The sequence below is a fragment of the Schaalia sp. ZJ405 genome (assembly GCF_011038885.2).
Lineage (GTDB): Bacteria > Actinomycetota > Actinomycetes > Actinomycetales > Actinomycetaceae > Pauljensenia.
The window spans coordinates 1956082-2013593 of sequence record NZ_CP064952.1; the positions used below are offsets into that span (position 1 = coordinate 1956082).

General features: G+C 59.1%; 54 protein-coding genes and 1 tRNA gene (2 of these 55 only partly in view). 19 read left to right on the plus strand and 36 right to left on the minus strand.

Annotated features, from left to right (window positions below; genetic code table 11):
• Window positions 1–184: the beginning of a DUF3027 domain-containing protein gene (locus tag G7Y41_RS08280; RefSeq protein WP_165315576.1), read on the minus strand. It extends 638 nt beyond the left edge of the window; only the first 184 of its 822 coding nucleotides appear in the window; its start codon is at window positions 182–184; its stop codon lies beyond the left edge, outside the window.
• Complete coding sequence (locus G7Y41_RS08285) at window positions 177–554, minus strand: cold-shock protein (RefSeq protein WP_165216513.1); 378 nt, start codon at window positions 552–554, stop codon at window positions 177–179. Before G7Y41_RS08285 ends, G7Y41_RS08280 begins: the two co-directional genes overlap by 8 nt.
• 226 nt (window positions 555–780) lie before the next feature.
• On the opposite strand from G7Y41_RS08285, the gene G7Y41_RS08290 reads away from it, so the two are divergent.
• On the plus strand, window positions 781–2847 hold the full coding sequence (locus tag G7Y41_RS08290) for a TPM domain-containing protein (protein ID WP_165315577.1): 2067 nt from the start codon (window positions 781–783) through the stop codon (window positions 2845–2847).
• A 162-nt stretch (window positions 2848–3009) separates the two neighbouring features.
• Window positions 3010–3726, plus strand: coding sequence for a PspA/IM30 family protein (locus G7Y41_RS08295; protein ID WP_165216517.1), 717 nt, complete (start codon window positions 3010–3012; stop codon window positions 3724–3726).
• 77 nt (window positions 3727–3803) lie between these two features.
• On the opposite strand, the gene G7Y41_RS08300 is transcribed toward G7Y41_RS08295, so the two are convergent.
• The 3 genes from G7Y41_RS08300 to G7Y41_RS08310 form a co-directional block, all read right to left on the minus strand.
• Entirely contained in the window at window positions 3804–4403 is a 600-nt protein-coding gene (locus G7Y41_RS08300; RefSeq protein WP_165216519.1) for an NYN domain-containing protein, read from the minus strand.
• A gap of 322 nt (window positions 4404–4725) precedes the next feature.
• Window positions 4726–6252, minus strand: coding sequence for a glycerol kinase GlpK (gene glpK / locus G7Y41_RS08305; RefSeq protein WP_165216521.1), 1527 nt, complete (start codon window positions 6250–6252; stop codon window positions 4726–4728).
• A 110-nt stretch (window positions 6253–6362) separates the two neighbouring features.
• Complete coding sequence (locus tag G7Y41_RS08310; protein ID WP_165216523.1) at window positions 6363–7175, minus strand: MIP/aquaporin family protein; 813 nt, start codon at window positions 7173–7175, stop codon at window positions 6363–6365.
• 470 nt (window positions 7176–7645) lie between these two features.
• Between G7Y41_RS08310 and G7Y41_RS08315 the strand changes: the two genes are divergently transcribed.
• Both G7Y41_RS08315 and G7Y41_RS08320 read left to right on the plus strand, forming a co-directional pair.
• A complete protein-coding gene (locus G7Y41_RS08315) occupies window positions 7646–8590 on the plus strand; it encodes a sugar-binding transcriptional regulator (protein ID WP_165217742.1) in 945 nt (314 codons plus the stop codon).
• Window positions 8587–9111: an amino-acid N-acetyltransferase gene (locus G7Y41_RS08320; protein ID WP_165216525.1), complete on the plus strand. Its 525-nt coding sequence runs from the start codon at window positions 8587–8589 to the stop codon at window positions 9109–9111. The genes G7Y41_RS08315 and G7Y41_RS08320 overlap by 4 nt, the downstream gene beginning before the upstream one ends.
• Before the next feature lie 26 nt (window positions 9112–9137).
• Here G7Y41_RS08320 and G7Y41_RS08325 read toward each other — a convergent pair whose 3' ends face one another.
• From G7Y41_RS08325 to G7Y41_RS08350, 6 genes are all read right to left on the minus strand, one after another.
• Window positions 9138–10736 carry a lysine--tRNA ligase gene (locus G7Y41_RS08325; RefSeq protein ID WP_165216527.1) on the minus strand — a complete coding sequence of 533 codons (1599 nt, stop codon included), beginning with the start codon at window positions 10734–10736 and terminating at the stop codon, window positions 9138–9140.
• A gap of 92 nt (window positions 10737–10828) precedes the next feature.
• On the minus strand, window positions 10829–11260 hold the full coding sequence (gene panD / locus G7Y41_RS08330) for an aspartate 1-decarboxylase (protein ID WP_165216530.1): 432 nt from the start codon (window positions 11258–11260) through the stop codon (window positions 10829–10831).
• Window positions 11257–12216: a pantoate--beta-alanine ligase gene (panC, locus tag G7Y41_RS08335; RefSeq protein WP_165315578.1), complete on the minus strand. Its 960-nt coding sequence runs from the start codon at window positions 12214–12216 to the stop codon at window positions 11257–11259. The genes panD and panC overlap by 4 nt, the downstream gene beginning before the upstream one ends.
• A gap of 50 nt (window positions 12217–12266) precedes the next feature.
• Entirely contained in the window at window positions 12267–13178 is a 912-nt protein-coding gene (locus tag G7Y41_RS08340; protein WP_165216535.1) for a Rossmann-like and DUF2520 domain-containing protein, read from the minus strand.
• Between the two features lie 3 nt (window positions 13179–13181).
• Window positions 13182–14987: a PH domain-containing protein gene (locus tag G7Y41_RS08345; protein ID WP_165315579.1), complete on the minus strand. Its 1806-nt coding sequence runs from the start codon at window positions 14985–14987 to the stop codon at window positions 13182–13184.
• A complete protein-coding gene (locus G7Y41_RS08350; RefSeq protein ID WP_165216540.1) occupies window positions 14984–15466 on the minus strand; it encodes a PH domain-containing protein in 483 nt (160 codons plus the stop codon). Before G7Y41_RS08350 ends, G7Y41_RS08345 begins: the two co-directional genes overlap by 4 nt.
• Window positions 15467–15626: 160 nt before the next feature.
• Between G7Y41_RS08350 and G7Y41_RS08355 the strand changes: the two genes are divergently transcribed.
• The 4 genes from G7Y41_RS08355 (at window position 15627) to G7Y41_RS08370 (ending at window position 19480) form a co-directional block, all read left to right on the plus strand.
• On the plus strand, window positions 15627–16337 hold the full coding sequence (locus G7Y41_RS08355; protein ID WP_165216542.1) for a response regulator transcription factor: 711 nt from the start codon (window positions 15627–15629) through the stop codon (window positions 16335–16337).
• A gap of 7 nt (window positions 16338–16344) precedes the next feature.
• Window positions 16345–17859: a sensor histidine kinase gene (locus G7Y41_RS08360; protein WP_165315580.1), complete on the plus strand. Its 1515-nt coding sequence runs from the start codon at window positions 16345–16347 to the stop codon at window positions 17857–17859.
• Window positions 17860–17989: 130 nt separating this feature from the next.
• The gene (locus G7Y41_RS08365) at window positions 17990–18955 is read left to right on the plus strand and encodes an HD domain-containing protein (protein ID WP_165315581.1); all 966 of its coding nucleotides are present in this window, start codon (window positions 17990–17992) and stop codon (window positions 18953–18955) included.
• 234 nt (window positions 18956–19189) lie between these two features.
• Window positions 19190–19480, plus strand: coding sequence for a WXG100 family type VII secretion target (locus G7Y41_RS08370; RefSeq protein WP_165216548.1), 291 nt, complete (start codon window positions 19190–19192; stop codon window positions 19478–19480).
• A 37-nt stretch (window positions 19481–19517) separates the two neighbouring features.
• Here the strand turns inward: G7Y41_RS08370 and G7Y41_RS08375 are convergent, their stop codons facing one another.
• From G7Y41_RS08375 to G7Y41_RS08385, 3 genes are all read right to left on the minus strand, one after another.
• Window positions 19518–19736: a hypothetical protein gene (locus G7Y41_RS08375; RefSeq protein WP_165216549.1), complete on the minus strand. Its 219-nt coding sequence runs from the start codon at window positions 19734–19736 to the stop codon at window positions 19518–19520.
• Between the two features lie 546 nt (window positions 19737–20282).
• Window positions 20283–21905 (minus strand): chaperonin GroEL, encoded by a 1623-nt coding sequence (gene groL / locus G7Y41_RS08380; protein WP_165216550.1) that lies wholly within the window; start codon window positions 21903–21905, stop codon window positions 20283–20285.
• 239 nt (window positions 21906–22144) lie between these two features.
• Complete coding sequence (locus G7Y41_RS08385; protein ID WP_165315582.1) at window positions 22145–22747, minus strand: LytR C-terminal domain-containing protein; 603 nt, start codon at window positions 22745–22747, stop codon at window positions 22145–22147.
• A 256-nt stretch (window positions 22748–23003) separates the two neighbouring features.
• On the opposite strand from G7Y41_RS08385, the gene G7Y41_RS08390 reads away from it, so the two are divergent.
• On the plus strand, window positions 23004–23705 hold the full coding sequence (locus tag G7Y41_RS08390) for a uracil-DNA glycosylase (protein ID WP_165217743.1): 702 nt from the start codon (window positions 23004–23006) through the stop codon (window positions 23703–23705).
• Window positions 23706–23832: 127 nt separating this feature from the next.
• Here G7Y41_RS08390 and G7Y41_RS08395 read toward each other — a convergent pair.
• From G7Y41_RS08395 to G7Y41_RS08405, 3 genes are all read right to left on the minus strand, one after another.
• Window positions 23833–23908: transfer RNA gene (locus G7Y41_RS08395), tRNA-Thr, on the minus strand.
• Window positions 23909–23993: 85 nt separating this feature from the next.
• Complete coding sequence (locus G7Y41_RS08400) at window positions 23994–24854, minus strand: DsbA family protein (protein WP_165315583.1); 861 nt, start codon at window positions 24852–24854, stop codon at window positions 23994–23996.
• Between the two features lie 156 nt (window positions 24855–25010).
• Window positions 25011–26852: a serine/threonine protein kinase gene (locus G7Y41_RS08405; protein ID WP_165315584.1), complete on the minus strand. Its 1842-nt coding sequence runs from the start codon at window positions 26850–26852 to the stop codon at window positions 25011–25013.
• 516 nt (window positions 26853–27368) lie between these two features.
• On the opposite strand from G7Y41_RS08405, the gene G7Y41_RS08410 reads away from it, so the two are divergent.
• The 3 genes from G7Y41_RS08410 to G7Y41_RS08420 all read left to right on the plus strand — a co-directional run bounded on the left by G7Y41_RS08410 (window position 27369) and on the right by G7Y41_RS08420 (window position 30732).
• Entirely contained in the window at window positions 27369–28496 is a 1128-nt protein-coding gene (locus G7Y41_RS08410; RefSeq protein ID WP_165216554.1) for an ABC transporter ATP-binding protein, read from the plus strand.
• Window positions 28497–28619: 123 nt separating this feature from the next.
• Window positions 28620–29885 carry a DUF4032 domain-containing protein gene (locus tag G7Y41_RS08415; protein ID WP_231367279.1) on the plus strand — a complete coding sequence of 422 codons (1266 nt, stop codon included), beginning with the start codon at window positions 28620–28622 and terminating at the stop codon, window positions 29883–29885.
• Between the two features lie 94 nt (window positions 29886–29979).
• Window positions 29980–30732: a glycerophosphoryl diester phosphodiesterase gene (locus G7Y41_RS08420; RefSeq protein WP_165216555.1), complete on the plus strand. Its 753-nt coding sequence runs from the start codon at window positions 29980–29982 to the stop codon at window positions 30730–30732.
• A 126-nt stretch (window positions 30733–30858) separates the two neighbouring features.
• Here G7Y41_RS08420 and G7Y41_RS08425 read toward each other — a convergent pair whose 3' ends face one another.
• The 3 genes from G7Y41_RS08425 to G7Y41_RS08435 all read right to left on the minus strand — a co-directional run bounded on the left by G7Y41_RS08425 (window position 30859) and on the right by G7Y41_RS08435 (window position 34167).
• Window positions 30859–32058 (minus strand): hypothetical protein, encoded by a 1200-nt coding sequence (locus tag G7Y41_RS08425; RefSeq protein WP_165216557.1) that lies wholly within the window; start codon window positions 32056–32058, stop codon window positions 30859–30861.
• A gap of 295 nt (window positions 32059–32353) precedes the next feature.
• Window positions 32354–33382, minus strand: a complete 1029-nt coding sequence (gene fbaA, locus G7Y41_RS08430; protein ID WP_165315585.1) for a class II fructose-bisphosphate aldolase — start codon at window positions 33380–33382, stop codon at window positions 32354–32356.
• 161 nt (window positions 33383–33543) lie between these two features.
• Complete coding sequence (locus G7Y41_RS08435; RefSeq protein WP_165315586.1) at window positions 33544–34167, minus strand: TrmH family RNA methyltransferase; 624 nt, start codon at window positions 34165–34167, stop codon at window positions 33544–33546.
• A gap of 244 nt (window positions 34168–34411) precedes the next feature.
• Here G7Y41_RS08435 and G7Y41_RS08440 point away from each other — a divergent pair, with 244 nt between their 5' ends.
• From G7Y41_RS08440 to pyrE, 3 genes are read left to right on the plus strand one after another with little or no spacing between them, the layout of a single operon-like run.
• The gene (locus tag G7Y41_RS08440; RefSeq protein ID WP_165216562.1) at window positions 34412–34993 is read left to right on the plus strand and encodes a PH domain-containing protein; all 582 of its coding nucleotides are present in this window, start codon (window positions 34412–34414) and stop codon (window positions 34991–34993) included.
• Window positions 34994–35040: 47 nt separating this feature from the next.
• Window positions 35041–35865, plus strand: a complete 825-nt coding sequence (locus G7Y41_RS08445) for an HAD-IIA family hydrolase (RefSeq protein ID WP_165216564.1) — start codon at window positions 35041–35043, stop codon at window positions 35863–35865.
• A gap of 10 nt (window positions 35866–35875) precedes the next feature.
• Entirely contained in the window at window positions 35876–36445 is a 570-nt protein-coding gene (pyrE, locus tag G7Y41_RS08450; RefSeq protein WP_165216566.1) for an orotate phosphoribosyltransferase, read from the plus strand.
• An 85-nt stretch (window positions 36446–36530) separates the two neighbouring features.
• On the opposite strand, the gene G7Y41_RS08455 is transcribed toward pyrE, so the two are convergent.
• Window positions 36531–37292 carry an SDR family NAD(P)-dependent oxidoreductase gene (locus G7Y41_RS08455; RefSeq protein WP_165315587.1) on the minus strand — a complete coding sequence of 254 codons (762 nt, stop codon included), beginning with the start codon at window positions 37290–37292 and terminating at the stop codon, window positions 36531–36533.
• A gap of 167 nt (window positions 37293–37459) precedes the next feature.
• Between G7Y41_RS08455 and G7Y41_RS08460 the strand changes: the two genes are divergently transcribed.
• Window positions 37460–38338 carry an exodeoxyribonuclease III gene (locus G7Y41_RS08460; protein WP_165315588.1) on the plus strand — a complete coding sequence of 293 codons (879 nt, stop codon included), beginning with the start codon at window positions 37460–37462 and terminating at the stop codon, window positions 38336–38338.
• A 14-nt stretch (window positions 38339–38352) separates the two neighbouring features.
• Here G7Y41_RS08460 and G7Y41_RS08465 read toward each other — a convergent pair whose 3' ends face one another.
• The 12 genes from G7Y41_RS08465 to dnaK all read right to left on the minus strand — a co-directional run bounded on the left by G7Y41_RS08465 (window position 38353) and on the right by dnaK (window position 51345).
• The gene (locus tag G7Y41_RS08465) at window positions 38353–39168 is read right to left on the minus strand and encodes a serine hydrolase domain-containing protein (protein WP_165315589.1); all 816 of its coding nucleotides are present in this window, start codon (window positions 39166–39168) and stop codon (window positions 38353–38355) included.
• Window positions 39165–39920: a TetR/AcrR family transcriptional regulator gene (locus G7Y41_RS08470; RefSeq protein WP_165216574.1), complete on the minus strand. Its 756-nt coding sequence runs from the start codon at window positions 39918–39920 to the stop codon at window positions 39165–39167. Before G7Y41_RS08470 ends, G7Y41_RS08465 begins: the two co-directional genes overlap by 4 nt.
• 203 nt (window positions 39921–40123) lie before the next feature.
• Entirely contained in the window at window positions 40124–42742 is a 2619-nt protein-coding gene (locus tag G7Y41_RS08475) for an ATP-dependent Clp protease ATP-binding subunit (protein ID WP_165315590.1), read from the minus strand.
• 211 nt (window positions 42743–42953) lie between these two features.
• Window positions 42954–43547: a YbjN domain-containing protein gene (locus G7Y41_RS08480; RefSeq protein WP_165315591.1), complete on the minus strand. Its 594-nt coding sequence runs from the start codon at window positions 43545–43547 to the stop codon at window positions 42954–42956.
• An 11-nt stretch (window positions 43548–43558) separates the two neighbouring features.
• Complete coding sequence (locus G7Y41_RS08485; RefSeq protein WP_165216580.1) at window positions 43559–43990, minus strand: type III secretion system chaperone family protein; 432 nt, start codon at window positions 43988–43990, stop codon at window positions 43559–43561.
• An 83-nt stretch (window positions 43991–44073) separates the two neighbouring features.
• Entirely contained in the window at window positions 44074–44904 is an 831-nt protein-coding gene (locus G7Y41_RS08490) for a hypothetical protein (RefSeq protein ID WP_165315592.1), read from the minus strand.
• Complete coding sequence (locus G7Y41_RS08495; protein ID WP_165216584.1) at window positions 44897–45679, minus strand: type 1 glutamine amidotransferase; 783 nt, start codon at window positions 45677–45679, stop codon at window positions 44897–44899. Before G7Y41_RS08495 ends, G7Y41_RS08490 begins: the two co-directional genes overlap by 8 nt.
• Window positions 45672–47087, minus strand: a complete 1416-nt coding sequence (locus G7Y41_RS08500; protein WP_196819494.1) for a Mur ligase family protein — start codon at window positions 47085–47087, stop codon at window positions 45672–45674. The genes G7Y41_RS08495 and G7Y41_RS08500 overlap by 8 nt, the downstream gene beginning before the upstream one ends.
• Window positions 47088–47105: 18 nt before the next feature.
• Window positions 47106–47654 (minus strand): heat shock protein transcriptional repressor HspR, encoded by a 549-nt coding sequence (locus tag G7Y41_RS08505; protein ID WP_165315593.1) that lies wholly within the window; start codon window positions 47652–47654, stop codon window positions 47106–47108.
• Window positions 47655–47660: 6 nt separating this feature from the next.
• Window positions 47661–48713 carry a DnaJ C-terminal domain-containing protein gene (locus G7Y41_RS08510; RefSeq protein WP_165315594.1) on the minus strand — a complete coding sequence of 351 codons (1053 nt, stop codon included), beginning with the start codon at window positions 48711–48713 and terminating at the stop codon, window positions 47661–47663.
• Window positions 48714–48787: 74 nt separating this feature from the next.
• Window positions 48788–49489 (minus strand): nucleotide exchange factor GrpE, encoded by a 702-nt coding sequence (locus G7Y41_RS08515; protein ID WP_231367280.1) that lies wholly within the window; start codon window positions 49487–49489, stop codon window positions 48788–48790.
• Window positions 49486–51345: a molecular chaperone DnaK gene (dnaK, locus tag G7Y41_RS08520; protein ID WP_165216591.1), complete on the minus strand. Its 1860-nt coding sequence runs from the start codon at window positions 51343–51345 to the stop codon at window positions 49486–49488. The genes G7Y41_RS08515 and dnaK overlap by 4 nt, the downstream gene beginning before the upstream one ends.
• Before the next feature lie 324 nt (window positions 51346–51669).
• Here dnaK and G7Y41_RS10105 point away from each other — a divergent pair, with 324 nt between their 5' ends.
• Window positions 51670–53001, plus strand: a complete 1332-nt coding sequence (locus G7Y41_RS10105) for a methyltransferase domain-containing protein (protein WP_231367281.1) — start codon at window positions 51670–51672, stop codon at window positions 52999–53001.
• Window positions 53002–53058: 57 nt separating this feature from the next.
• Window positions 53059–53511 carry a GNAT family N-acetyltransferase gene (locus G7Y41_RS08530; protein WP_165315595.1) on the plus strand — a complete coding sequence of 151 codons (453 nt, stop codon included), beginning with the start codon at window positions 53059–53061 and terminating at the stop codon, window positions 53509–53511.
• A gap of 101 nt (window positions 53512–53612) precedes the next feature.
• On the opposite strand, the gene G7Y41_RS08535 is transcribed toward G7Y41_RS08530, so the two are convergent.
• A complete protein-coding gene (locus G7Y41_RS08535; protein WP_165315596.1) occupies window positions 53613–54464 on the minus strand; it encodes an aldo/keto reductase in 852 nt (283 codons plus the stop codon).
• Between the two features lie 43 nt (window positions 54465–54507).
• On the opposite strand from G7Y41_RS08535, the gene G7Y41_RS08540 reads away from it, so the two are divergent.
• Complete coding sequence (locus tag G7Y41_RS08540) at window positions 54508–55812, plus strand: M18 family aminopeptidase (RefSeq protein WP_165315597.1); 1305 nt, start codon at window positions 54508–54510, stop codon at window positions 55810–55812.
• Window positions 55813–55882: 70 nt separating this feature from the next.
• On the opposite strand, the gene G7Y41_RS08545 is transcribed toward G7Y41_RS08540, so the two are convergent.
• Window positions 55883–56314: an organic hydroperoxide resistance protein gene (locus tag G7Y41_RS08545; protein WP_165216599.1), complete on the minus strand. Its 432-nt coding sequence runs from the start codon at window positions 56312–56314 to the stop codon at window positions 55883–55885.
• Window positions 56315–56529: 215 nt separating this feature from the next.
• A protein-coding gene (locus G7Y41_RS08550; protein WP_165315598.1) for an aspartate:alanine exchanger family transporter crosses the window boundary here: on the minus strand, window positions 56530–57512 show its 3' portion. It continues 586 nt past the right edge of the window; 983 of the gene's 1569 nt are visible here — the last part of the coding sequence; the start codon falls outside the window, past its right edge; the stop codon is at window positions 56530–56532.

Here is a 57512-nt window from a genome sequence, read left to right on the forward strand (position 1 = left end):
TGAATCCGACATGCTGCCCAACGGGGTGTGGGTGGGCAATTGTCTCCGCGGCTGCCTGAGCCACGTCAATGGCAGCTTCAAGGACAGCGTCTTTACGTACGACGCGAGCCCGCGGCGCACGCCCAGCATCCTTCGCAGATTCAGCGTGTGCCGCGCGTTCGGTGGTCGGTGGTGATTTAGGCATCGAAATCCTCTGCGACAGCACGCAGCATCTGCGCGATTTTCTTCGCGTTGTCAGGGTATTTTCCGTGACGCAGGGAGTCGGATGAACGATCAAGAACCTTGATGAGGTCCTCAACAACACCAATCATCGATTCGGGTTTACGACGCCGAGATTTGGCCACGGAGGGTGCTTGCGCAAGAACGCGAACAGACAGCGCCTGAGGGCCTTTACGTCCATCCGCCACGCCGTACTCGACGCGTGTCCCCTGCTTGAGGGCGGTGACGTCAGCGGGAAGCGCGGAGGCGTGAAGAAAGACCTCAACGCCATCATCGCCTCCGATGAATCCGAAGCCGCGCTCAGCGTCGAAGAACTTCACTTTGCCAGTGGGCACTGCGTCCTCCTGAAAAGTCGTTGTGAGTGGATATTTTCAGTGAATACTCGTTCCATCATAAGGCCCCGCGCCCACCTTTGCCCCGCTCCATTCGTTCGCTCGTGGAAAACGATCCTCGTATCCACATTGCACCCTCTCGTTGAGTGTTCGTGCACCGGAGCGACATTGTCTCTAGGCTCGTATCAGGTCCTCTCAACTACGAGAGGCATAACCCGGAGGGGGAATTGTGCTCCGCATCCACACCACGGTCACTCGAGCCGCACTAGCTCTGACATCGGCCATGATCATCGCCGTGTTCTGCCTTGTTGGGGCACCGTTGGCCGCTCAGGCAACCTCCCCTCAGGTCATCTCAGATCGCGTCACCGATCCCGATGGCTGGCTCAGCTCAGCTCAGGTCTCCACGATCGATGCCAAAGCAACCGTCGCTGCGGAGAATGGTCTGTCAATGTACGCGGTCGTTGTTCCCGACTTCAATGGGATGACGGCGGCTGCGTGGTGTCAAGAATCCGGAACAGATTCGGGCCTGGCGTCCTCGTCAATCATCTACGTGTTGGCCTATGAGGAACGTGCCCACGGATTCTGTGGGAACTCAGGCGAAAGCGTAGTGTCCAATGCGCAGCTCACGCAGGCGCTCGCCGCGGCTGAAAAGCCACTTGCCGCAACGTCCTCGGTTCAACCTTCCGATGGCGAGACCGCCGCGATCACCTTCATCAATACCGCCGTTTCAGCGGCGCGCTCTGGCGGATCATCGGGCCCCTCCCCGGTCCACACGCAAGATTCTGTCACTCGCTTCCTTCCTCTCCTCTTTATCGCCGGAATCGTTGTTTTCGGTGCGTACATGTACTTCGGTGTCATCCGCAAGAAGAACACAGCGAAATCTCGGGCTCACCAATCGCGTTCCCAGCAGGTTGAGGAAGCGGTGACCCTGGCTCATCAGCGTCTCCTTGAGGCCGACGAAACTGTCCGTTCCGCCGCGGACGAGGTCGACTTCGCGCGCGCCCAGTTCGGTGAGACACGCATCCGGGACTACGCGTCCGTCCTCGCCAATGTTCGCCAGACCGTGCAGGACAACTTTGCCCGGCTTCAGCAGATGAACTCGGCAACGGATCTGGCCGCTCAGGGCGAACTTGCCAACCAGATCATCACCGACCTTGACCAGGCGCTTGCGATGCTGCACAGCAAGCAGCAGGAGTTCACTCGCATGAGAGATTCCCAGGCGTCCATCCCCCAGCAGGTGACGGAGCTTCGTGTCCTCATTGACGAGGCCGAGCGCACCCTCACACGCACTCACGATGAGTTGGCAACCTTAGACACTCTGTATCCCGCAACGGCGATCGAATCTCTGCGCGACAACCCAGATCATGCCCGAGCGCTCCTCGATTCCGCTGCCGTTGCATGTGAGAAAGCCGGTGAAGTCGCAGCAAACGACGGTGCTCATGCGCTGTCTTTACTCGATACCGCCAGGCGCGCACTTGCAATGGCGGGCCATCAGATGGATGCGGTGCTTGAAGCGAAGGATGATCTGGAGAAGGCGCAGGAACGTTTGGGGCGCGCTATCGCCTCGATCACGTCGGACATGTCGGATGTCACGCGTTTGGGCGGTGACCCGCAGGCATTCGCTCCCCTTGTTGAGGATGCGCGCGCTGCGGTTGAGCAGGGTCGACGTGCCAGAGCGGGAACTGCCGATCCTCTGGCTGCCCTTGAGCAGCTTCGGCTTGCAGAGGGAGCTCTTGATGCGGCCCTCGAACCGATGCGTTCCGATGAGGAGAATCGCAACAAGCTGATGGAAGAGACGAAAGAGTACATCGCGGATGCCAGTCAACGGCTCGCACACGCACAGGCTCATGTCCAGGGTCGACGAGGGGCGGTTCCCCTTGAGGTCCGATCGATGCTCGCGCGGGCCGAGGCTTCACTTGAGAGTGCTCGCTCAATGCTCAGTGTTGACACGGAGAACGCTCGCCAGGCGGCGCAGCTGGCACTCACTCTGTCCGACAAGGTACTGACAACGCCGCTGCATCATTCCGATCCTTCCTTTGACAGCGCGGGTGGTCGCTCGAACGGTTCTCTCACCGGCTCAACCCTGGCAGATGCTCTCCTGTGGTCCGTTTTCCTTGGTGGAGGATCACGAGGGTCGGGTTCTCACCCCCACGATCATGTCGGTGGACATCACGGACATTCCGACGGTCTTTTCGGTTCGGGCAGCAGCCGAGGCTTCGGTGGTTTCGGCGGCGGTTTTGGCGGCGGAAGTTTTGGAGGCGGAAGCTTTGGGGGTGGCACGTCCTCGAAGTTCTAGCCCATCTCGGCAGACACACACCGGTGTTCGCGCGTCCAAGGCATGCGTGACCGCCTTTCGCCGACTACACTCGCAACCAGTGAGGCAGCTCACGCCTATGCTGGCTTCGTCGGCTCACCGTCTTGAACAGACGCATTCGCACCAACAATGCAAAGGAACATCATGGCAGAAAAGCAATCGATCCTCGGTCGTATCGCGCAGCTCGCGAAGGCGAATATCAACGCCCTCATTGATCGAGCAGAAGACCCCGAGAAGATGCTTGATCAGCTCATTCGTGACTACACGAACTCCATCGCCGACGCTGAGAGCGCCGTCGCCCAGACCATCGGGAATCTTCGCCTCGCCGAGAAGGACCACGCTGAGGACGTCGCAGCCGCCGAGGATTGGGGACGCAAGGCCCTCGCTGCCTCCCAAAAGGCCGATGAGCTGCGCAGCGCTGGAGACACAGCCGGCGCAGACAAGTGGGATAACCTCGCGAAAGTTGCCATTGGCAAGCAAATTCAGAGCGAGGGCGAGGCCAAAGCAGCCGAGCCGATGATCGCTTCACAGACTGAAACGGTTGAGAAGCTCAAGACCGGACTCACGCAGATGAAAGACAAGCTTGATCAGCTCAAGACCAAGCGCGACCAGCTTGTTGCCCGTCAGAAGACCGCCCAAGCTCAGGCAAAGGTCACCGAGGCCGTCTCGTCAATCAACATCATGGATCCCACGAGCGAGCTTTCGCGATTCGAGGACAAGGTTCGTCAGCAGGAAGCCCTTGCTCAAGGCAAGGCCGAGGTTGCCGCGGCTTCACTCGACGCCCAGTTTGCCGAGCTGGAAACCGACTCCTCGCAGATCGAGGTTGAAGCTCGATTGGCAGCACTGAAGAACAAGAACTGAGTTCTGTCACGCACAGGACCACAACAACGCGGTGGGCCCGCTGGAACAGTGGCGTTCCAGCGGGCCCACCCGTGTGATCACAGGTAATCGAAGGGATCGAAGTCGTCGAGGTCGATAATGTGGAGCCTCGGGAGCTTCACCTGGAATGCGTGAACGTCATACTCCAGGTCGATGATCTCAAGTCCTCGATCTTCCAAGTCTTGGAGTTGCGAAGAGAGAAATTCCTTGAAACACATGACGGCGACGTGACGTCCCCGATCGAGGAGCGCCTCAATTTGGGGAACAAAATCCGCGTCATGGCTGGCAAGAATGACCGATCCGGAATCCAGTTGCAGGATCGCGTCCATTGTCCGCTGCAAGCCGACATCGACAACTTTGACATCATCGGGGCCAGACAGCGGGATGACCGAATAGTCCATTGCGGTCAGAGCCTGGACGAATCCCATCGGAAGAAAACCGGAGGATCCGTTCAGGAAGAAGAGGCCCTTAGCGTTTTCGCTCCACTTTTCCCGGGCAGATTCCAAAACGCGATCCCAGCGGGGGCGCTCTTCCGGGTTGGGGCGACGGTCGAGCACCGACAGGCCAAGTGTTGCGTCGATGTTTTCACCGTCAACGATGAGGTATGTTGTTTCCTCCGTATTTGATACGGATTCATACTCAACGTCAGTGGAATACATGTGATCCCACCTTTCTTTAATTCTCGTGTTATGACTTACGTACAATTGCGAGTAAATGTGGGCGGGGAAGGTGACGCCCACGCGCCCATTATCTCATTAATGAAGTGAGAGGAAAAGTCCTGAATACCAATTAATCATTCAATTATTTTCCGTGACAAACGTGCCTGATCAACCAGAATTTCTCACAGACACGCGCGGGGATTAAACAACGAGAATCGGCCCCGTCCTCGTCAATAAGGAAACGAGGACGGGGCCGACAGTGCCAGGGAAACACAGCCCGGGATCATCCCGGCGCCACGTCACCCGCGTTGAGACTCAGACATCACTTGACGTCGTCATCAACCCAGTCGAAGGTCCGAGTGACGGCCTTCTTCCACAGGCGGTAGGTGCGGTCGCGCTCGGCCTCGTCCATCGACGGGGTCCAGCGCTTGCCTTCCTGCCAGTTGGCAATGACATCGTCTGTGCCATTCCAGAAACCAACCGCAATACCCGCGGCGTATGCGGCACCCAGGGCGGTGGTCTCAGCCACGACGGGCTGGATGACGTCAACGCCGCACAGATCCGCCTGGAACTGCATGACGAGGTCATCGTGGGTCATGCCACCGTCAACCTTGAGTTCCTTCAGCGGAACACCGGCATCGGCGTTCATTGCTTCAAGAACTTCGGCGGACTGGAATGCCGTCGATTCCTCAACCGCACGGGCAATGTGTCCCTTGTTCACGTAACGCGTCAGGCCAACGATTGCACCGCGAGCATCGTCGCGCCAGTACGGAGCAAAGAGACCCGAGAATGCCGGGACGAAGTAGACACCGCCATTGTCTTCAACCGTACGAGCAAGTTCGCCAATGTCGGAGGACTTGACGATCATGCCGAGATTGTCGCGCAGCCACTGCACCAGCGAGCCGGCAACAGCGATCGACCCTTCGAGTGCGTAGACGGGCTTTTCGTCACCCAGCTTGTACAGAACCGTGGTCAGCAGACCGTTCTTCGAGAAGATCGGCTCTTCGCCGGTGTTCATCAGCATGAAGCATCCGGTGCCGTAGGTGTTCTTCGCGGTGCCCTTTTCGAAGCACGCCTGGCCGAAGGTTGCCGCCTGCTGGTCACCGAGGATGCCCGAAATCGGGGTGTCGATGAGCAGGCCGTTCTTGCGACCGTAACCGTAGATTTCAGAGGAGGACTTAATCTCCGGGAGCATCGACATCGGGATGCCGAAGTCCGCGCAGATATCTTCGCGCCACGTCAGTTCGCGGACATCCATGAGCAGCGTACGAGACGCGTTCGTCACGTCCGTGGCGTGAACGCCACCGTTGACGCCACCGGTGAGGTTCCACAGAACCCAGGTGTCGGGCGTACCAAAGAGCAGGTCACCGGCTTCAGCCTTTTCGCGTGCACCCTCAACGTTGTCGAGAATCCACTTGACCTTCGTCGCCGACGGGTAGGTCGAAATGTTCTCGCCGGTGATCTGACGGTAACGCTCGGTTCCCAGCGGGTCTCCCGCGGCAATATCGCGCGCAATCTGACCCGTGCGAACGTCCTGCCACACGATGGCGTTGTACACGGGCTCACCCGTGTTCTTGTCCCAGACGATGGTGGTTTCACGCTGGTTCGTAATGCCGACGGCGGCCAGCTGATGGCGGTTAATCTGCGCCTTCTGGAGAGCCTCAGCAACGACAGTACGTACCGATTCCCAAATCTCAACGGGATCGTGCTCTACCCAGCCCGGATTTGGGAAAATCTGGGTGAATTCTTTCTGTCCAACCGAGACGATCTCACCGGAGTGGTTGAAGATAATTGCACGGGACGACGTTGTTCCCTGGTCAATGGCGAGGACGAATTTTTCTTCCGACATGTGTCTTCTGATTCCCTTCAATAACTATTTCATGGGTTGGCGGGGTCCGAATCGGGGTGGATCCGAACCCCGCCAATGATGTTGAGTCCATCAACTGATGGGTGCACCTATCAGGCGATACCCGTTCCGAACGCGATAATCGTCGCAACGATGGCACCGAGGATCGGGCCAACAACCGGGACCCAGGAGTAGCCCCAGTCGGAGCCTCCCTTGCCCTTGATCGGGAGGATTGCGTGAGCGATACGCGGGCCGAGGTCACGGGCCGGGTTGATGGCGTATCCGGTGGGGCCACCGAGGGAGTTACCGATGACAACGATGATCAGAGCAACGCCGAGCGGACCAACCGCGCTCTCGGTGTAGCCGGACACCCAGATCCACAGGATGAGGACGGCGGTGCCGATGGCCTCAGTGAGGGTGTTCCATCCGTAGGAGCGAATTTCCGGACCGGTTGAGAAGACGCCGAGCTTGATCGCCGGATCACAGTCCTCATCGAAGTGCTTCTTGAAGGTCAGCCAGCACAGGACCGCGCCGACGAAGGCACCGAGCATCTGGGCGGCCATGTAGACGCAGACATTCGCTGCTGTGACAGCGATACCGCCCTCGCCCATCGCGGGACCGTTGAGCGTGACGTCCGGGTTGAACATGTGGCCAACGACTTTAGCGATCGTTACTGCGGGGTTGAGGTGACCACCCGTGGAGTAGGCCACGTAGACACCCGTGAACACTGCAAGACCCCAGCCCCAGTTCACGAGAAGCCATCCGCCACCGTGTCCCTTGGTCTTCGGGAGGATGTTTGTGGCGACGACGCCACCACCGAGAAGGAGGAGAACAGCAGTTCCGAGGAACTCTGACATGAAAATCTGGCCCATCGGGAGCGGGTCTGCCGTATAGCCCCCGATCGCGGGAAGAAGAGTTGCGAGCATTTTTCCCTATCTTTCTCTGACGCAACTTTGCGCCAGAAACTATCGGTGGCAAGCCACCGTCGATCATCTACCGAGCGATCCGTTTGCTCTTCGTATCATCGCTGATCAGAAAGCTATTCAACGGCCACTTCGACACCGAAGGGACGTGTTGATGGGCTCCCCCGAGCGGTGACGAATCAGCACCACACATCGTGGGCGAATCGTTACGGACACCACCAAGTATTGCAGGCCCTGCACATCGATTCCGTTGCTTTGGTCTTTTGTGCACTCACGGAGATGTAACGCTGCTCATACGTGACCGGAGCTATTTTCAACAACTCTCAGAATCGACGAATGAAAGATTCAGACTTGCCCACTGCACGCCTGTGCATGCACACTTGTTCACAGTGAGAAACATCTACCCGCCCCGATACCGTAAATGAGACTCAACGATGACCGTACGAGACACCCAGGCGCATGAAGCCGCCTCCATGTACTACCTCCAGGGTCAAACAATGGAAACCATTGCCCGGCACCTCGGAGTATCCCGATCGTCGGTATCCCGCCTGCTCTCGTACGCCCGAGAAACCGGGCTGGTCCGCATTTCCGTGGCCGCTGCCCCCGGGAATCGGTCGACACTGGCCGGACAGATCTCCGAAATTTTCGGTGTCCAGACATCCGTCGTCCCCGTTCATGACGTCCACACGGAAGTCAATCGCCTCCACAACGTCGCCCTCGTCGCTGCCGAACGCCTCGTCGACATGCTCGAACCCGGTGTCACTCTCGGAGTCGCGTGGGGAAATACGACCTCGGAAATCACGCGCTGCATGCCCCGGGTCACGGTCCCCGGATCCACGGTCGTTCAGCTCAATGGCGCTGCCACCGCAACGGAATCAGGCCTACCCTACGCCGACGCCATCATCTCCCGTGCCGCCCGCGCCATCGGCGGACGAATGGTTCACTTCCCCGTTCCCGCATTCTTCGACTACCCCGAAACAAAAGAAGCGCTCTGGCGCGAACGCTCCGTGCAAACAGTCCTGAGAACAATTGACAACTGCGACATCGCGCTCTTCGGGGTCGGCTCAATGTCTGCTCGCCTTCCCTCACACGTCTATTCCGGGGGATTCCTTGATCCCGAAGAGATTGCCAAAGTCCAAAAGGACGGGGTTGTTGGCGACGTCTGCACCGTCTTGATGCGCGAAGATGGATCCACCGATATGGACTTCAACCGACGCGCCTCGGGCCCCTCACCCGAGACACTGCGAAAGATACCTAAACGCCTGTGCGTTGTCGCAGGCGCATCCAAAGCCCTTCCCCTGCTCGGTGCTCTTCGTGCGCGCGTGGCAACCGATCTCGTCCTCGACGACGGGGCAGCGCGCGAACTCCTCGAACTTATCCGCACCCGCGTGGCTCGGAGCAGGTCAATCAACCGATGAACATTCTCATTCGGCGAGCGCGTCCCGCAGATGTCCGCGAAATCTATGCGCTGGTCAGCCCCTACGCGATGCGGCGCATCCTCGTCAATAAGGAACTCATCGCCTACTTTGAGGATGTTCAGGAATTCCACGTCGCTGTTGACCGATCCACCGGGCGCATCATCGGATGCGGCGCCCTTCACGTCATGTGGGACGACATTGCCGAAATCCGCACGCTAGCGGTGGCCCCCGACTACCTCCACTCGGGAATCGGCCACGCAATCCTCGAAGATCTCATTGAGCAGGCACGATCACTCCACCTTCAGCGCGTCTTCTGCCTGACCTTCGAGGTCGACTTCTTTGCGCGCCACGGCTTCGCCGAAATCGTTGGCACTCCCGTCGGTGAAGATGCGTTCCTCGAAATGATCCACAGCCACGACGACGGGGTCAAAGAATTCCTGGACTTAGCCTCATACAAGCCCAACACTCTGGGCAATACGCGGATGCTGCGTGATCTGAGCGAAACACCCCGCGAGGAATAACACCGGGATCACGCAGCGAGGCGATATCAGAGCTTCTTGACCAGCGGGAATGTGATCGTCTCACGAATACCCTGGCCGGTCAGGGCCATGAGGAGACGGTCAAGCCCCATTCCCATGCCGCCCGCCGGAGGCATCCCGTATTCCATCGCCATGAGGAAGTCCTCGTCAAGGATCATTGCCTCCGGATCCCCCTCAGCAGCCGCGAGCGCCTGCGCTTCGAAACGCTGCCGCTGAATGACCGGGTCAACGAGTTCGGAGTAGGCGGTTGCCAGCTCGAATCCTCGAACGTACAGGTCCCATTTCTCAACGACACCCGGTTTTGTTCGGTGTCCGCGAGTCAGGGGCGAGGAATCTTCGGGGAAATCACGAACGAAAGTCGGTGCATCAAGGGAATCACCAACAGTTTTCTCAAAGATCACCTCAGCAACCTTGCCGGCAACATAGTGATCGGGAATTTCCTCACCCAGTTCCTGTGCGATCGCCACAAGCTCATCGCGCGGTGTCTGAGCGTCGATGTGACGTCCCAGGGCATCCGAGGTTGCGTCGTATAGGGAGATTTCTTTCCATGACCCCGACAGGTCGTAGGAGGAACCGTCGGGCAGGGTGACGATTTCGGTTCCGAGGGCGTCGCGCGCGACCTTCTGAATGAATTCGCGGGTGCGGCGAGCCATCGTGTCGTAGGAACCGTAGGCTTCGTACGCCTCAAGCATCGTGAATTCGGGGCTGTGGGAGGAGTCGGCCCCTTCATTACGGAAGTTCCTGTTGATCTCGAACACCTTGTCGATACCACCAACGACCGCGCGCTTGAGGAAAAGTTCAGGAGCAATGCGCAGGAACAGTTCCGTGTCGTAGGCGTTCATGTGCGTCTCGAAGGGACGCGCGGCGGCTCCGCCGTGGAGGTTCTGCAACATCGGTGTTTCAATCTCAACGAAACCCGCATTGTCGAAGTATTCGCGCAGCGACTTGACGACTTTCGCACGAAGACGAACCATGTCACGCGCGGACGGACGAACAATCATATCGAGGTAGCGGCGCCGAACCCGCATGTCCTCTGACAGTGACACCTCGGTGCCGTCTTCGGCGGTGTAGGTCTTGGGCAGTGGCCGCAGGGTCTTCGCGGCGATCTTCCACGCGGGGACGTCCTCGCCTTCAGCGATGCCGGGTGTGGCCAGGCCGGCGGGCGCTGTGCCGGGGCATGCGAGGATGGAGAGTTCACCGCGTTTGGAGGAAATGACTCGACCGTGAACAAAAAGATGATCGCCCAGGTCAACGTCCGCTTTGTAGTCGTTAAGTGAGTCGATGCCGACCTCGGCGGCCGACAGCATGATTTGGATACGGTTTCCGGCACCGTCCATGAGTGTGGCGAAGCAGAGTTTCCCGCCGTTGCGCTGGAGCATGACGCGGCCGGCAATTCCGACCTCGTCAGTTGTCTCCTCACCGATTTCCAGGTGCGCGTACTTTTCACGGACCTCGGGAATCGACGTGGTGATTGCCAGGACCACCGGATACGCTTCGGCTCCCGAGTCGATGAGGCGCTGACGTTTCTGAGCGCGAATACGGATCTGCTCGGGCGCGTCGTCAGTCGTGTCGGGCGTTGTCTTCGTGTTCTGCTTCGCTTGAGTCACAGGGCCATCGTAGCGGCAAACATCGCTCGTGGAACGATCCGGAAGTGTCGGACGGGGCACGCTCACCGATGGTGACACCGGCCTCGTCCTCGTCAATGGGAGGAACGGATCCCCAGGTGCTGGGCGCGTAGGCTCTCCTCGGGGACGCGACCAGCATCCCTTCCTTCCTCGACAATCCGATTGTTTTCGTCAACGAAGACCACCGAGGGACGCCACGAGGACACGAGTGACTCCGGCACGTGGGCGTACGCCATGAGGATCACGAGATCCCCGACGTCAACGAGGTGCGCCGCTGCTCCGTTGAGCTGAACCATTCCTGATCCTCGAGGTCCGGCGATGGTGTACGTCGACAGGCGGTTGCCGTTATCCACATCCGCGATATCAACTTTCTGCCCCTCGGCGATATTCGCCGCGTCGAGCAGGTCAGCGTCCACCGTCACGGATCCCACGTAGTGAAGATCCGCTCCGGTCACGGTTGCGCGGTGGATCTTTCCTTGGATCATTTCCCGCGTGACCTCGGTCATCGTCCGCGCTCCGCTGTGTTTTCTCCGGTGGTGAGTGTTGCTCCCATGTTGTCAATCAGTCGCGTCGTGGCGACTTTGGCGGCAACAAGAATCCGGATCGCGCGCCCGTTGTCGCTATCCGTCATCATTTCCGGGGTTTCGGGGGACGAGGACGAGGCCGCACCTTCCCCCTGAACGTCAACGCTGTCACTGCCTGCGAGAATGTCGAAGGATGCGTCGTCAACAACGGCCACGTAGTCAACGTCGATTCCTTCGGTTTCCCTGAGAACACTCAAAACATCCTTGACAATGCCCGCGGGATCGCTGCCGCTCTCAGCCGCTTCAACACCTGCCCTCAAGCTGCGGGAAAGGGCGCGGGCTCGCGCTCGTTCATTGTCAGAGAGGTACTGATTACGAGAGGACAGTGCAACTCCGTCGGCGTCGCGCACGGTCTCAACAGCTCTCACCTCAACGGGCACATCCAACTGTCCCAGGACGGTGCGAAGCATCGCCAACTGCTGGGCGTCTTTTTGGCCGTAGAAAGCGATGTCGGGGCGAACGAGGTTGATGACCTTCGTGCACACCAACGCCACGCCCGCGAAATGCGTTGGACGGGTCTTGCCTTCCAAAACCCGGGCAATCGGACCCGGATCAATGGACACAACGGGACGGGTTGGGTAGACATCCTCAGGTTGAGGAGCCCACACGAGATCAGCTCCCACATCGGCGAGGGCTTCGAGGTCGGCATCAAGCGTGCGCGGGTAGGCGTCGAAATCTTCCCCGGGTGCGAACTGCGTCGGGTTAACGAAGATTGTCACAACAACGTGGTCGGCGCTGCCCTTCGCTTCTTTCACCAGTTGCAGGTGTCCTGCATGGAGGGCACCCATCGTCATCACAAGGGCGCGTGAACCGGTGAGGTGTTGGAGCTTCTGGCGAAGATCTTCACGCGTGCGGACGAGTTCTGGTTGACGAGTCATGTCTCCATTGTGGTCCTCGACGTCACAGGACGCACATAGAGTCGCAGGGATCACGATTGACTCTTGTCATCGGAGGTGTCGTCGAGAAGGGCCGCACGAATTGTTGTCGCTTCATCGGGTGAGAGTCGGCGCACGTCCCCGAGCATGTGCGTGAGGGTTCGCGTCATATAGTCGTAAGTGTCGTGTTCCCTGGTCAACGCCGGGTCGGCGGCGAGGGCGCGCATATGACGTGCAATAGTTCCCGCGTCTGCGCGGACAACGGGACCTGAGACTCCACTGAGCCCCTCCGTCAGGGCACGGTCAAGGGCGGCGGTGAGCAGTGGTCGAACATATTGACGGGGGTCATCGATCCCCGCTTGCTCAAGGATTCTCAGGGTCTGAACAACAAGGGTTCCGAGGAAGTTTGCGCCGAAGGCAAGGCCAGCGTGGTACAGGGTGCGTTGGGACTCGGGAACGACGACCGGTTCCCCTCCCATTTCAACAACAAGGGCTTGAGCGATCGGAAGGAACGGAGCGGCAGCGGTCACCGCGAAAGGGGTTCCAACAAGGCGCTGGACATCCGCTGACCACCCGGAGAAGGTCATCGCCGGATGGATCGCCAGGGGGATCGCTCCCCTATCTGCCGCCGGTTGTAGGATCGACACGCCGTGGGCACCCGAAAGGTGAATGACGATGTGCCCGGTACGCCATGCCCCCATCTCAGCGAGGCCGGAGACGAGCGGGGCAATCTGGTCATCGGGAACCGCAAGAATGACCACTTCGGAGTGTTCAATAACCGAGGGGACCTCTTCGATTGGCACTCCTGGGAGGATGGCGTCCGCGCGTTCACGGGAGCGTTCCGACGAGGCTGAGACCGCGACGATCGTGTGTCCGGCTGCGCGCAGAGCTGACCCAATGATCGGCCCCACGTGCCCCATGCCGATGATGCCGATCCCGAGTCGGCCTGCCGGTGACGCCACCATGATCTACTCCTGGGTGATGACCGCCGCGGCAGATGCCGCGTCGGCTTCTAAAGACGGGTGCTGCGCGGCGGAAGTGGGGGCAGCTTCCTGAGGGGCTGTTGCGTTGAGGTGAGCATCAATGCGACGCATCCATTTTTCCGGTGGCTCAGCGCTGCGTCGTTGACGCGAGAGCTCGCTGAGGGATTGGAGAAGCTCACGTCCCTGCGAGACGTCAACGTGAGTACACGTTGTGGCCAGCGTTCCCGGTACCAGCTGAATTTGCACGTTCATCAGACCGCGTCTGCGATCCCACGGGCCCTGGATTGTTCCGAGGCTCTGGGCTCTTTCAGCGGGAATGACCGTGGCACGTCGCGTGAGCCAGCCATCCCTGATGATCACGCTGGTTCGAGTCAGGAGGAACCCTCGACGCTTGAAGACGAGGGGATCGAAGATTTTCGCCGACGCGGGAACCGATGTGAACACTCCCGATTCGCGATTTCCGTCGATCATCTCGGTGATGACCTCGTAGGGATTGTCCACACCGAGGTCCCGGATCACCATCCACAGGGCATTCGCCATGTCCTCACGGCTACCAACCGGAAGCAGAACCGAGGATGCTCGCTGATCCATCGTCCCGCTTCCCTCACCTCCCACTCCATAACCGGCCTGGGTAATGACCACGCGATACCAGTCTCGCGAACGCCAGAGGAAGGGTTGGACAACTTGGACAGCGTGGATGCGGCGAGGAGGAATCGTCTGCGAGCGGGTGTCAAGCAGTCCGCGGCGAATGCGGATTCCGTCTGCGGAGATCGCAGCGGTGAAGTTGAACTCCGTGCTGAACCGGTTCCATATGAAGGTCACGACACTGGCGGCGCCGATGGCCACAGGAACGAGTGCGCCGAGGCTCTCAGGTCCAATCTTGATGAAGAACACGATCGCCCCAATGAGCACAGCGAGAGCTCCAATGATGCCGAGAACGATACTGAGAGAGCGGAGCGTGGACTCAATGAGCATGCCTGATTGAACCGAGTAGACGACACGCTCGGGTGCGACGGGAGCCGCAGACCCCACTCCAGGAGTACCGGCACTTCCAGCAGGCATGGAACTTCCTGCGTGCGGATTCACCTGTTGGTCCTCATGAGGAGCCCCAATTGAGCCGTGATTCGACGAAGTTGCCGGTGTTGCTTGAGAGTGAATCCCCGCGGCAAGGGCGAGGATTTCTGCCCGCAGAGCATCAATCTCATCGGATTTGAGGAACCCGAACTTGAGATTTGAGTCAGCGCCTCCCGCGACCTCGATGTTCAGTTCACCCAGACCGAAGATCCGTCCCAGCAGCGGGTAGTGAATGTCAACGGCCTGGATGCGATCAAGCCTGGCATGGCGTTGGGAACGCATGAGAATTCCCGTGCGATACCACACTGCCTCCGGCGTCACGGCGAAAGACGTCACTCGCCACGCGAGCCACGAGTAGACAGCGGCGATGAGGAGGAAACCACCGAGCGCCCCGACAACCAGAAGAACGAGGAAAAGAGCTCCGAGGCTCTTCGCAAAGTCCGAATTGAGAACCTCGATGACTTGGTCAATGTTTTGGTATGCGATGAAGGCCAGGAGAACCATCAGGGCCTTCCAGGCTTTGATTGCGGGAGAAATCGGGTGGAGCTTACGCCATTGATCGGCGGGAACTCCCTGGTCAACGGCGCGCTGCTTCTCACGCGTGCGCCTGCCGCGCCCGTTCTCCTCAGCCGCTACCGGGACGCCGGTGTCCTGATAGTCGCGTGGTGACTCATCCCCAGGGTTCGTGCCCACTGATTCGTGTCGATCCGTGCTCATAGTCCCGCCAGTTCCGCCGAGCCACGCTGGGCGAGCATATCGCGCAGGCGGATCGCCTCCTCGACAGGGACACCGTCGAGCGTTGCATCGGTCTGGGCCGAGGCCGTGTTCAGTTTGATCTGTGCAATTCTAAACTTCCGTGCAATCGGCCCTTCCTGCACGTCTACATACTGGATTCGACCGTAGGGAATGAGTGTGAGCTGACGAAACATCACGCCTCGTCGGATCATGAACTCATCGTCTCCCTCAGCAAAACCCATCGCACGTACCTGGCGCGGGATCAGCCAAGAAATCCACACGAAAATGACAGTTGAGACGGCACACCCCACCCAGAACCACGGGGAGAACATGAAACCGAGGACGCCGAAGACGATCGCCGCAGGAACTAGGAAAAGAGCCTCCGCAATGATCCGTACTTTTGCCAGGACGGGGTCTACCGGGGTGAACTGAACTCCCGAGGGAGCCATGATGTCGTTCATGTCGTGTCCTATCCGTAGAGAAACGCTGCGACCATTGTCCCATACGCCATCGACATCTCCGGTAACCTCCCCCCCCCCCCCGCACCGCACACCGTGCACCGCCCCGGATTTCCCACTCAACGTCCAGACAACTCCCAGATATCTAAGGGACAATGACTCCATGACGAACGGTGACACTCACGGCGAAGCCAAGCTCCTCGTAGTTGACGACGAGCCAAATATCCGAGACCTTCTGGCATCATCCCTACGTTTTGCCGGATTTGACGTGGTCGCAGCCGAGGACGGGCACACCGCCTACCGCCTCGCTGTCGACGAAAAACCCGACCTCATCGTCCTCGATGTGATGCTTCCCGACATTGACGGATTCACCGTTACCCGTCGACTGCGTGAAACCGGTGTTGATGTCCCCGTCCTCTTCCTCACGGCGCGTGACGACATGCGCGACAAGATCCAGGGCCTCACCGTTGGCGGTGACGACTACGTGACAAAGCCCTTCGGCCTCGAAGAGGTCGTCGCTCGGATTCGTGCGATTCTTCGGCGGACGATGGGTTCCGAAGAAGACGACGGTCGCCTCCGCGTCGCCGACCTCGTCATTGACGAGGACGCCCACGAGGTCACACGCGCAGGCGTCGACATTGATTTATCTCCCACAGAATTTAAGCTTCTGCGCTACCTCGTGATCAACGAGGGCAGAGTCGTCTCCAAGATGCAGATCCTCGACCACGTATGGGAATACGACTGGGACGGCGAGGTTGCGATCGTTGAATCCTATATCTCCTACCTACGTCGCAAACTTGCCGTCGACGGAGCGAGCGGCGAACTGATCCATACGAAACGGGGTGTCGGCTACATCCTGCGAGCGGAAGACTGACGCAATCATGGGACCGGGACCCATCGGACACGTCGCGCGCGCATGGGAGCGCCGACCACTCTCCAGCCAACTCGTCACCCTCATCACCTCACTGCTTGCCCTGGGCCTCGTCATGTCCGGAACAGTGATGATCGGCCTACTTCAGAGGCACCTGCTCTCGCAGATCGACGAACAGCTCCTCAATACCGCCTCGCAACTGACTTCTCAGGGCCCAGTGCGCCTTGACAACGGCGAAACCGCCATTCCTTCCCAGTTCTATCTCCGTCTTGAAATGAACGGAGAAAAACCCATCGCCAGCTACTATCCCGAGACAATCGAAGCATCGGGAACACCGATCATTCCTCACCTCCTTCAGATGGGGCAACGCTCCGATATGGTTGCCGGTGCAACCACCCCGATCACTGTCCAATCAACGATCGCGGGGAATAACTGGCGAACAATTGCCGTTCCCGTCTACTCATCGGTAACTGGGACATCCGTCGGAGTTCTCACGATTGCTCTGCCGCTGACTGATCTCCAACGCACACTGCGCGCAACCGCGCTCTATGTGTCAGTTGCAGCCCTGGTCATCGTTGTTCTTGGCGCATCAATGGGACATTGGCTGGTGCGTCGCTCTCTGTTACCTCTGCGCGAAATCGAGTCAACCGCCGGAAAAATCGCTGCGGGTGACCTGACGCAGCGAATCCCTCAGACTCCGGTGACAACCGAGGTCGGGTCACTTTCCCTCTCGCTGAATACGATGCTCTCGCAGGTTGAGCAGTCCTTCGAGGCGCGTCAAGACTCCGAACGAAAGATCCACCGCTTCGTCTCCGATGCCTCACATGAACTGCGCACCCCGCTAGCAGCCATCTCGGGATACTGTGAGCTGTACGCAATGGGCGGTATTCCCAAGGATCGTGTCGATGAAGTCATGGGACGCATCGAATCGGAATCATCGCGCATGGCAACTCTTGTCGAAGATCTTCTCACCCTCGCCCGCCTCGATGAGGGGCGTCCCCTGGAGATCGCGGACATCGACCTCGTCAAACTTGCCGACAATGCGGCCTTCGACATTCAGGCCCTCGATTCCTCACGAACCGTCGCCATCGAGTCACTCTCTGGACGCAAACCCCTGATGACTCTCATTGTTCCCGCAGACCGGGACCGTATTCAGCAGGTCTTCACCAACATCATTGGCAATATCATTCGGTACACGCCCAAGGACACTCCCGTGGAAATTGCCCTGGGGACATTCAAGGGCAACGCCGTCGTTGAGTTCCGCGATCACGGCCCCGGAATTAAGGACGCGGACCGAACTCGGGTGTTCGAGCGTTTCTATCGCGCCGACACGTCCCGGGCCCGTATCAGCGGTGGTTCCGGTCTTGGGCTGGCCATTGTCTCAGGGATCCTCGCTGCACATCACGGAAGCGCAGACCTGCGTAAGACGAAGGGAGGCGGCCTGACTGTGCACATCGAACTTCCGCTGACCTCACCTGACGGGCCAGCCGCAGCCTCGTCCTCGTCCCCTCATATCACTCAATGAGCCCGCCCCACAGCACGGGCGAGTACGATGGACAACCTACTGACCAACGTGATTCCAACCACCGAAACTAACTGATTTCTTAGAAGTTCACTACCATTGCGTCGTATTCCCCTCTGACAGGAGCGAGCCAATGGGTGCACAGGCACCTCAGTGGCTGCTGGATTCGTTCGTCGAGTCCTTGCAGCAAATCGGCGCCACCGCGCCGACAGTTGAGCTACATCAGGAAGCCCGCGATCTTGCGGATCACTGGTGCACGCCTGACCGTCATCTGCACACGATCCGTCACCTGATCGACATGCTGACCCGCATCGATGAGATCGCCGACACCGCGCATGACCCCGATATTCTTCGCATTTCCGCGTGGTACCACGGGGCTTTCCTCAACAAGTCGCTTGAGGTGAAGTTCAAGAATCCCTCGAATTGGCAGTCAACGCGCTGCATTGATCATGCGCATAATCGCCTGACGACGCTCGGAGTGGATTCAGATATCGTTGCTCGTATTGACGAACTCATCGCGTTTCTTACCCGGCACCGCGCCCCGCGCTCTGATTCTGACGCGCAGGTTGTTGTTGATGCTGACCTTGCGGTTCTGGCGTCCTCGCCGCAGGATTACAAGAAGTTCCGCGAAAAGCTCCGGCTTGAGTTGGATGATCTCGACGAACTCACCTACCTCACGGGTCGTCGCGCCCTGGTCAAGACTCTCCTGAGTTACGACCCTCTCTATCAGTCCCCGCTCGGTGACACCTGGGAAGCCCCGGCCCGAGCGAATCTCGAAGTTGAGCTGACGAAGATTGACGAAAAGCTCTGCGACCTCGACCCCGCTTGCCTCGCTACCGACGAGGGTGACGGCGTCAACGAGGCTGACACGAGCGCTGAATCCGGTGACGAGATGACGACAACCGGGACGCTCATTATCAAGAAGCGTTCACTCAAGAAGGCGTCGTCTGCTCCCGTTGACGATGCACCGGTGACCTGTTCCATTCCGGTTCTTCAGCCCGTTGAGGATCAGAATTCGGGGGACGAGGACGAGGCGGAAAACACGTCATCACTGGAAAGTGCGATCGAGTCGATCGATTTGCCGTCGACACGCGAATAGGGCGTTCTGGCTCGCGTGGGGCCTGAAGGGCGCTGAGACCACCGATCCGCGTTTTTGATCCCACGCGGGTTGAGTCTCACACGTTATCCACACGTTGTGGTCAACGTCGTGTCCCGTTGACAGATTCTCCGCAAGGCCAGATTTATCCACAGGCTGACGGTCCCTTTGTGCGCTAGGCACTGTGTGCGTTCTACCGTGATTCCACGTTTCTCAATCACATGGAAGGACACTCTGATGGCAACGTTTATGGTTGATTCGCAGCTTGTTGCATCTTCGGCAACCAACGTTTCACTCACTGCCGAGCGGATCCGACAAGAGGTGCAGACGATGCTTGCCCAGTTGCTTGAGCTCGAGAGTTCGTGGACCGGTGTTGCGCAGATGAACTTTCAGGATTGCGTGGCCCAGTGGCAGGCCACGCAAGCGCAGGTCGATGCGGCACTTGAGTCAATCAGCACGCAGATGCATACGGCTGCCAGTGTCTATGCGGATGCTGAAGCACAGTCTGCTGCCCTCTTCGCCGGGTGATGAGCAGCCCCACACCAGCATTCACAACATCTTCGAGCTACACCTTGGTGTTCTTTCCACGGTCTCGAAATGGATCGGTGCTTGCTAATGACCAGCAGAGGAACCAGAGGAAAACAAAGCCTATTCCACGACGGATGATCGGCCATTCCTGGAAGAACAGCGCAAGGAAGAGCAACACAGCTGCGAAATAGACGAAGGACTTCGCCAGTTTCTCAATCTTCAACTGCGAGAAAAAACGCTTGAGACCGTTCATCATGACCCCACTGGAGTGAAAATCCTCAAGATTGTCCTGACTTATTGAGCCAGGTATTCGTTAATAGATGAACGTGTGGAATAGTCGCCAGAATTCACACGTTCACAGCAGTCCAGACCCTCAATAGACACTCTCAAGATCGAGACCTACACGGAGGATCATACGATGTGACACACATCATGTCTAGTGAGTAATGTTGGTTGTTCTTGGCAGTGGGGATGACGTGTGAACATGCTCAGCATCGATACATCATCGACGTTTTCGCTGCGAGCCTCAGGTCCGGCTGTTGATGTGCAATCACGAGGCCCACATTGCTCGGCGAAGTGAACCAAACACCATATGATTTCTCTGCCCAGAGACGAGTTGAGGGATCACCGGCTAAAAGGTCCCCCGAGATGTTCACGGCGTGCTTGCAACACGCATCTGATGTTCATGATCAGACGACTGTGGGGCCGCTCCCCAAGGGAACGGCCCCACAGCTAACGAATCATGAACTCCCTAGGAAGAGCGTTGGTGATTCTGTGATGTCGATTCGGTCGACGGGTCGGCTCAGTACATGCCGCCCATGCCGCCGTCTTCACCACCGGCGGGAGCCGGCGGTTCAGGCTTGTCGGCAACAACGGCCTCGGTGGTCAGGAACATGCCGGCGATCGACGCAGCATTCTGCAGCGCAGAACGGGTGACCTTGACCGGGTCAGAGATCCCCTCGGCCATGAGGTCAGCGTATTCACCGGTCGCAGCGTTGAGGCCGTGGCCGGCTTCCATTGACGCCACGCGGTCCGCAACAACGCCACCTTCAAGGCCGGCGTTCTCAGCGATCTGCTTGAGCGGAGCGGAGATCGCAACGCGAACGATGTTCACGCCGGTTGCCTCATCGCCCGAAAGCTCAAGGTTGGCCAGGGCAACGTTCGCAGCCTGGATCAGGGCAACGCCGCCGCCGGCAACGAGGCCCTCTTCGGAGGCAGCGCGTGCGTTACGCACGGCGTCCTCGATGCGGTGCTTGCGTTCCTTGAGTTCAACCTCAGTTGCAGCACCCGACTTGATCACAGCAACGCCACCGGCGAGCTTCGCAAGGCGCTCCTGGAGCTTCTCACGGTCGTAGTCGGAATCGGTGTTGTCGATCTCGGAGCGGATCTGACGGACACGGCCGTCAATCATTTCCTTGTCGCCAGCACCCTCGACGATGGTTGTCTCGTCCTTGGAGACAACGATCTTGCGGGCGCGGCCCAGCAGGTCAAGGTCGGCGTTCTCCAGAGAAAGACCAACGGTCTCAGAGATGACCTGGCCACCGGTGAGGATCGCCATGTCCTGAAGCATCGCCTTGCGGCGGTCACCAAAGCCGGGGGCCTTGACAGCCACGGACTTGAAAGTGCCGCGGATCTTGTTGACAACGAGAGTTGCGAGGGCTTCGCCCTCGACGTCCTCGGCAATGATGGCCAGCGGCTTACCGGTCTGCATGACCTTCTCAAGGACGGGAACGATGTCCTTGACATTCGAGATCTTCGAGTCCATGAGCAGAACGTAGGCATCCTCGAGGACAACTTCCTGACGCTCAGTGTCAGTAACGAAGTAGGCCGACAGGTAGCCCTTGTCGAAGCGCATACCTTCGGTGGTTTCCAGCGTCGTGTCAAAGGAGTTGGTCTCCTCAACGGTGACGACGCCCTCGGCACCGACCTTCTCAAAGGCTTCGGCGATGAGCTTACCGATTTCGGGGTCATTTGCGGAGATCGATGCGGTTGCGGCGATCTGTTCGCTTGTCTCAACCGGCTTGGCGTCGGTGTGGAGCTGTTCGACGATCTTGACAACAGCCTGGTCGATACCGCGCTTGAGAGCGATCGGATTGGAACCGGCGGCTACGTTACGCAGACCTTCACGGACCAGCGCCTGAGCGAGGACGGTAGCGGTAGTTGTGCCGTCACCGGCAACGTCGTCGGTCTTCTTCGCAACTTCCTTGACGAGTTCGGCGCCGATACGCTCGAACGGATCCTCAAGGTCGATTTCCTTAGCGACGGAAACGCCGTCCTTCGTAATCGTGGGGGCGCCCCACTTCTTATCGAGAACAACGTTGCGACCCTTGGGGCCCAGCGTCACCTTGACGGTGTCGGCCAGCTGATTGAGGCCGCGTTCCATTCCACGACGAGCTTCCTCGTCAAAGTTGATGATCTTGGACATATCTGTCGGTATTCCTTCCGCGATGCGGATCTGGGTTCCGTGCCCGCGACGGACGGCCAACCCCGTGGGAGCGCTGTGGGCTTCCCCGGTGCGACCTCACGTCACCCATGTGGTCTTATCACTCTCCCTGTGGGAGTGCTAACGCCAAGTCTGGCACTCTCGGGCGTCGAGTGCAAGATGAGAACGGGGCATAGATCCCCTCTCCGCTCTCAGCGAAGAGTCCTTACCGAGGACGCCGCTCAGCGAAGAATGACGACGATATCCGTGTCACCAATGTTCGAGGATTCCTCAACGTGAGAGATCCCCAGCTCCGATGCAACGGCCTTAGCGGTTGCCTCCAACGAGGCCTGAGCGTAATAGACAGTTGTTTGCGCAGTCTGCCATCCATCCGCGTTCGCCGCGGAAGCACCGGTAAATCCGGCGTTAGTCAAAGTCGTGACCTTCTCAGCGGCAAGACCTGAAACGCCTGTGCCATTGAGCACCGCAATGCGAGCCTGATGATTCACCGGCTCCTCAGCTTGCTCCGGTTTTTCAGGCTCAGCTGGAGTCTCTTCGGCAGCGGGCGCGTCTTGCGTCTGCGGGGCGGACTGAGGCATATCGGATTCAGCCGCCTGCTGACCGCTCTGACCGGCAACAACCGCCGAACCAGCGGACTGCGGGGTCGGGACAACGCCCCTCTTGACCAACAGCGCGCTGGCTCCCCACGCAAGGAGAGGCACAACGACGATGATCACCAGGAACGGCCACACGTTCTTCCACTTCGAGGGCTGCGGGCGATGGACACCAATCGGCATATCTTCGCCGGCCACATCGAATTCATCCTTTGGATACTGAGAGCTCACACGCACAGGTTAACCGGCGAACGCCCACAATGAGCATTCCATTCGGGCGCGCCGGGGAAAACGTGGTCCTCAACCTATGACATCCACATTGGATGCCACCTCGTCCTCGTTCCTTTTCGTCCTCGTCCCTTTTTCACGTGAGGCCCGACGAGGTGGTCCAAGCGCACAACGAGACACGCCCTCGCACCCCTCCCCCGGTGCATTCGTTGCCGCTCACGCACCCATTCCCGCGACCCAATTGAGTATTCTCGAGGACGTGACTGACATCGAACCGCAACCACTCGCCCAACTCGTCGACCCGGGGTGGGCCCGTGCGCTCGCGCCCGTTGAACCCCGAATTCACGAACTCGGCGCAATGCTCCGACGCGAAATCGCTGAGGGCTACAACTACTTGCCAGCCGGAACCGACGTGCTGCGCGCATTCACCTATCCGTTTGACCAGGTCAAAGTTCTCATCGTCGGCCAAGACCCCTACCCAACTCCCGGTCACGCAATGGGACTGAGTTTTTCCGTTGCCCCCGGAGTTGCGATCCCTCGGTCACTGAGCAACATCTTCACCGAAATGGAATCGGACCTGGGAATCCCCCGCCCAACGTCCGGGGATCTTTCCCCCTGGTCACGAGAAGGAGTGTGCCTACTCAACCGAGTGCTCACAGTCCGTCCCGGCGCCCCGGGTTCGCACCGCAAACGCGGATGGGAAGAGGTGACCGAATGCGCGATCGACGCTCTTGTTCACCGAACCGGACCGGATGGGACGCCCCTCCCGCTGGTCGCGATCCTCTGGGGACGCGACGCCCAAACTCTCGAACCTCGACTCACGGACGTGCCGATCATCAAGTCTCCTCACCCGTCTCCGATGTCTGCGCGCTACGGATTCTTTGGGTCGCGGCCATTCTCACGGGCAAATGACATCCTCACGCAGCTTGGCTCCTCACCCGTTAACTGGGCGTTGCCCTAACCGAGGACCGGGGGGGGTGGCTTTGAGGCCGGTGACTCCATGTTCTGGCCGGCACGAATGGCTAGACCTGAACATGTATGCGCAACGGCCCGGACCAACTTTTCGTTGAATCCGAGCCGTTTATTTGTGGAGCCGTCTATCGGGCTCGAACCGATGACCTGCTGTTTACAAGACAGCTGCTCTACCAACTGAGCTAAGACGGCGCGCAGACAAGTTTGCCACGAGTGGGTAGGTCCGGACGAATCAGATCCGGCCCCACCCCGGAAAAACCCTCGTGACTTTGCCCACTTAGTCGGCGATGCCAAGCTCTGAGCGAATGGAATTGGCCAGTGACTGGGCGTCTTTACCTGAGAGGGTGATGTGCGTCTTGTGATCCTTGACGTACTCAGGTGTTCCGAATGAATTCGGGTCCCGCCCCTCAACCGGCGCGGTCTTCCATGCCTGCGTCGACGTGGCGAGGTAGTTCGACACCACATCCACCGGGAAAGTGTCAATGATGTCCTGCGAAACACCAGCCTCTGCCGCGAGTTTCTGCACCTGCTTCCACGAGGCATCCGTGTCTTTGATGACACGCCCCTCGCCTTTGTTGAACTGGCTGGCGAAGAACTTCAGAAGCTTGTGATGGAAGTCCACCCAGTGCTGAGGGTCTTTCTGCGCCACGATGAGGGACGCCGAGGTCGCCGGTGCCATATATTCCATTCCGATGGTCTCAACGGGCTGGAGTTCGAGGTTGTACTTTCCAGCGATCGCGTCGTCCGTCAGCGCTGTTCCTATCAGGACGTCAACGTCTGCGCATGCATGGCACGAGTAGTCGAAGTATTCGGTGAGGGTCGGCAGCGAAGGATCTGCTGTGCCGATCCCACCCTTTGTCAGGACAATCGGCGCACCCTGCGCGTATTGACCGAGGGCGGCGTTCGCTTTCTCCATCGTTGCCGAGTCGCTTTGCGCCTTTGACAGGTCAAGAGCGTTGTTTCGTTTCTGAACTTGCGAACCGATGACCACGGCGACGGTTGCCACCACCGCAATAACAACGAGGGCGACAAGACCGATGACAATGTTCCTCATGCGCCGGTCCGCCCGCTGTTGGGCTTCACGTATCTGCTGAGCTTTGAGTCGAACGGAATTGTCCGATGCTTTTCTCTTCGCCATCGTGCTGCCTCCTTCAATTACATGACATGGACACATTAACGAAAGTTATTCGGCAACGCCTACCCATCCACAGGGAAAGCGCCGATCCTCGCACGTGAGCCGTATCACCGCACCCCAGATGAGCCCTTGGATTTTGTTGAGAATTCACGCCTGAAGCTATCCCAGTGTGCCCGTGATGAACAGTGACGCGACGAGCACCGCGAGCACACATATCGCACCAACGCTGATTTTTACCCACGCCGGAGGCTGCATCATGCTCACGCCCTCACGAAGATTTCCCGATGACGGCATGAGCCACGTCAGCACAAGGACCGCCCAGGACAGCGCCCCCGCAGTGAGTGCCCACTGCGGATCACCCAGCAGAGGAACAGTGGAGATCGGCGATATCGGCGATATCATCATCTGCCACGGAACATCCCATTCCGGTGTCCCCAGGCTCCCCATCGTCACCGCGACCCACGTGGCATAGCCGAAAAGGCATGAGACTCCGATGCTTACAGTTGTCCCAGCAAGCGCAGGAATCCCAACGATCGGGGAGACGAACACCATCGCGACCGTGTCCGAGGCACGACGCCCCCCGCGACGCCACCACCGGCGTCGTCGCCACCGAATCGCTTTGCCAACGACCGTGAAGATAGCGAGGATCACAACGATAAGAACAGTTCCCGTTATTCCCCACAGGAGCGGCAGCAGAGCCAACGGCATCATGAGGATCGCACCGAAGAACCACAGCGTTGGTGGAACGTCGGGTTCAACGCGAGCAGGATAGGGGCCATCCGGCCACGCAAACTGTTGTGGATCAGCGGAGAAATACTCCGGTGGTTCCTCGGGCCACGAGTCACCCTCTTCGCGATGAACAACCTCTCCACTGGGAAGGGCCTGGGTTGCTGCGACATCCGGGGTGACCCAAAGGGGGCGTTCTTCGGACCCGTGAGTTCCCATGACCATTGTTGGGGGCGAGGACGAGGTGGCCAGTTCATCCGCCGCCGTTGCAGCTGGGTCAAGGAACGCAGTCCTCGAAGAATTGTCGGGTGCAGACATAGATGTGGGCATCGCCGGATTCGCGAACATCCGCGTTGCCGAGGTCGACATGGCCATTGTCGAAGGATCCGTGGGGATCGCTTCGGTTGCGGCATTCAACGAATCCAGGCGAATCGGACTCATCAATTCTGGCCAGGGAAGATCCTCGTCCTCGGTGTCGCTGGGTGCCATGCCCACTGCCGCAGCGAGGTGAGCAACAATCAATCCGGGACTGGGCCTACGGTTTCGATCAGCGGACATTCCGTCACGAAGAAGTGAAGCGACATCGGCGGGAAGGCCGGCAACATCCGGATCGTCATTGAGGACTCGCATCATCACCGCTTGGAGGTCTCCCCCACCAAAAGGAGGACGTCCCGTTGCGGATGCGAGGACCGTGGCACACCACGCCCACCAGTCTGATGCCTCGTCGGAAGGGCGGGACTGAAGAATCTCCGGAGCGGTGTATCCCGCTGTTCCGGAGACAAGACCGGTCATCGTCAGGCGTTCGTCCTCGTCTCTCATCGCAATGCCGAAGTCAATGAGGACTGGTCCGTAGGGGGAACAGATGATATTCGATGGTTTGATGTCGCGGTGGATCACTCCCGCGTGATGCACAGCCTCGATTGTGCGAGCGAGGTGGGCCGCAAGATGAACCACTCCGGCACCCGGAAGCGGTCCTTGAGCGATCAGAGCAGATAACGTTGGTCCTTCGATGTATTCGGACACAACAAAGGGCAGTGACGCATCTGTTTCCACGTCAAGAACGGGGGCAACTCCCCGGTCTTTCACAGAGTTCACCGTTCGGGCTTCGCGAACCAATCGCGCCCGAGCTTCTTCGGACGCCGCGAGCGCAGGATGAATCAGCTTGAATGCAACGGGGCTGCCACCCCCGTCCTCGGCGAGCCATACAGTGCCCGCTCCCCCGGCGCCGAGGCGTTCAAGCAGCCGGTATCCCCCGATCTCATCGCCTGATTCCACGCTCCCAAGGTTACAGCGCACCACTGGCAATATCGGCGACGGGTCCCGTTGACCGGGAATTTCGGGGAAGAACCGGGGAACCCACCGACTCGTCGCTACCGAAAATCTTTGCGCGCGCAAGATGGGTAGACTTTCGAGCCTGTCTCTCCCCCGCCCGGCGGCGGAAACCTTAACGCACGCAAGATCGGTATGGACCCGACACGGCCACGGTGGGCGAAGGTTCCACAATGGCCACTGTGACTGCAAGATCGTCCCGTCCTGGGGAAACAGACCCTCAAGGGGGACAACGCTGACCGATTCGGAAGCTTGGGTCGGCTCAGAAGACAGCTATCGTTCCCGCCGCAGCGCCACCAGTTGGACAATTCCTCGAAAACCTATACACGGTGACCTGTGAGTGCTATCTTTCACACTAGTGCGCGACGCAGACGTCGCAATGCACCGCCGCGGTGACTCATCCGCGGGATCACAACCCACTCGGATCGTCCGGCACGTACCTGCCGGTGGGAGGACATCATTATGGCAACTGTGTCATTCAAAGCAGCGACTCGCGTTTATCCAGGCGCTGAAAAACCCGCTGTTGATTCACTCAACCTTGAGATCGCCGACGGCGAATTCCTTGTTCTTGTTGGCCCCTCGGGCTGTGGAAAGTCCACATCTTTGCGGATGCTCGCAGGACTCGAAGACGTCAACTCCGGCCAGATTTTCATCGGTGACCGCGATGTCACCGACGTTCCACCGAAGAACCGCGACATCGCGATGGTCTTCCAGAACTACGCGCTGTACCCGCACATGACGGTGCGCGACAACATGGGCTTCGCCCTGAAGATCGCGGGAACACCGAAGGACGAAATCAACAGGCGCGTTGAGGAAGCTGCCCGCATCCTTGACCTTGAGCCCTACCTCGAGCGTCGCCCCAAGGCACTGTCTGGTGGTCAGCGTCAGCGCGTCGCTATGGGACGCGCGATTGTCCGTAAACCGCAGGTCTTCCTCATGGATGAGCCGCTGTCGAACCTCGACGCGAAACTGCGTGTGCAGACGCGAACGCAGATTGCATCACTCCAGCGCGAACTCGGCGTCACCACCGTCTACGTCACCCACGACCAGACTGAAGCGTTGACAATGGGTGACCGCATCGCTGTTCTCAAGGATGGCCTACTTCAGCAGGTTGGCACACCTCGCGAAATGTACGACACCCCTGCGAATGTGTTTGTTGCCGGATTCATTGGCTCACCCGCCATGAATCTTGGACAGTTCACCGTTGACGGCGACGTGGCAACGATCGGTGCGGCAAAAATTCAGCTGTCGAAGACCACGCTCGATGCAATCACCGCCGAAGACAAGGGCAAGGTGACGATCGGCTTTAGGCCCGAATCTCTTGACGTTGTCCCCTCAACAGATGAGCACTCAATTCCGGTGCGCATCTCCTTCGTTGAAGAACTCGGCTCCGACGCGTTCATCTACGGTGAGCTTGTTGGTTCAGAGGCCAACGATGAGAAGCTTGGATCCGGTGAGGGTTCCAGCCAGATCATCGTCCGCGTTGCCCCGCGTACCGCACCCAACCCCGGCGAAACAATCCACGTGCGTATTCGCCCCGGCGAGGAGCATATCTTCTCCGCATCGACAGGACAGCGTCTTCCTGCCTAATCGTTGCACTGATCAACCGCGATCCTCGTCGCACTAACGACGTCTGTGGGCCTCACTGCTGTCCCTCCTCTGGGGTGAGGCCCACAGTCATCTCAACCGCATTTACGTGGAAGAATGACACCCATGCCTCACGCAATGGACATTACCGCGGCAACCGTTGACCCTGCGCTCTTTGACCTGCCGTGGGAACTGCCCCTGGAAGAATGGCCAAGCAGCATTCTCGCCGCACTTCCCCGAGGGATCTCCCGGCATGTCGTCCGCTTTGTTCACCTCTCAGACCGCGTCATCGCCGTCAAGGAAATCGGTGAAAGCGTTGCCCACCGTGAGTATCAGCTCCTGCGTGACCTCACGCGCATGGACGCCCCCTCGGTCACTCCGACAGCCGTCATTACCGGTCGCCGGTCAGCAACCGGTGAGGAACTCAACGGCGTCCTCGTTACCGAACACCTGCAATTCTCACTGCCTTACCGCGCCCTTTTCTCCCGGCACATGACCGAAGACACCGCAACACGACTCATCGACGCCCTCGCTGTTCTCCTTGTCCGCCTCCACCTGCACGGTTTCTACTGGGGAGATGTCTCGTTATCCAACACCCTCTTCCGGCGCGACGCCGGCGCTTTCAGCGCCTACCTCGTGGACGCGGAAACAGGGGAACTCCACCCGAAACTCACCGACGGGCAACGCACCTACGACGTTGATCTGGCCCGCACCAACATCATTGGTGAGCTCATGGATCTTCAGGCCGGAACCTACTTCCCTGCTGACTCTGATCCTGTCATGGTGGGCGACCGCATTCGGAGCCGTTACGAGGACCTCTGGGGCGAGCTCACCAGCACGGAAACAATCGATGACAATCAGCGGTATCGAGTTGTCGATCGGATTCGCCGCCTCAACGACCTCGGATTCGACGTCGGTGAACTCCAGATGACCTCCGACGAATCGGGGCGACGCCTGCATATTCAACCAAAGGTGGTCGACGCCGGTCATCACCATCGCAAGCTCATGCGCCTGACCGGAATGGATGTTGGTGAGCACCAGGCACAACGCCTACTGAACGACATCGACACCTACCGTGCGATCACCGGAAAGTCGCACCTTCCCCTGGAGATTGTGGCCCACGACTGGCTGACGAATGTGTTCGAACCCGTCATCGAGGCGATTCCACCGCAGCTTGCTCTCAAGCTCGAACCCGCGCAGATATTCCACGAGTTCCTCGATCATCGGTGGTTCCTTGGGAAGGAAAAACACACTGACCCGTCGTTCGACGAAGCAATCCGTTCCTATGTCGAAACCGTTCTTCCGCAAAAACGCGACGAGGCCGTCCTCGTTGATACAGAACTGAACAACGGCACACATTCCACCGCTGCGGTGTCTGAGGATCTCTGGTAGAAACCGGACGCCCGGCGGTGGGATAATCGCACGGAGAAAAGCGCCACCTCGTCCTCGTTCATCACGACGGCGGTCCCCACGAAGGAGCCCCACCATGCCGAACTATCCGCGAATTTTTGCCCACCGAGGGGCATCATCGCTGGCCCCCGAAAACACCATTGCCTCATTCTCAAAGGCAATGGAAGTGGGAGCCTCTTGGATCGAATTCGACGTTGACGTCATCGGCGACGGGTCACTCATCGTCATCCACGATGATCAACTCGACCGCACAACGAACGGAAAAGGTGGCTACTACACCCTCGGATTCTCCGACATTCGCACACTCGATGCGGGCTCATGGTTCTCCGATACGTATCGTTTTGAGCGTATCCCCGAGGCCCTCGACGTCGTCGAATTTGCAAATACCGCCTCCCTGGGGATGAACCTCGAAATCAAGCCGTGCCGAGGGGGAACACACCTGCGCGAAACACTCATTGAGAACCTCGCCGTTGTTGTTGACCGCGTTGCTACCCCCGATCGCTTCATCGTGTCGTCCTTCGACCACGACGCTCTTGCGGCGTTCCACAACGCATACCCCGACGTTGCTCTCGGATGGCTTTTCGATCGCGACAACCAACCCGGACCCACGTGGGAAGAGGGCGCCGGAAAGATCGGATGCCGCGCAATCCACCCCGACAACGAGGGGCTCACACGGGACGAGGTCGGGCGTATGCGCGACGCTGGTTTCGATGTCAATGTGTGGACCGTCAACACCGTTGAGCGCGCAGAAGAACTGGCTGACTGGGGAGTGACCGGGATTTTCACCGACTACCCCCAGATTTTCCCAGCCGACGCCCTCCGGAAGTAGGAATCAGCCCACGACAATAGGCGCTGCGGCCTCGCCTCGTCAGGTACGGCCAACGAGGCGAATCCGACAGCGTTCTGGGTGTCTAGATCCAGGGGCGCTGTCGGGGCGATAAATGGGGGCCTTGCCTCAGTCCTCGGGGCTATTGCGCCGACGGCGGCGCGCAACGTACTTCGCCAGCGACAGCTCCGCCAGGGAATCAACGATCATCAGCGAACCGGCGATACCTGCAAAGACGGTCAGACCCGAGCGTGGTTTCTTTGCTCGGACGGCTGACACCAGGAGCCCCGATCCGATAATTGCCTCAAATGTTGCCGCGCAGTGAATGAGCCACGGACGCTGAACGGCGATGTTTTCGTACGAGTTCCACAGCGGCTGCATCCGCGACTCAGGTTCACCGAGCATGATGTCAACGCTGCGGCCAATCGCATTGGAGACCCCGCGGGCGCGGTGCACGGTGACCTCTTCAACGTGATCGATGTCGAGTGCGCCTAAAAGGAAGCCCGCGACACCCGAGGGAAGTCCGAGGGCGTGAACGACCTTCCAGACCGCATCTTCACCGGATGTCTTCGTGGAGTCAACGAGGGCGTCAACATCGGCTCCCGGAACATATGTGGCAATCTGACGAAGATCCGGCCGGTCACCCACGAGGTCAATTGTTTCGGCGGCAACCGCGTCGGGGGATTCGTTCCCGCCTGCGACGATCAGGGAATCCATATCCCAGTTATGGGCAACGATATGCTCTAGGTGATCATCGGTAACGAGGAAGACTTGGAATTCCCCATCGGTCATCGACAGGGTCACCAGCGGAACATCACCGAAGTTCCAGCCGGCCTTTTCTGGGGGAAGTTCCGCAAGTAGCGCACGGTGGTCGTCACTGAGTTCGAGGCTCCCCAGGTCGATCCCTTCCAGGGCGGCCAGCAGAGGAACGGACGAGGCCGGGGTCCGTCCAATCTCAACGATTCGCGATACTGGCTCTTCTTGGTCCTCAATCTCATCAGCAGGCCAGGCATCCGCCAGTGGGGATTCACCTTGAGGGAGGTGATCAACGCTGTGCGTCCCAATCCGTACCTCCGCGTCATAGAGCACGGCGATCTCTTCGGCCAGGTCTTCCACGGAGGGTCCCGATGTGACTTCCGATTCCCCTGCCGCAACCGTCGCGACAGCGCCATCGGCAACCGCGACGTTCAGTCCCAGGAGCTGAGGCGAGGACGAGAACCATTCAAGCTGGGCAAGGATCTGACTTTCCCGGAGATGCTGTGCGACCTTCATTGGATCGAGATCGCGCCCGATGATCATGCCTTCAACTCGGGTCCACACTGGTTCCATCGTTCGCATCCCCTTCTTTGTGAATGTCCACTGAGTCCTTGAGTGATACGGAACTGGCTTAATCACATCACGAACTTGTGTCACTTGTCCCGTTTTAGAGTGAATTTCGCTGAAAACGTCAACGGGTGTGGGCAGTCCTCAACTCATCACAATACGCACTGATGGGATGCCTGCCTCGTCCTCGTTAAGGCGCGCGGCGCTGTTCTGCGCGCACGAAAGGGCCCGTCGCGCGGGTGCGTGACGGGCCCTCCAGTCTCAGTCAGCGAAGGACTGAGACAAATTCGTGTTCAGCAGCTCACTTCATCTTGGTGCCGACGGAGCCCAGGCGCTCACAGGCCTCAACAACACGAGCAGCCATACCAGCTTCAGCGGCCTTGCCCCACGAACGCGGGTCGTACATCTTCTTGTTACCGACTTCCTGGTCGACCTTGAGCACGCCGTCGTAGTTGCGGAACATGTGGTCAACAACCGGGCGGGAGAATGCGTACTGCGTGTCTGTATCAACGTTCATCTTGATCACACCGTTGGCAACAGCCAGGGCGATCTCATCAGCCGTCGAACCAGAACCACCGTGCATCACGAGGTCGAAGGGACGGTCATTCTTCCAACCAACCTTGGCCGCAACCTCTTCCTGAATGGTTCCGAGGATCTCAGGACGCAGCTTGACGTGTCCGGGCTTGTACACGCCGTGGACGTTACCGAAAGTCAGAGCCGTCAGGTAACGGCCATTCTCACCCAGGCCAAGAGCCTCAACGGTCTTGAGCGCGTCTTCAGTGGTGGTGTACAGCTTCTCGTTGATTTCACCAACGACGCCGTCTTCTTCGCCACCGACAACACCGATCTCAATCTCGAGGATCGTGTTGGCCTTGACCGACAGAGCAAGCAGCTCCTTCGCAATCTCAAGGTTCTCATCAAGGAGAACAGCCGAGCCGTCCCACATGTGCGACTGGAAGGTCGGGTTTTCACCGCGAGCGTGCTGCTCGGCTTCAAGCTCCAGAAGCGGGCGAACCCAGGAGTCAATGTTCTGCTTGGCGCAGTGGTCGGTGTGCAGGGCAATTGTCACGCCGTAGTTCTTCGCAACCTCATGGGCGTAGGCAGCAAGAGCGAGAGAACCAGTGACACGATTCTTAATCGTCGAACCGGAAGCGTATTCAGCGCCACCGACGGAAACCTGGATGATGCCGTCGGACTCGGCCTCGGCGAAGCCCTGGATAGCAGCGGTAACGGTCTGGGACGAGGTCACGTTAATCGCGGGGTAGGCGAACTTGCCTTCCTTCGCACGATTGAGCATTTCACCGTAGACCTCAGGGGTTGCGATAGGCACAGGAGCCTCCTAATCGAATGACAGTTTTGCCATTGACCATTCTCCCACACTCCACAGAATCCGGTCACAGCGTGAACAAGCACACCATCGCAATACACACATGTGCGCACACAGCTAGCGACCACACGCAAGAAAACACGGGACCATCGGCCCGCACGATCTCACGAACCGCTGCCCACAGCCCGCTGTGCCTGTACCCACATGACAATCGCCGCAGCATGACCAACATTCATTGACCGCGTTGACCCGCGCTGCGTAATCGCCACAATCATCTCGCAGGCCTCGATCATGTCCTCGCTCAGGCCACCTGATTCCTCACCGAAGACGAGACATGCATGCTCAGGAAGCTCCGCTTCCTCCACCGCAACCGATCCGTCCACGTTATCGACCCCAACGAGGACAAGACCCGACCTTTGGCAGTACTCAGCAAGAGCGCGCGCATCGGGAAGATGATCAACCGACATGTATCGATCTGTCACCATTGCGCCGCGACGATTCCATCGTTTACGCCCAACGATGTGAACGGCACGAGCACCCAAGGCATTCGCCGTGCGCACAATCGACCCGATGTTGAAGTCGTGAGCCAGGTTCTCAACGGCAATCTCAAAGGGAAGCGAATGTTCAGCGATATCCCGACGGATCGCTTCCATCGTCCAATACCGGTATCGATCCTCGACGTTGCGCGAATCCCCGTGCTCCAAAAGCTCAGGGTCGTACCGGGTGTCTGTTGGCCATGCGTCGCGACCACCTGGCCACGGGCCAACACCCCTGACAGCGTCCGGCATTCCCTCGCTCCCTCCAGGGGACGAGGACGTCGCCGCCTTCACTTGAGATTCTGATTCACGGAGTGAGCGCCCACCGCTGCCTGACCGCGACTCCGTTTCCACAACTCCCCCTGATCAGCCACAAGTCCCATTGATGGAACCTCGGGCCGGCCAAGGGCCGGCCTCGTCCTCGTTAATAACGGAAAATCCACAACTATCGGGCCTCACCTTAGTGCCCGCAGCAAAGTAATGGCACCATTAAGGTATGGGAATGCCACAGAAGCTGCTCAGTCGTGACGAAATCATCGTCCGACACATGCGCACGCATATCAAATCGATCCTCGGCAATATCTTCATCGCCGTCCTCCTTGTGGCGCTCGGAATCATCAGCTCCGTGCTTCTGCCCGCGGATTGGGCGCCGGCAAGCCACATCGTCACGTGGAGTGTTGTCGTTATTCTCCTCTTCCCGTCGTTCATTCTTCCGTTCGTCCGATGGGCCACATCGACCTACACGATCACAACGAAACGCGTGATCACACGGCATGGAATCCTCACGAAACGCGGCCACGACCTGCCGCTGTCGCGAATCTCCAATGTCACTCATGAAAGCTCGCTGTCAGATCGATTCTTCGGGTGCGGCACGCTCACGCTTGAAACTTCATCGAACGATCCGCTGACTCTCACGGATATCCCGAAAATCCACACCGTTCAGGTCGAAATCACCGACCTAATTTTCAACGATGTCCAGGGCGCGGTGGACGCAGATCCCACGGACACTCCTCAGGCCCTTCACACAGGTACACCCCAGGGACCATCCCAGCCACCGACCAACAACTCACCCGCGTGACACATTCCCACCGACGTCTCATATACCCCACCACGAAAGGTTGATCCATGATTTCACCTGCCGCAGAGCCTCTCCCCCTTGAAGATATGCCCCCAATTTCCGCCTGGATGACGGACATGGACGGTGTGCTTGTCAAGGAAAATCGCGCCCTCCCCGGAGCTACCGAATTCCTCGGTGCACTACGAGAGTACGGCTGCCCCTTCCTCGTCTTGACGAATAATTCGATCTTCACTAATCGCGACCTGTCTGCCCGTCTCGCACGCTCTGGACTTGACGTTCCCGAAGACCACATCTGGACCAGCGCTAACGCCACCGCGGCGTTCCTCAAGCAGCAGTCACCAAACTCATCGGCGTTCGTCATCGGTGAAGCCGGACTGACAACCGCTTTGCACGGCGCCGGATACATCATGACTGACACCGACCCCGAGTACGTTGTCCTCGGTGAGGTGCGTTCCTACGATTTTGTTGCCCTCACCCACGCGGTTCGTCTCATTGAAAAAGGCGCGAAGTTCATCGCGACAAACCCCGACGTGTCCGGACCGTCAGATCAGGGAACCCTGCCGGCAACCGGGTCGATCGCGGCGATGATTTCCGCTGCAACGGGTAAGCGCCCCTACTTCGTGGGTAAGCCGAATCCGGTGATGATTCGGGCGGGTCTGAATAAGATCGGCGTTCACTCCGAAGACGCCGCAATGGTCGGAGACCGTATGGACACCGACGTTCAAGCTGGTGTTGAAGCTGGTTTGCGGACCTTCCTTGTTCTGTCGGGTTCAACATCGCGCGACCATATCGAGGAGTATCCTTTCCGTCCCTTCGATGTGTACGACGGCATCGGCAATCTCGTTCCGCTGGTCACCGGCGAGGAAGGCTAAGCTGAATCCCATGACACACGACTCGCATAAAGCTCGCCTTGCTGAGCTGGTCAAGGAACTTGCCGTTATTCATGAGAAAGTCACTTTGGCATCGGGACGTGAATCTGATTTCTACGTCGACATGCGCCGGGCAACGCTTCACCACGAGGCTGCACCTCTGATCGGACATGTCATGCTGGACCTGCTTGAAGAGTCCGGTTTCGCCCCCGGTGAAGACTATGACGCTGCCGGTGGACTGACGATGGGTGCGGATCCTGTTGCCGCTGCAATGCTTCATGCTGCCGCGTCACGTGGTCTTTGTCTGGATGCCTTCGTTGTGCGTAAGGCTGCGAAGGATCACGGAATGAAGCGCCGCATTGAGGGCCCCGATGTTGCCGGACGCAAAGTTGTTGTTCTGGAGGATACCTCGACAACCGGCGGTTCCCCCCTTGAGGCCGCGAAAGCTCTTCGCGAGGCCGGCGCAGAAGTTGTTGCCGTCGCGGTGATCGTCGACCGGGCAACGGGTGCGAAGGAAAAAATTGAGGCTGAGGGATTCCCGTATTTTTACGCCCTCGGCCTCGAAGATCTCGGCCTCGCCTAGGCTCGACGAAAATCACCGCCTAGCCGCGCCAATCTCATCGCCTCGTCTCGTCAGAAATGCCACGAGGACGAGGCGATGACAGTCGCTACATGTGCGGAACCGACCGCATTGCGCGACGCACAAGCCAACGCGGTGACACTTTCATCGCACCCATCGCCACCTTGTACAGCGGGGACGGAGTGACAAGCACTCTGCCTCGCGACACGGCATCCAAGGCCTCAGAAACAACCTGCTCCGACGTCAGCATGGCCCACGGCGGGGTCTGACCCATATCAACTCCGGCATTATCGAAGAACTGCGTCCGCGTTGGCCCCGGGCACACAGCGGTTGCCGTAACAGGCGTTCCACGCAGCTCCTGCGAAAGACCCTCGGTGAACGCCACAACCCACGCTTTGTGTGCGGAGTAGGTTCCAGCTCCGGTGAGCGAAGCTACCGACGCAACGTTGAGGATCGCTCCGTGTCCGCGCTCGCGCATCGCGCGTGCAGCACAATGACTGAGCTCCATGACGGCCTCAACCATGACTGTGAGCGCGTTCTTCTCATTCTCAAGGGAGTTGTCAACGAAGGGACGCCCCAGGCCAAAACCCGCGTTGTTGACAAGTAAACCAATGGGAGCTTCCGGCGACTGGAGTCGTTCGCCCACGCGGGCACGGCCCTGCGACTGGGCAAGATCCGCAACGATCACTTCCGTGCGAACACCCGTGACGTTGTGTAGACGTGAGGCGATCTCCGCCAGGAGTTCACCACGCCGAGCAACGAGGACGAGGTTGTGGCCTGCCGCTGCCAGTTGCCAACAGAATTCTTCACCGAGGCCAGAGGTGGCTCCAGTCACAAGTGCCGTTCCCATGAGACCACCCTAAAACACCGGGGTATTCGTCGCAGGACCACGAAGCCACCCCGGCATTTCGGCACGCGCGCTCTAGACGGCACCGTCGCAGTCATCGCATGCCCCGACCACGAAACCACCGCCGCCTCGTAGCGCGCCGACCGCCCCTCCACCGATAGGCTGATCCCATGAGATTTGCCTCCTGGAACGTCAATTCGATCCGCACCCGCATCGACCGCGTCATTGCTTTCCTTGAACGCTCACAGGTTGATGTCCTGGCTCTGCAGGAAATTAAGTGCCGTCCCGACCAATTCCCCGTTGAAGCATTCACGCAGGCAGGCTACGACGTTCATGCTCTCGGGCTCAATCAATGGAACGGCGTAGCGGTTGTCTCACGGCTCCCAATTCTCAACGTGACTGAGAATTTCCCTGATCAGCCAGCCTTTGGTGACCCGGGCGTCGTGGAGGCTCGCGCTTTGGGCGTCACGGTCCGTCTTCGTGATGCTCTGGACGCAGCCTCGTCCTCGTCCCCTGAGAATCCCGGGAACACAGGTGAGGACGCGGAGGAACCCAGCATCCCCGCGCAGGCAGAGAAACTCACAGTGTGGAGCCTCTACGTGCCCAACGGGCGCGAGCTTGACCACCCGCATTACGCGTACAAGCTCGACTGGTTGGACAAACTTCGCGTATGCGCGAAAGGGTGGTTGGCCGACGATCCGGAGGCGTTGATTGCGCTGGTCGGAGACTGGAATGTTGCGCCCCAAGACTCCGACGTGTGGGACATCAAGGCCTTTGAGGGGGCAACTCACGTGTCCGCGCCCGAACGCGCCGCTTTCGCCGCTTTCGCTGACGACGGTTGGGTCGAAGTCACCCGCGACCGCGTTGACCAGTACACCTACTGGGACTATCAAAAGCTCCGCTTCCCCAAGAACGAAGGAATGCGCATCGACTTTGCCTACTGCTCACCCGCGTTGGCTGCGCGCGTCGATGGCGCCGCAATTGACCGCAACGAACGCAAGGGCAAAGGCGCGTCAGATCATGTTCCGATCATCGTTGATATTCATTAACGAGGACGATGCCGTCAGTTCTCCCGGGCGGCCTCGTCAATCTGGGTGATCAGTTCGTCATTGAAGAGATGCCAGTGTTCCTGGTGCCACGCGCCGAAAGGTTCCTCTCCAAGGAAAACTGCCGCCGCGTCGCGATCGGGATCAACCCACAGGAAGGAACCGGACACGCCGAAATGTCCGTAGGCGTGCTGCGATGCCTGAGGTGACATCCAGTGCGGGGATTTATTTCCGTGGATCTCCGGTCCAAGACCCCACGGACAGGGATTATGCCGCCCATAGCCGGGGACAATGCCAACGAGGTCGGGGAATTGGGCTCGGGTGGCTTCTCGGGCAAGGTCGGGCGACACCAGGGTGGGAGCGGCAAGTTCGTTCGCTAGGAGGACGAGGTCGTTGACGCTACCAACACCTGAGTTCGCGGGGGAGCCGGCGACCTCGGCACGTGACATCCCCAGCGGACCCAAAAGCCGCGTATCGATCCACTCGCTCAGTGTCCACCCCGTGGCTTTTTCGACGATGCTGCCCAGAAGGTCGTAGCCCGCGTTGGAATAGACGCGACGTTTTTCCGCTGAGAACTGGGGGGTCTGCGAATCGAAAGGAAGGCCCGAGGCGTGGCTGAGCAGGTGACGCACCGTCGCACCGGGGATCTCCACCGGATCATCGAGGCCAAGATATCCCTGGTCAATCGCGATGAGTGTCGACCACGCCGCGAGGAGTTTCGTCACCGACTGGAGGGGGTAGACCTCGGTGGTGTCGCCCGCAGAATCACTAACTGTTCCGTGATGGATCAGCGCCCAGCTATGCGTGAAAGGAATGTTCTCACGAACAGTCACTGCTTATGTCCCATTGATTGACGCAGAGCACGAGCATAGACATCAACGATGTCATCCGGAATGGAATTCGACAGTCCCAAGAGGTAATCCGAGGTGATTCCGAGGGAATACGAGGCGAGAGCGCAGAACTCTGCAATGGTGTCGCGAGCATCAGCGCCTTGCTTACCGAAGCGCGCTTCAATGACCGTTCCACACCAGTGATGAATGATCGTCCGGGCAAGGATGTCGGACTGCGTTGCCCTCTCAATCGCCCCCTGCGCTTTGAGAATGTCAACTTTTTCCTTGTAGAAGTCCTGCAAAACCCTCATACGTTCAACGAAATAGGCATGAGCGGGATGTTCGGCATTTGATGCTTCAACGTAAAGCATGGCTTGAAGATTGAGGACCGTTGAGGCATCCGGACTCTTGGAAAATTGCATGAGTTTGACGACGCTCTCCTCGAATGTGTCCATCGTCAAACGAACAAGTCGAAGCCCTCCGGGAACTTCGTCATCAATCTCGATGTCACACAGACCAAGAACGTCCTCGAACTTCTTGACGACTGCGAGCATGAGGGCGTCTTTGGACGGGTAGTGGTAGATCACTGCCGGGTGTGAGACCCCGACCTCACGTCCCAGATCTCGAAGAGAGAATCCGTGGTATCCAGAATCGGAAATAAGGCGCATCGCAGCATTGAGGATCGCTTCGCGACGGGCCTTCCCGACCGAATATCCCCCGCGCTCGCTTCGCTGATCCCCCATACGTTTTTCCATCCTTGAAACTCAACACCGCTCGTCGGTCCGAGATCCCTCATTAGGCTTTTTAAGATTATCGCATATCGCATTCATTTGCACATTACTGAGTACGCGGTTAATTTTGAGGGGGCCTAGAAGGGCACCCCCCCCCCCGGAGCCTTGTGAGGGACCGGCGGCGTCACTTCACCAGTCTTCCTGACAATTCCGTCAAAAAGACGCTGTCACCGCCTAGGATTAACCGACATATCCACTCCGTCAAAATTCGCGTTGATCTCCACAAATACCGTCTGCCCATCAGTGACCTCACCGGCGAGAAGCATGCGCGCCAAGCGATCCCCCACTTCGCGTTGAATAACACGACGCAGCGGACGGGCACCAAAGGCCGGATCTTGACCGGCTCTCGTGAGCCAGCCTCGTGCCGGCTGCGATACCTCAAGATTGATTCGGCGCGGTTCCAAGCGTTTGCCCAGGTCAGCGACCATCAGATCGACGATCTGAGAGAGGTCATCCGTGCTCAGCGGCTCGAACATCACCATGTCATCCAAGCGATTAAGAAACTCGGGCTTAAACGCGTGCCTGACAACATTCATCACCGCCGAATCCTTGTCTTGCGCACTCAGTTCCCCGTCGGCAAGAAATTGAGATCCGAGGTTAGATGTAAGGATCAGGAGGGTATTCCGAAAATCAACGTTCCGTCCTTGACCATCTGTTAAGCGTCCATCGTCGAGCACCTGGAGGAGAATATCGAAGACTTCCGGATCAGCCTTTTCGACCTCGTCAAGAAGAATCACTGAATAGGGGCGACGGCGAATCGCCTCGGTGAGCTGTCCGCCCTGCTCATAACCGACATACCCCGGAGGGGCACCAACGAGGCGAGCAACCGAATGCTTTTCGGAATACTCAGACATGTCGATACGGACCATCGCACGCTCGTCGTCGAAAAGGAATTCAGCGAGAGACTTCGCCAGCTCAGTTTTCCCCACCCCCGTTGGACCAAGGAAAAGGAAAGAGCCGGTTGGCCGATTCGGATCAGAGATTCCCGCGCGCGAACGACGCACCGCATCAGACACCGCATGCACGGCTTTCTTCTGACCGATGAGGCGTTGCCCAATAACCTCCTCCATGTGAAGGAGCTTTTCGGACTCTGTTTGGAGGAGCTTCCCCGTGGGAATCCCCGTCCATGCTTCAACGACTTCAGCGATCTCCGATGGGCCAACTTTCTCAGCGATCATCGGCTCTTGAGCAAGCGCCGCTGCATCTTCAAGCTGCGCACGCTGTTCCTCTTGGGCGATCTGTCTCTCAATCGCCGGAATCTCTCCGTTTTGCAGACGTCCGGCCTCGTCCCAGCGGTTCTCACGAATCGCCAACTCAAGGTTGGTGCGCAATTCATCAAGCTGTACACGCAGGTCACCCACCCTGTTGTGCCCGGCCTTCTCGGTTTCCCACCTGGCCGTCAGTGCGTCAAGATCTTCCTGGGCGTTCGCAAGCTCAGCGCGCAACTTACCGAGGCGGTCTTGCGTTGCCTCATCTGTCGACTCAGGATCAGATTCCGTCAGGTAGGACTCTTCCATCCGCATGCGGTCAACGCTGCGACGCAGCTCGTCGATTTCAACCGGACTGGAATCCAGTTCCATGCGCAGCCGCGAGGCGGCCTCGTCAATGAGATCAATGGCTTTGTCGGGCAGTTGACGTCCGGGAATGTAGCGGTTCGACAGCTCGGCGGCGGCTACCAACGCTCCGTCAGAAATCGTCACCTTATGGTGGGCCTCGTATTTCGGGGCGATTCCCCTCAGGATCGCGATCGTGTCTTCCACCGAGGGTTCACCAACGAAGACCTGCTGGAAGCGCCGCTCAAGTGCCGGATCCTTTTCAATATTCTCGCGATACTCATCCAAGGTCGTCGCGCCAACAAGCCGCAGCTCCCCGCGGGCAAGCATCGGCTTGAGCATATTGCCCGCGTCCATCGCACCCTCGGAGCCACCACCGGCACCGACCACCGTGTGCAACTCGTCAATAAAGCTGATAATCTGCCCATCGGAACGTTCAATCTCCGCAAGCACAGCCTTGAGGCGCTCCTCAAATTCCCCGCGGTACTTCGCACCGGCAACCATTGACGCAATGTCTAAGGCGATGAGTTTCTTGTCGCGCAGGGAATCGGGAACGTCTCCGGCCACAATACGCAGCGCGAGACCCTCAACAACAGCGGTTTTACCGACGCCGGGCTCACCAATGAGGACGGGGTTATTCTTCGTGCGCCGAGACAATACCTGAATCACTCGGCGAATCTCAGAATCACGACCAATGACCGGGTCCAATTTGCCTTCGCGGGCAACGTCCGTCAGATCACGCCCATATTTCTTCAGCGCCTCAAAAGATCCCTCGGGATCAGCGGAGGTAATGGGATCGGGGCGTAGCTGTGCGAGCGCTTGCGTCAGGCTCTGAGCATCTGCTCCACTCTCACGGAGAATACGTCCGGCTTGCGATTCGGACTCGGCAAGCGCAATGAGCAGGTGTTCCGTGGAGACATACTGATCACCGGCTTTCTGAGCGCGGCTTTGAGCGTTCGTGATCGCCTGAACGAGGTCGGGGGCGGTCTGCGGCTGGGTGTTCCCGCCGCCAGTAGCCGATGGGAGATGAACGAGGGCGGAGCGGGTTCGCGCTCCGATTTGCGAACGCTGCGCGCCAACGCTTTCGAGCAGCGCGAGCGAGATCCCTCCGTCTTGTTCAAGAAGAGCGTTCAACAGGTGAAGCGTATCCACCTGCGGGTTCCTGGCTGCCTGGGCAGTGTGAAGTGCGGAAGCGATGGCTTCCTGCGCCTTTGTGGTGAATTCTGAAGACATATGTCCTCCCGAACGTCTCAACGTCGATGGTCATGTCAGCCGAAGCTGATCTCTACGCTTATCTCAACGACACCAACATTGAGTCTATTCCACTCAACTTCACATATTCTTCACAGGGCACTCACCAATTCGCCGCTCCCCCAGACGACTTTCGCACGCCTCGCCTCACGGCCGTCTCTTTCACGGCTTCTCAATACGCGGTGTGGCCGTGTTATTCCTCGTCATCTCGAGAGTCAGGAATCACCTCGAAGTTCTCGTTGATCTGGGTAAAAAGCTGAATAGACGTGGATACCGCACACATGCACTGCTGGAACAGCTGGTCATCCGTTGCCCCGTGTTCAAGGTCAACATTGTGTTCGGTGACCACACGTAGCCCATTTTCCTCCGGCTGGATGAACGCCTTCGGGAACAGTTTCATTCTCATCCACTCTTCGAGAGCCCCAAGCAGCTCATTCTCCCGCTCAGCGGCAATGGTTCCCCGGTGTAAACCGACAACTGAGAGGACCTCATGTTGGTTGCCAACGAAGCGGAAAATAAAACCAGCCTGTTCCCAGCCGGCCCGCAACTCACCTTCGCTGTCGGTCTCCCAGAGGATCTGGTGCTGATCAAAGATCGCGCACAATCGCTCGCGACCAATGGGACGAACCGCATCCAGCGCGAGCGTGACTTCCTTGATTTCCGGTGACGACGACTCCGAGGAAGCCACCTCGGGTTGGAGTTCACGGTCGGATTCCACCGCGTGATCGCTGCGACCCTTATCTCGCGCGTCCTGATCTCGTCCCAACCATCGTGACAGCCATCCCATTGCGTACTCCCTTAATTTTCGCCGAGGAACTCTTCGAGAGAGCGGAAGAAATCCAGTGCCGTTGATATCGCACAATCGATCTGCTGAAGCAGCTGCGCGTCGGTCGCGCCCTGCTCCCAATCGACAACATTGTCGCAGATCACCCGAACTTCACCCTCGTCATCGATTCGGTGATAGCACTTGGGCCACAGGCGTTCACGGTGCCACCGCGTAATGAAGCCTCGAATATCGTCGAGTCGCTCACTGGGGGCTGTCTTGTTCCACGACCCCATGATCTGGAGCATTTCCTGCGAGTCACCGACCGGCATGAAATAGAACTGCCCTCTGCCCCAGTTTCCACCCAGATCACCGTCTTTATCGATGAACCAATGCCAACCGCGCACATCAAGAAGCCCACTGAGGCGGTCACGACTCAGTGGTCGCAGTACGTTGTCCGTCGACATAGTTTCCTCCTCGATATCGATCGGCTCACTATGATCCTCTCACAGCCCACCTGCAACTGGGATCATCCGCAATGTTGCACAGCTCAGCGCATCGGCGGCTGGACACCGTGTACGTAGAGATTGATGAAGTATTCGCGCCGGCGGCGATTCGCCTTCACCAGCAGAACAATGCCGATAATCGCCAGAATCACTCCGCCGATACCGAGCAGCGTGCCAATACCGAATGACCAGAGAACAGCCGACGTGAGGGCACTGGGATCTGCTCCTGTGAATCCATACATCGTCAGGCCCGTCGCGCCAGTGCAGGTCAGGGTGTAGTCGCCGGCCTCAAGTCCCATACCGTAGGACACCCCATCACCCATCGGATCCATTGGATGCTCACCCGTGTCATTCGACAGTGTGCATGCGACGTCGCGTCCGTTGGGGGCAACAACCATGTAGGTTCCCGTTGAGTCCACAGTCACCGTATCTCCTGAAGTCACGGGTAGAGCAGAGGACATCACGCCCGAGTTACCTAGCGCCCCGAAGAGAATCCCGAAAAAAGCGATGGGAGCCACGACCACAGACAGAAGGATTCCCACAATCAGCGTCGTGATCGCCGGAGCTCGTGAGGGCGCCTTACCCGGCGTCATCGGGGCACCGGCCGGGCCAGTCCCGGGGTATCCGCCCGGGACAGTTGCCGCCTGTCCGGGATATCCTTGCGCGGCCGCGTTGGTACCTGTGGCATACGGGGATCCCGAAGCCGAGCCGTTGGTGCTCCCCGTACCTCCGTGCATTCCCGAATTTTCAGGGAACGAGGACGAGGACGTTTGCGCGTGAAAATCCCCAGCCGATGACTCCGATGACGACAGCTCACCGTAGCGTGGCCACGGGGTATCACCGGAGGATTCATGAGGGTGAAATGTCTCAGGCATGGGGGTCTTCCTTTGCTGGTGTCGTCGGCGAGGTCAGACCGGCATCGAGGCGTTCGCGACGCAGCGCGTCGATGCTCGGAATGTTTAATTCTTTCAGATCTGTTGGAGATATGCCCATCGCTTGGGCAATGAGGTAATCAGCCAGTTCGGGGTTCCTGGCGAGCACAGGTCCGTGCATGTACGTTGCAATGATTGATCCTTGAACAACCCCATCAACGGGTGTGGCCGGAGCCGGATCACCGGGAAGAACACCGTTGCCGCTGCCGGAAATCACCGCACCAAGAGGCCGCGCATTCGGCCCGAGAATCGTTGCACCACCGTGGTTCTCAAAACCCGTCAGACGCTGCGTCAGGCCCTCGATCAGAGGTTCCGTGATCAATTCACCAATCGACCGACGCCCCTGCGGTTCCGTGGTGACATCAAGGATGCCCAAGCCCGGAACGCGCACATTGCGCGCATCCCGATATGAGTGCCCAAGCACCTGAAGAGACGCACAGATCGCAAGCAGCGGATGCTCAGCTTCGACAGCGCGCACAAGGCCGTCATCGTCGCGCAGTTTCGAGGCCGCAAGAGATTGTGCGACGTCCTCGCCTCCCCCGAGAGTGTAGATGTCAAGCCCAGAGGGAATCGGATCAGCCAACGACACCGTGACAATGGTGGCATCAATCCCACGGCGCCGAGCTCGTTCACGCAAAACCACAGCGTTACCCGTATCCCCGTAGGTTCCCAGAACCTCAGGGAGAAGAACACCGATCGAGAGTGTCGAGTCACTCATGCCTCGTCCTCGTTCCTTGTGACGTCGATTCTGCGTATCCGCGAGCGTGAAGAAGCGCCGTGAAATCTCTCAGGGCCGTGTAATTCACCAGAACCTCCACAGGACCCGCGTCCATTCTTTCGATCGCTTCCATCGGTGTGCTCACAAGCTCACACTTAATTCCCGCATACTCCAGACGTACCGCAAGATCGGCTCCTCGTTCACCGCAGGCAATGATCCGACGTTGAGCCCCCGCCTCGTCCTCGTTCCCAGAAATGGGGGGAACAGAACCCAGGAGAGAAAATTCAACATCCCACAACCACGACAAATCTTGCCCATCAGGAACCTGACCGTTGACACCGATGACAATCTGACGCGCTAAGGGGTCAATCATCGACAGCGTTTCCTGCCAACCCGCGGGATTCTTTGCAAGAATCAGCCGGGCCTTCCGACCGGAAATATCGTGAGTGGAATACCGTCCGGCCACCTCCGTGACCTCTGCGACGGCCTTCGCCGCAACCTCGGCTGGCACACCGAGCGCAACCGCTGCGGCCACAGCCTGCGCAGCATTCCCCAAATTTGCTCGTCCCGGAAGACGCAGATTTACGGCAACATCAATCCCACCGGGCCCATGCAGGCGGGCACGCGAACCTGAAATATCAACGCTCACATCGCTGAGCCACCAGTGCGGCTGCGGACGACGCGAAAGCTCTGGAAGTGTTTCATCCGGCTTCGACGCAACGAGATGCCATCCGTCCTCGTCATAGATCACCCGTCCACCCCGCGGATACGCCGCGGCATCATGGGTCCATCCCGAACCAGCGGACACCCACTGAACATTGGGTGAATCGCAGGCAGCAGAAACAACCAGCGGGTCATCGCAGTTCGCCACGACAACAGCGTGGGGAGAGTCATTGACCGCTTGGCGGAGCCGCTGCTCAACGGCCCCAATTTCACCAACGCGATCAAGCTGATCACGCGACACGTTGAGCAACACAATCGCCGATGGCTTTGCTTGGGCCGCCACCGATGGAACGTGCATTTCGTCAACCTCAAGGGAGGCGAAGCGTGCCGAGGGGGACGCAATGAGCGCCGAGACAATTCCGGCGGTCATATTGTCACCATTCGTATTTGACGTCACTGTGCCCGCTGTCGCCAGCGCGTGAGACACCATCCGAGTCGTTGTTGACTTGCCATTCGTTCCCGAGACAATCACCGAACTCACGTGGGTTCCCAGGTCAGCCAAGACATCGGGACTCAGACGCAGAGCAATCTGCCCGCCGATCATTCCACCCGAGCCTCGTCCCAGAGTCCGTGAAGCCCAGCGCGCAAGACGACCGCCGCTCACGGCGACACGCGAACGAAAAGGAAGAGCCGCTCGGCGACGCGCGGGGGCGTTACCGGGCGGTGTCAGTTGAGCCTCAGTCATAGTGTCACGATAGCGCGCTCAGTCTTCAACAACCGACACCGTACCCTCGATGACACGAACTCCCGCGGGACCAGCCTCGATGACGGCGCGTACGCGTCTCGTCGGTCTGACCCCATTTCCGCGCCACGGCTGCCACACGGTGACCTCCGCATTGGCAGAGTCCGGCGAGGTGGCCGACCACGGTCGTTGACCTCGGCGTATTGGCGACACCACACCCGTTGGCGACGCCGCAAACACACGATTTCGCCGGCCCTCCACCTCGCGCAGACGCTGTTCGAGGACGAGTTTCTCCGCTTCAAGGCGTTCAACCTCGCGCTCGAGATCAAGAATCCGTTGAATACCGGCAAGGTTAATGCCCTCATCCTGACTCATGCGCTGAACGTCACGCAGGCGCTGGACGTCACGCAGCGAATACCGCCTGCCGCGCCCGCGGGTGCGGGCGGGAGTCACCAAGCCAAGACGGTCGTATTGACGAAGCGTCTGAGGGTGCATTCCCGCAAGTTCCGCCGCAACCGAGATCACGAAGGTGACATCCGGGTCATCGATGTTCACAGGTTTGCGCGCCATCGGTCATCACTCCCCTGCGCGTTGCGCAAGTTGGGCTCGCGGATCGGGTTGAGCAAGCACGTCGCTCAACTGACGCACGGCCTCGGCCTGCTCCTCGGTGACGGATTGAGGAACAACGATTTCAACGGTCACCAGCAAATCTCCGGTGGTCGTTGCAGTTTTGACGCCGCGCCCGCGCACACGCAGAACCGTTCCCGATGACGTCCCCGCAGCGACCTTGACCTTCACTGAAGATCCGTCGATCAGCGGCACAGGGATCGTTGCTCCCAGTACGGCCTCGTCAAAGGTCACCGGGAGAATCATCGTCAAGTTGGAACCCTCGCGACCGTACACGGGATGAGATTCAACGTGAATCGTCACCTCGAGGTCACCGGGCTGACCTCCATCACTGCTCGGGTTGCCCTTGCCGCGCAATCGGATCTTCTGCCCGTCCTTAACACCGGCAGGGACCTTCACCGTGATTTTTTTCGCGTCAACGGTGATCTTGAGTTTTGCCCCGTCAAGCGCCTCCCTGAACGTGATCGTCATGGATGCGCGGCGATTCGTTCCTCGATGTGGGCCGCCGTATCCCGGCTGCGCACCGACGTCACCGGGAGCAAATCCGGGGCCACCGCCGTAGCCGCCGAACGGGGGTGCGCCGCTACCGAACGAGGCGCCACGCCCTGAGCCACCCATCCCGTTAAAGAGTCCGGAGAAGAGATCGTTGAGGTTTGCGTTGGATCCCCCACCCGACGTGGAGAATCGGATATTCGACCCGTTGGGAAATGCCCCTCCGAAGAGGTCGTCGAATCCGCCGCTTCCGGGGGTGAATCGCGCTCCTCCTCCGGCCATTGACCTCAGTGCGTCGTAGCGTCTGCGCTGGTCAGGGTTGGAGAGGACGGAGTATGCCTCGCCAATGTCCTTGAACTTTGCTTCCGCCGCAGCATCGCCGGGGTTTTGGTCCGGGTGCCAGGTGCGTGCGAGCTTCCGGTACGCCTTCTTGATCGCCGCTTGGTCGGCATCTTTTGCAACGCCAAGCGTCGTGTAGAAATCCTTTTCCAACCAGTCTTGTTCACTCATTGCGTGTCACCTCCTCTGGTGCTGTGTCTCATGCAGGGACGTTGATACCGTGGTGTTCTCCTGGCGATCAGTGGTTATTCAGGGTTATTCACCATGACTTTTGTTGCGCGAAGCACGTGATCTGCGCGCTTATACCCCGGCTGCACGACCTGTCCGATGACGGGATGATCAACATCCGCACTGGTGTTGGCCATCAGCGCGTCGTGGAGCATCGGGTCAAAATCGTCTCCGACTTGACCGTAACGTTCCATCTGAAAACGCGTTTTGAGCGTCTCTTCCAGTTTCGTTGCGATCGCAGCGAAAGGCCCGTCGTCTAAGTCTCCGTGCTGACGTGCGGCGTCGATATCGTCAAGAACCGAGATCAGCGCGTCCATGACGTCATTTTGTCCGGTGTCACGGTGCCCGGGAATAGCTTCTTTCGAGCGGCGCACGAAGTTCGCGTATTCCTGGTTGAGGTTGTACAGGTCGGCGTTGGCGTGAGCGAGCTGATCCTCGAGCTGAGCGATTTTCTCCAGGGCTTTCGCCAAGTCAGAATCTTCGATCTGCTCCTCGAAACTCGTCATGTCCACGGCGGCGTCGCTTCCGTCGGTGTCCGTCGCCTCGTCATCGGAAGGCATTTCAGGGGACGAGGACGAGGCCGCGTGCGCGTCCGAATCCCCCTGCCCCCCGGACTCCGGGGTCGGTTCGGCATTCGAGCCGACCCCGGAAGTTCCAGCGCCTGAGGCTGTGACATCGTCGGATTCAGGCACGAGGCCGTGGTTGTCGGCATCCGTCACTTGGCGTCATCCTCGTCCACGATCTCAGCGTCGATGACATCGTCATCTGCGGGAGCGGACTGCTGACCACCATCAGCCGGTGCCCCCTGAGCTTCGGCGGCCTGCTGTGCCTGGTAAATCTCCTGGCCGATCTTCATTCCGGACTCATTGAGCTTATCCATCGCAGCCTTCACGGCTTCCGTGTCTTCACCCTTGAGGGCTTCCTTGACGGCATCAACATCGGCCTGAACGGCCTGACGGGTGCCCTCGGAGATCTTCTCGGCCTCGTCTGTGAGCAGCTTCTCCATTGAGTAGACGGTCTGTTCAGCGAGATTTCGAGTTTCCGCTTCCTCACGACGCTTCTTGTCTTCGGCGGCGTGCTCTTCAGCTTCCTTGACCATGCGATCGATGTCTTCCTTCGGCAGTGCGGAGCCGCCCGTGATGGTCACGGACTGTTCCTTGCCGGTACCGCGGTCCTTGGCGGACACGTGGACGATGCCGTTGGCGTCGATATCAAAGGTCACTTCGATCTGGGGGACACCGCGAGGCGCGGGAGCAATGCCGGAGAGCTCAAAGGTTCCCAGCAGCTTATTGTCGCGCGCGAACTCGCGTTCACCCTGGTAAACCTGGATGAGCACGGAGGGCTGGCCGTCCTCGGCGGTGGAGAAGACCTCGGAGGCCTTCGTGGGAATCGCCGTGTTGCGGTCGATGAGCTTTGTCATCACTCCGCCCTTGGTTTCGATGCCCAGACTCAGCGGGGTGACGTCAATGAGGAGAACGTCCTTGCGGTCACCCTGGATGACGCCGGCCTGAAGGGCAGCGCCAACAGCAACGACCTCATCGGGGTTGACACCCTTGTTGGGCTCACGGCCTCCGGTGAGTTCCTTGACGACCTCGGAAACAGCGGGCATACGCGTGGAGCCACCAACGAGGACAACGTGGTCGATGTCGGCAACGGAGATTCCCGCGTCACGGATGACGTCGTGGAATGGTGTCTTCGTGCGATCGAGAAGATCCGAGGTCATTTCCTCGAACTTTGCGCGGCTGAGCGACTCATCCAGGTGAATCGGACCTTCGGGGGTCATTGACAGGTACTGGAGGGAGATATTGGTGCTGGTCGCAGACGACAGCTCCTTCTTGGCCTGTTCGGCGGCTTCCTTGAGGCGCTGGAGAGCCACGGTGTCCTTCGACAGGTCGGCACCGGTCTTTGTCTTCACCTGCTGGATCAGCCAGTCAACAATGCGCTGATCCCAGTCGTCACCACCGAGGCGGTTGTCACCGGCTGTGGCGCGCACCTGAATGGTGGAGAATCCGTCGTCGTCCTTGCCAATTTCAAGCAGCGACACGTCGAATGTGCCACCACCGAGGTCGAAGACGAGGATCAGTTCATCTTCCTTGCCCTTTTCGAGGCCGTAGGCCAGAGCCGCAGCGGTCGGCTCGTTGACGATCCGCTGCACGTTGAGCCCGGCGATCTGCCCCGCATCTTTCGTTGCCTGGCGCTGCGCGTCGTTGAAGTACGCGGGCACGGTGATCACCGCGTCGGTCACGGACTCACCCAGGTATGCTTCGGCGTCTGCCTTCAGCTTGGCGAGGATTCGCGCGGAGATTTCCTGCGCGGTGTACTTCTTGTCGTCGATCTCAACGGTCCAGTCTGTACCCATGTGGCGCTTGACGGATGCGATTGTTCGGTCGACGTTGGTCACCGCCTGGCGTTTCGCAATTTCGCCAACGAGGACGTCTCCCGCCTTATTGAACGCAACGACGGAGGGGGTGGTACGCATCCCTTCGGCGTTTGCAATGATCGTGGGTTCGCCACCTTCGAGAACTGCGATCGCAGAGTTTGTGGTTCCCAGGTCAATTCCAACTGCTCGTGCCATAGTTCATGTCCTTTCGTCCGGCCAGTGATCTTTTCCGACGCCGGGTCAGAGCTGGTCCGGTCTCAGTGCTGGGCTTCACCCCACACACTTCCTTGAGTCTGTTGCACTCAACTCTAGAGCGCCTGCGTTTTCTTCGCAATTCGTCGCGCCCAAAACTTGAGTCTGACATACTCAACTCTTTTTTCGCTCGCGATATTCCCTCCCAAAAAACTCCGCCCAAACTCCCCGAAAACCACCGTAATTTCAGGGCTTTTCTTCACGAGGACGACCACGCACCTTGATCCCTCGCGTGACTGTCTGGCCAAAACATGACACGATCAGCCCATGTACTGCGAGCATTTCGAGTCCGAAATCTGCCACTCCTGTCCACTGATCCGCATGCCCTACGACGACCAGATTGATCAGAAACAATCCGCCGTCGCCCACGTCCTCGACCCCGTCCTCGTTCATGGACCCGGCACGCGGTGGCTGGCTCCCGCCCTCTCCCCCGAACGCGGCTTCCGCACAAGCGCAAAACTCGTTGTCGGCGGCACAAGGCGCCGCCCCACTCTGGGGATCCTCGGAGCCCATCGCCGCGGCATCGACCTGCCCGGCTGCCCCATTCAACACCCCGCGATCAACGCGGCAACTCCGCGACTTAAACGCTTCATCAGGATGCTCGACCTCACCCCCTACGATGTCCCCACGCGAAACGGGGAACTCAAGAACATCCTCATCACCGTCGGCGCCAACGACCAGCTGATGATCCGATTCGTTCTGCGCTCACGCGACCGTGTTGCCAACATTCGTCGCTCGCTCGGTGCCCTCCAGGACCTCGTTCCAGGCGCCACCGTCGTCACCGCAAATATCCACCCCACCCACGAAGCCCTCCCCGAGGGTCCCGACGAGATCATCCTGACGAAATCTCGACGAATTCCCCTGGATTTTGGGGATGTGAGGCTCGCCGCCGGCCCCCAGTCCTTCGTCCAAACCAATACGACGATCGCCCGCGACCTCTACCGCCAGGTCGCACAGTGGGCGAGCCTCCCCATTGACGAGGGCGAGCACGTTGACGAAGGCGAATACGCGGACGCGACGCGGAAAAACACCGACGGCAAAAACCCTGCGGCCCACACTGCACCACCCACTGCCGACATGACGAATGAGGGTAGCCACGGCCTCTCCACCAGCTCCACCGCCAGGACCCCCGAGCCGCGAGCGCCCCGCTCGCTCTGGGATCTCTACTGCGGCGTCGGAGGTTTTGCCATGCACGCAGCCAGTGCGCAGATCCCTCAGGTCACCGGCATCGAAGTCAGTGACCAGGCAATCGCCTGCGCAAAGACCGCCGCTCATGCGATGGGACTGAGCAAAGACCACGTGACGTTCCTCAGCGCCGACGCCACACAGTGGGTGAGGTCGCGCGACGTCACCGCCCCGGATGTCATCGTCGTCAATCCGCCACGACGCGGCATCGGAAAGGAACTGGCCAACTGGATCAACGCCAGCGGGGTTCCGCGGGTGATCTATTCGTCGTGCAACCCAGATTCCCTGGTCAAGGACCTTACGCACCTCGGAAATTACACGGTGGAGCAGGCCCGACTTTTCGACATGTTTCCGCACACGCAACACGCCGAAGTCGCCGTACTGTTGAAGCGGCGACACGAAAGCACCCTTTAGAATCAACCCCGGCACGCGCGGCGAGGCCGCCGCAGATCACGATCCCCAGGAGTTCCTATGAGCGTTGAAATCCTCAGCGAATCCACCCCCGAGCTTGTTGACGCCATGCAGCGTCTCATCCCTCAGCTCTCACGCTCGGCCCAACCGATGGATGCCGACGCATGCGAGCGTTTCGTCGCGCAGCCCGGGGTTTTCCTCTTTGTGTTCCGCCCGGACCAGCCAGCTTCCGGTCAGACGGACCGTCCGATCCTCGGGATGCTGTCTCTGGCGACCTTTGAGATTCCCACCGGCGTGCGCGCGTGGGTCGAGGACGTTGTTGTTGACGAGGCCGCCCGCGGTCACGGCGCCGGACAGGCCCTCGTCGAAGCTGCCCTCGCTCAGGCAAAGGAGGTCGGCGCACGTACCGTTGACCTCACGTCCCGACCATCGCGTGAGGCCGCGAATCGGCTCTACCAGCGTTCAGGTTTCGCCCTGCGAGAGACAAACGTTTATCGCGTTTGCCTCGACTGAGGTTCTGCGCCTCATCTCAACGATAAGGTCCCCCGCGCGGCGCTTCAACGCTGCGCGCTCACAGGAACGCCCCCGAAACTCCGCACTGCGCGTTCGGGGGGTTAGAACTCCTCGTAGACAGCGGGGTCCTGGTTATTCGAACGCCCATCGGGACGAGCCAAATCCGTCAGTCGCGTCATCTGTTCATCAGACAGCTCGAAACTGAAGACGTCAAGATTCGATGCCATGCGCTGTGGGGATGCCGACTTCGGTAGCGGAATAATGCCTTGCTGCACGTGCCATCGGATAATAACCTGACCGACATTGCGACCCGTTTCCTCGGCGATCGCGGCAACCACGGGGTCGTCAACAATGCGTAGCTTGCGGCCGAGAGGACTCCATGCTTCGGTGACGATCCCCCTGTCATTGTGGTAAGCCACCTGCTCGTTTTGCGGGAAATACGGATGCAGCTCAATCTGGTTAACGGATGGCCATTCACCGACGTCGTCGCGAACTCGTTGAAGATGATCCGGGAGGAAGTTCGACACCCCCACCGACCGGATCAGCCCTCGTCTCTTCAGATCGACAAGCGCACCGAAGGCTTCAACGTAAAGTTCCTGGCGGGGATTCGGCCAGTGAATCAGGTACAGATCCCAGTAGTCCAGGCCCGCGCGCATGAGGGATTCCTCGACTGTCCGCACAGCCTCCTCGTAGCGGTGATGACGGCCCGGGAGCTTCGACGTTAAACGAAGCTCCTCACGGGGAACGCCGCACGCTCGAACGGCTTCGCCTAATGCGCCCTCGTTCTCATAGTTGAACGCCGAATCCACGAGACGATACCCTGCGCGGATCCCCGCAACCATCGCGTCAACACCGGCGTAACCATTGAGTCCATATGTTCCCAGCGCAATCCCGGGTACGGTGGTCCCGTCGTTGAGAGTGTACGTGGGGATCTGTGAAGGCGTCGTTGTCATATGACCGAGCATAACGTGCCGGGCTGAGGCCTACCATAGGTCTATGGCTTTCCTTGAACTCACTCCCACCGAATCTCATACCGTTGACTACGAGCACTTCCTTCTCGATTCACCGTCGTCCTACCACGCAGCCGACCTCGTTGCTCAGCGTCTTGAAGATGCCGGATTCCGCCGTCAGGACGAACACGAACCGTGGGATGCCAGCCCCGGCGGTCACGTCATGGTGCGCGCGGGAGCTGTTGCCGCCTGGTTCGTTCCCCACGAGGTTCCCACGGATGCCGGATTCCGCATTGTCGGAGCACACACTGACTCCCCCGCGTTCGTTGTCAAACCGTCGGTTGAGTCGCGAACCGCAGACGGATGGGGACTCATTGATGTTGAGGTGTACGGCGGGATGCTGTGGAATTCGTGGCTTGACCGGGAGTTAGTTGTCGCCGGTCGCGTCATTGATCATTCCGGGACCTCTCACCTCGTTCGTACGGGTGCTCTTGCACGTATCCCCCAGCTGGCAGTTCACCTTGATCGCGGTGTCAACCCGGATGGCCTGAGGTTGGATCCGCAGCGTCATCTTCATCCCGTGTGGACCGTCGATTCCCCTGAGTCCTCACTCATGGACGTTGTTGCCCAATGTGCGGGGTTGTCGGGTGCGCACGATATTGCGTCGAGTGACCTTGTGCTCACAACGGCTCAAGGTCCGGGAGTTTTCGGTGAGAATGCCCAGTTCGTCGCTTCTTCGCGGCAAGATAACCTGTCTTCGGTTCACGCTGGCCTCACCGCGATGGAACGCCGTGCGGCCTCAGGGATTCCCCAGGCTGGGGACGTGAGCGTGTTCATGTGCTTCGATCATGAGGAAGTTGGTTCGGCAACGAGGACGGGCGCGGCCGGTCCTATTCTTGAGTCTGTGCTGCGCCGCACCAGCCTCGCCCTCGGAAGGGACGAGGACGGACACGGCCGGATGCTGGCATTGTCCTCATGCGTGAGCGCAGATGCCGCCCATTCGGTTCATCCAAACTATTCGGATCGTCACGACCCGAATAATCATCCGGTGATGGGCCGAGGCCCGATTGTCAAGATCAACGCGAATCAGCACTACGCCACCGACGGCGAAGGCATTGCTCTGTGGAAGCGGGCATGTCGTGACGCGGGCGTTGCAACGCAGGATTTCGTGTCGAATAACTCGGTGCCGTGCGGTTCAACGATCGGACCAATTACCGCGACCCGCTTGGGGATTCTCACGGTTGATGTCGGTGTTGGATTGCTGTCGATGCATTCGGCTCGGGAGATGAGCCACGTTGACGATCTCTTCGGTCTCTCGCGCGTGCTTGAAAGCTACTGGCGAGGCGCATGACGGTCCTGGCAGCATGAAAACGCGCGGGTGATCCGTAAGGAGAACCGGATCACCCGCGCGTTGGTCGTGATCACAGCGATTCGATGGCGGTCACTGTCACGGGGACATTCCCGCGAGTCGCCTTGGAATAGGGGCACAGTTCATGCGTGCGGTCGGCGAGGCGCTGAACCTCATCTCGTGGAACACCGGGAATGTAGACCTCAATATTCACGCTGATGGCAAAGGAATCACCTTCGGGACCGATTCCGACGGTGGTGCGAACAACCGAGTCAGTTGTTGACGTTCCAAGTTCCTTCGCGGCAAGACCCATCGCACCCTGGAAGCACGCTCCATATCCCATAGCGAAAAGCTGCTCGGGGTTTGCGCCTCCACCGGGACCTCCGAGTTCCTGTGGAGCGCGCAGGTCAAGGGTGAGTTCCGGATCGGTGGTCACGGCCTGTCCGCCGCGGCCTCCGGTTGATTGTGCGGTCACTGAGTATGCGATCGATTGTGGTGTATTCATACGTCCATCACACCATCACCCGGTGTTTCCTGCCACTGCTGATCACACATTGGTCGATGAGAAAGCAGGTGATGGATCCTCACATCATCGGGGTGGGCAACGATCACCATCGGCGAGAAAACAGCTCGTCCTCGTCCCCATTCACGCAGGAAAACGCACCGATCGGCCGGGGACTGTCCGGTGTCAGAGGTGACGGGCCCAATGGCCCCGCCAGATCACAGGCTCCAGATCAGGGGGACAAGGAAAATTTTGATGATGATTGAAAAGGCGAAGAGCGTCGCATACGCCGCTTCGATGCGTTCGTCGACAACCCGAGCATCGGCTGCCTGAAGCACAGCCGGCTGGCCGAGGAAACCGGCAACACCTCCGGCGGTGCGCGGCGCAGACAATCCGATGAATTTTCCAGCAAAGGCCTGTGCGATACAGCAGATCGTCACGATGACCACCGCAAGAACCCCGGCTTTCCACCCGATGTCGGAAGTGAGGATGCCAGCCAGCTCGGGTCCGGCGTTCAACCCAAGGGCCGCGAGGAACAGCATGAGACCGATCTGTCGGATCGTCAGGTTTGCCGAGGCGGGAAGTGTCCACACGAGAGGGCCTGTCCGTCGCAGCGCCCCCAGAAGCATCCCGACAACCAGCGGGCCGGCGGCGGACCCCAGTTGGAAGGATTCCCCACCGGGCATCGGGAAGGGGACGGCCCCTAGGAGCATGCCCAAAACCATGCCGATTCCAAAGGCCATTGCGTCAACCTCAGCGACGCGGCGCTCGGAGTCTCCCAGCCAGTTTTGGATGTCCTCAAGTTCGTTCGTCGGCACGACCACAGCCAGATGATCCCCCAGCTGAACGGCAAGTTCATCACGGGCAAGAAGGTCGAGGTCTCCGCGTCGCACGCGAGTGATCACCGCACCGAATTTCGAGGCGACGTTGAGTTCACTCACTGTGCGTCCCGCGACGTCGGGATTAGACACAAGGATTCGCTCGAAAGCCACATCGGATCGGTCGTCCTCGAGATGATGTTCAACAGCTTCACCGATGGTTGGTACCGCAACGTCAAGGTTTACTCGGTCGCCCACAAGCAGAACGAAGTCTCCGGTGTAGAGGTCTTCACCGGGGATCACCACGCGCGTGCGGTCATTGCGACGCAGGTAGGACATCCGGATGCGTTGCTCTTTCCACGCCGGTATGTTGCGGGTGTTGA

What these genes read in the sequence shown, in the direction of transcription:
- G7Y41_RS08510 (WP_165315594.1), bottom strand. Translation starts at nt 48,713, where the DNA reads ATGAGTGAACAAGACTGGTTGGAAAAGGATTTCTACACGACGCTTGGC.
- G7Y41_RS08360 (WP_165315580.1), top strand. Translation starts at nt 16,345, where the DNA reads ATGGGACCGGGACCCATCGGACACGTCGCGCGCGCATGGGAGCGCCGA.
- G7Y41_RS08535 (WP_165315596.1), bottom strand. Translation starts at nt 54,464, where the DNA reads ATGACAACGACGCCTTCACAGATCCCCACGTACACTCTCAACGACGGG.
- G7Y41_RS08435 (WP_165315586.1), bottom strand. Translation starts at nt 34,167, where the DNA reads ATGCCGGACGCTGTCAGGGGTGTTGGCCCGTGGCCAGGTGGTCGCGAC.
- panD (WP_165216530.1), bottom strand. Translation starts at nt 11,260, where the DNA reads ATGACCGAGGTCACGCGGGAAATGATCCAAGGAAAGATCCACCGCGCA.
- G7Y41_RS08365 (WP_165315581.1), top strand. Translation starts at nt 17,990, where the DNA reads ATGGGTGCACAGGCACCTCAGTGGCTGCTGGATTCGTTCGTCGAGTCC.
- G7Y41_RS08485 (WP_165216580.1), bottom strand. Translation starts at nt 43,990, where the DNA reads ATGTCGACGGACAACGTACTGCGACCACTGAGTCGTGACCGCCTCAGT.
- glpK (WP_165216521.1), bottom strand. Translation starts at nt 6,252, where the DNA reads ATGTCGGAAGAAAAATTCGTCCTCGCCATTGACCAGGGAACAACGTCG.
- G7Y41_RS08470 (WP_165216574.1), bottom strand. Translation starts at nt 39,920, where the DNA reads ATGGAAAAACGTATGGGGGATCAGCGAAGCGAGCGCGGGGGATATTCG.
- G7Y41_RS08400 (WP_165315583.1), bottom strand. Translation starts at nt 24,854, where the DNA reads ATGGCGAAGAGAAAAGCATCGGACAATTCCGTTCGACTCAAAGCTCAG.
- G7Y41_RS08540 (WP_165315597.1), top strand. Translation starts at nt 54,508, where the DNA reads ATGGCTTTCCTTGAACTCACTCCCACCGAATCTCATACCGTTGACTAC.
- G7Y41_RS10105 (WP_231367281.1), top strand. Translation starts at nt 51,670, where the DNA reads ATGTACTGCGAGCATTTCGAGTCCGAAATCTGCCACTCCTGTCCACTG.
- G7Y41_RS08300 (WP_165216519.1), bottom strand. Translation starts at nt 4,403, where the DNA reads ATGTATTCCACTGACGTTGAGTATGAATCCGTATCAAATACGGAGGAA.
- G7Y41_RS08455 (WP_165315587.1), bottom strand. Translation starts at nt 37,292, where the DNA reads ATGGGAACGGCACTTGTGACTGGAGCCACCTCTGGCCTCGGTGAAGAA.
- G7Y41_RS08315 (WP_165217742.1), top strand. Translation starts at nt 7,646, where the DNA reads ATGTACTACCTCCAGGGTCAAACAATGGAAACCATTGCCCGGCACCTC.
- G7Y41_RS08420 (WP_165216555.1), top strand. Translation starts at nt 29,980, where the DNA reads ATGCCGAACTATCCGCGAATTTTTGCCCACCGAGGGGCATCATCGCTG.
- G7Y41_RS08460 (WP_165315588.1), top strand. Translation starts at nt 37,460, where the DNA reads ATGAGATTTGCCTCCTGGAACGTCAATTCGATCCGCACCCGCATCGAC.
- G7Y41_RS08345 (WP_165315579.1), bottom strand. Translation starts at nt 14,987, where the DNA reads ATGAGCACGGATCGACACGAATCAGTGGGCACGAACCCTGGGGATGAG.
- G7Y41_RS08445 (WP_165216564.1), top strand. Translation starts at nt 35,041, where the DNA reads ATGATTTCACCTGCCGCAGAGCCTCTCCCCCTTGAAGATATGCCCCCA.
- G7Y41_RS08505 (WP_165315593.1), bottom strand. Translation starts at nt 47,654, where the DNA reads ATGGCGCGCAAACCTGTGAACATCGATGACCCGGATGTCACCTTCGTG.
- G7Y41_RS08310 (WP_165216523.1), bottom strand. Translation starts at nt 7,175, where the DNA reads ATGCTCGCAACTCTTCTTCCCGCGATCGGGGGCTATACGGCAGACCCG.
- G7Y41_RS08440 (WP_165216562.1), top strand. Translation starts at nt 34,412, where the DNA reads ATGGGAATGCCACAGAAGCTGCTCAGTCGTGACGAAATCATCGTCCGA.
- G7Y41_RS08410 (WP_165216554.1), top strand. Translation starts at nt 27,369, where the DNA reads ATGGCAACTGTGTCATTCAAAGCAGCGACTCGCGTTTATCCAGGCGCT.
- G7Y41_RS08295 (WP_165216517.1), top strand. Translation starts at nt 3,010, where the DNA reads ATGGCAGAAAAGCAATCGATCCTCGGTCGTATCGCGCAGCTCGCGAAG.
- G7Y41_RS08340 (WP_165216535.1), bottom strand. Translation starts at nt 13,178, where the DNA reads ATGGTGGCGTCACCGGCAGGCCGACTCGGGATCGGCATCATCGGCATG.
- G7Y41_RS08415 (WP_231367279.1), top strand. Translation starts at nt 28,620, where the DNA reads ATGCCTCACGCAATGGACATTACCGCGGCAACCGTTGACCCTGCGCTC.
- groL (WP_165216550.1), bottom strand. Translation starts at nt 21,905, where the DNA reads ATGTCCAAGATCATCAACTTTGACGAGGAAGCTCGTCGTGGAATGGAA.
- G7Y41_RS08350 (WP_165216540.1), bottom strand. Translation starts at nt 15,466, where the DNA reads ATGAACGACATCATGGCTCCCTCGGGAGTTCAGTTCACCCCGGTAGAC.
- G7Y41_RS08320 (WP_165216525.1), top strand. Translation starts at nt 8,587, where the DNA reads ATGAACATTCTCATTCGGCGAGCGCGTCCCGCAGATGTCCGCGAAATC.
- panC (WP_165315578.1), bottom strand. Translation starts at nt 12,216, where the DNA reads ATGACTCGTCAACCAGAACTCGTCCGCACGCGTGAAGATCTTCGCCAG.
- G7Y41_RS08495 (WP_165216584.1), bottom strand. Translation starts at nt 45,679, where the DNA reads ATGAGTGACTCGACACTCTCGATCGGTGTTCTTCTCCCTGAGGTTCTG.
- G7Y41_RS08545 (WP_165216599.1), bottom strand. Translation starts at nt 56,314, where the DNA reads ATGAATACACCACAATCGATCGCATACTCAGTGACCGCACAATCAACC.
- G7Y41_RS08355 (WP_165216542.1), top strand. Translation starts at nt 15,627, where the DNA reads ATGACGAACGGTGACACTCACGGCGAAGCCAAGCTCCTCGTAGTTGAC.
- G7Y41_RS08425 (WP_165216557.1), bottom strand. Translation starts at nt 32,058, where the DNA reads ATGGAACCAGTGTGGACCCGAGTTGAAGGCATGATCATCGGGCGCGAT.
- G7Y41_RS08490 (WP_165315592.1), bottom strand. Translation starts at nt 44,904, where the DNA reads ATGCCTGAGACATTTCACCCTCATGAATCCTCCGGTGATACCCCGTGG.
- G7Y41_RS08530 (WP_165315595.1), top strand. Translation starts at nt 53,059, where the DNA reads ATGAGCGTTGAAATCCTCAGCGAATCCACCCCCGAGCTTGTTGACGCC.
- G7Y41_RS08370 (WP_165216548.1), top strand. Translation starts at nt 19,190, where the DNA reads ATGGCAACGTTTATGGTTGATTCGCAGCTTGTTGCATCTTCGGCAACC.
- G7Y41_RS08500 (WP_196819494.1), bottom strand. Translation starts at nt 47,087, where the DNA reads ATGACTGAGGCTCAACTGACACCGCCCGGTAACGCCCCCGCGCGTCGC.
- G7Y41_RS08475 (WP_165315590.1), bottom strand. Translation starts at nt 42,742, where the DNA reads ATGTCTTCAGAATTCACCACAAAGGCGCAGGAAGCCATCGCTTCCGCA.
- G7Y41_RS08480 (WP_165315591.1), bottom strand. Translation starts at nt 43,547, where the DNA reads ATGGGATGGCTGTCACGATGGTTGGGACGAGATCAGGACGCGCGAGAT.
- pyrE (WP_165216566.1), top strand. Translation starts at nt 35,876, where the DNA reads ATGACACACGACTCGCATAAAGCTCGCCTTGCTGAGCTGGTCAAGGAA.
- dnaK (WP_165216591.1), bottom strand. Translation starts at nt 51,345, where the DNA reads ATGGCACGAGCAGTTGGAATTGACCTGGGAACCACAAACTCTGCGATC.
- G7Y41_RS08375 (WP_165216549.1), bottom strand. Translation starts at nt 19,736, where the DNA reads ATGATGAACGGTCTCAAGCGTTTTTTCTCGCAGTTGAAGATTGAGAAA.